The following is a 56,551-nucleotide window of genomic DNA, read 5'->3' on the forward strand; positions in this document are numbered from 1 at the left end:
CCACCGTTTTCACCGTTTCCGCCGTCTTCACCGTTGCCGCCGTCTTCACCGTTGCGACCGTCTTCGCCATTGCTGCCGTCTTTACCGTTGCGACCGTTCTCGCCGGGGAGGGCGTTGTCGCCCAGGTGAGTTCGCTCGCTAGGTTCGAACGTCGGTTTGGTCGGCGGGTGAGTGAGGGCTAGTGAGGGGCAGCAGGTGATGAGCAGGAGCAGGGGAAAGATACGCATATGATCGGGCCACTTCTCGACGGGGGGATCTGGTGAGGTGAATTCATGGTGTCGCGTCGCGTGCGTTATGCCTCATTTGATACCCATCGGTCAATGCCCATATGGGGCTTTTATGACAGGACTGAGGGATTACAATTCCGGGCTCATTCTCGTTGTCAGGTCTATTGTGATGAAAAAAACAACAGTTGCGCTGCTTGCCATTGTTCCTGCTCTGCTGATGCCGGCCCATGCCGAATATTTCCACTGGGTCAATTCTAAATATGAGCAGATCACTTATGGCTGCCAGATGTATAGCCTGAATATGCCGGAAGGGGCGACCCTGTTGGTTGGCCATAATTTCAATAACACTGGCCCCAACGCGGAAGGGTCCGTTTCTGCCGGTATGCTGAGAATCAGCTCCTACATGCAGTCAGATAAAAGCTATCGCGGTTTTGAGCTGCATGGTACCGATGGCCTCATGAATCCTCGCCCCGATGGCGCCCCGATGTTCATGAAGATCGGCGTGGCGGCGGGGAGCAATCCCGACAATCACATGATGGCCAGGATCACCGATCTAGAGAGAGCCGCCCCCTATGTCAGCGGTGGCACTCAGGTGAACATGCGCTTCTATAATGACAAAGATCAGCCCATTTATAAGGGTTTCCTGCCGCGCTATCTCTCCTTGTGTGGCAGCACTCTCCCCTCTTTTGACAGTCTCGTTGGTAATAGAATCAATATTGAGATCAAGGGGCTGAAGGTTCAGTACGAGCGCTTCAACCAGCCCAAGGCGCTGAGCACCAGCCAGGACCTGGTGGGTGAAGTTCAGCTGGCCTGGGAGAACATGGATAATACTAGTTTCCCGAATCGCCAGCACAAGACCACCCGGATCTTCCGTGCCGAGAAATTGGCCGATGCCAGCAAGATGAAGTATATCGAGATCGCTCGTCTCGAACCCGTCGAGACGCGTTATATCGATATTTCATCGGATAAGAATGCTCTGGTGGTCGGTCAGGAGTATGACTATCAGGTGCGTTATTGCGATCGCTATGAGTTCTGCGACCCGAATAATATTTCGGCCTTGGGCATCGCCCGCTGAGTATCCAAAAACTGGCACAGTGAGGGAGGCTTAGGCCTCCCTTTTTATTATTTGCTCTGGTTGTGATGCCGAGATTTCATTGCGTGCACTCTGAGAATCAGGTGGCGCCGGCATCCCTGTCTTGGCGCCGAAAGAGGTTCTTCCAGAGGGCATCGAATCCGCGCACGTCGAACTCACGGCCATTGACCATGATGCTGGTCGCCTTGGCCATGTCGGTGGCGATGGCATGGGCCTCCTGGCCTGTAACAAGGCGCCAGCAGATGTTATAGCCCCCTTTTTGCTGCTGCATGTGCTCGGCCGCGTAGTGCTTCTCGCCGACGAGCATGGTGTCGTCGCACGTCGGGTCATTGCCAATGCCGACCATGAAGGCGCTTCTCTCCTTGCCGTGTTCATAGATGATGCCCGAGACGCCGTCGCTATAGATGGCGCTGGTGGTGCTCTGCTCCCCTTGCCCCTGTTGGATGAGCTTCCAGCGGTTGGTATCTTTGCCGGCCACGCTCAACACCTCGTATTGAGCGCAGCCTGCGAGAGCGGCTGCCATCATCAGCACGCCTGTCTTCATGTACTTCATCTTATCCATTCCTTTGCTTGCGGTCGGTCGATTGGGCTTCAATGGGTGCCTGTCGGCTTGTGAGGCGACGCAGTGTAAGTGTCGCCATAAGGGGCGTCCATTCCCTGACTGGTGGGTGGCCACGCCAGGGCCTCGAGGTGCCGCGCTTATGCGCGGCGGCGTGTTACTCTTGCCTCTTTCATTACACCGAGTGCCGAGCTTCGGAGCAGTTAAAGAGGGGTTACACCATGACGACACAGTGGAGTGACGATGAGTTTTGCCTGGGGCGCCGTTTTAGCGGGCTCGAGTTGGCCGAGAGCCGTCACGAAGGGATCGAGTTTGAAGAGTGCCACTTCACCCAGTGCGACCTCTCGGGGGCACAGTTCAGGCGCTGCACCTTCGTCAATTGCACCTTTACTGGCTGCAACCTGAGCATGGTGGACTTCGCCTGGTCCACGCTCTTCGACGCTACCTTCACCGAATGCAAGCTGGTGGGCGTCGACTGGACGCGCCTGACCTGGGCTCCCTATCACAGGGATTTTGGCCTGCGTTTTCAGCTTTGCCTCCTGCATCACGCCTCCTTCTTCGGGCTCACCCTGCAGCGACTGGTGCTCGAGGAGTGTGGTCTCCATGATGCCGATCTGCGTGATGCCGACCTGACTCAGGCCTGCCTGAGGGGGAGCGACTTCTCCCGAGCCCAGTTTCGCAAGACCAGGCTGGGAGGCGCCGACTTCAGCGACGCCACCGGCTATGACATCGACGTGCGGGAGAACGAGGTCAAAGGGGCCCGTTTCTCCCGCTTCGAGGCGCTCGCCTTGCTGGAGTGCCTGGGGCTAGAGCTGGTGGATTGAGCGGGCCCTTAGCCGAGCAGGTTGGCCGCACCCTGGCCCGCCTTGAGGGCCGCGATTCCGAGGGCGGTAAACCAGCCCAGGGTGGCGGTCAGCAGGGTATAGCCACCGGCGATCAGCAGGCCGTCGCGCTGCAGCATGCCGGCGGCGAGGAACAGGATGCACCAGGCCGGCAGGGTGTTGGTGAACGGAATGGCACCGAGCGGCAGCATCAGCAGCAGGGCGGCGGCCACGATCAGCAGGCCGTTGACCCGGTTGATGGCGGGGCTCTCGCTGAGTATCAGCAGGCGGGGGCGGATGTAGCGATCGAGCCTGGCCAGCAGGGCGGCACCCTTGTGCAGGGTGGCCTTCAGCTGGTCGGTGGCGAAGTGGCGCTCCATCAGGATGCGGGGCAGCCAGGGCACCCGATTGAGGGCGATGCCGATACCGATCAGCAGGATCAGCAGACCAAAGGGGGTGCTGACGCCTGGGATGGAGACCGGCAGCAGGAAGGGCACGGTGAGCAGCAGGCAGAAGAGCAACATACCCTGCTCGCCGATCAGCTCCAGCATCTGGCGCAGGCTGACCCGCTCCCCCTGCAAGGCGTGCGCCGTGCTGGTGAGGGTGGTCGATAGGGTCGTCTTGGGGTCGTTCAGGGGGGCCGATGTCATGGGGCATCCTCAGGGGGCGGGCACCATGCCTGCCGTTCGCGCGCAGCTTAGCCAGTGACGGTGAACGGCCCATGAATGAAAAGGGCCCGCATCAGGCGGGCCCGTCATCGGCGCGGGATCAGGCGCGGGCGGCGCAGCGCTCGGCCAGGGCCTGCTTCTCGGCGTCGCCGAGGAAGGCCAGGGTCAGGCCGTTCTGTTGGGCCTGACGGATCTCGGCAGCGCTGAGGCCGACGGCCGGGGCGGCCACCTCATACTCATGGGGCAGCTCGATCCCCTCGACCGCCGGATCATCGGTGTTGAGGCAGGCGAGGATGCCGTGAGCCAGGAACTGGCGGATCGGGTGGCGCTCGAAGCTCTCCACCGTGCTGGTTTGCACGTTGGAGGTGAGGCAGGACTCGATGCCGATGCGACGCTCGGCGAGATAATCCATCAGGCGCGGATCCTCAATGGCCTTGACCCCGTGACCGATACGCTCGGCGCCGAGATCCTGGATCGCCTGCCACATGCTCTCGGGGCCTGCGGCCTCACCGGCGTGGACTGTGACTCGCAGGCCGGCATCGCGCACCCGGCGGAAGTGCTCGGTGAAGAGCTCACCGGGGAAGCCCAGTTCGTCGCCGGCGAGATCGATAGCGACCAGGGCATTGGCATGGGCGAGGCAAGCCTCCAGCTCGCGGCGGCACTGCTCGGTGCCGAAGGTGCGGCTCATGATGCCGATGAGGTTGGCCTGCACGCCGAAGTCACGGCAGCCGGCACGAACCCCGTCGACCACCGCCTCGACGACCCCCTGCGGATCGAGCTTGTGAGCCATGGCCATATAGGCGGGGCTAAAGCGCAGCTCGGCATAGTCGATGCCGGCGCGTAGCAGATCCTCGGCGTTCTCGTAGGCGACCCGGCGGCAGGCGTCGTAGTCGGCCAGCACGGCAACCCCCCAGTCCAGCTTCTTCAGGAAGGCCACCAGACTCGGTTCGTTTTCGACGATCTGCACGTGGGGGCGCAGCGCCTCCAGCTCATCGGCCGGCAGGACAATGTTATGGCGACGGCCGAGCTCCAGTATGGTTTGGGCGCGGATGTTGCCGTCCAGGTGACGATGCAGGTCGGTAAGGGGAAGCGAGCGGTCGATCATGAGGGGCCTTCTTCTAATAAATCTGCCTGTAGTGGCTGACATTCTAGGGAGGGATGGGGGAAAAGATAGCCTGCCAGGGGAAGTTCTGGCAGGCAATTCTTCGGGCCGTGACGGGAATCGTTTTTACCGCAAGACTCAGTGGCCGAGCACGAAACGCTCGATGGCGAGGGCGACGCCGTCCTCGTCATTGCTGGCCGTGATGTGATCCGCCATGGCCTTGAGCTCCTCGGTGGCGTTGCCCATGGCGATGCCGAGACCGGCATACTCGATCATGTGGCTGTCGTTACCCGCATCCCCCATGCAGATCACCTGCCCCTGCGTGAGACCCAGATGCTCGGCCAGGGCCGCCACCCCGGCACCCTTGTGGCTCTCGCGGTTCATGATCTCGAGGAAGAAGGGGGCGCTCTGCACCACTGTGTACTCCCGATGCAGCTCAGCCGGCAGACGGGCGATGGCCGGGGCGAGCAGCTCGGGCGGGTCGACCAGCATCACCTTCAGGATCTCCTCCTCGGGGGAGAGCTCGGCGAAGTCGAGCAGGGTGATGGGAAGATCGTTGAGGCGCGATTCGTGCTCTGTGTAGTGGTTCAGGGCCGGGGTGATCAGGCCCCGTACCGGGGAGAAGGCGTGCACGTTGACCCCGAGCCCGGCGGCCAGGCTGGCGATGTGGCTCGCATCGCGGCCGCGCAGAGACTGGCTGCGGATGACGCTGCGGTCGGCCGCCCGCTGCACCAGGGTGCCGTTGTAACAGATGACGTAGTCCTCTTCCCCCATCATGCCGAGCTCCTCCAGATAGGCGCTCATCCCCTCCAGGGGGCGGCCGGAGGCGAGCACGACGGTCACTCCCTGCTGGCGGGCGGCGGCGATGGCGGCCTTGTTGCGCGCGGAGATCTGCTTCTGATGGTTGAGCAGGGTTCCATCCATGTCGAGGGCGATCAGTTTGTACATACGTCAACTACCTGATGAAGAGGGCGGGGAGGGCAGAGTCTACTCAAAAGCCGCCGCCGATGCGACGATCAGTGAGTGGCCTTGGCGGGCATGTTCCAGGGCTGTAGCTGGGCCTTGCCCTCCTGGATATGGATGCGGCAGGGCCCATGCTCGCTCTGGGCCCGGTAGGTGAGATCGGCCAGCTCCACTTCGACGCCGGGGTAGAGGCGCACTGTGGCGGTGACGTGGATGGTGCCGAGCACGGCCGCCAACTCGTCATGCAGCTCTTCGAGGGCGCCGTTGACTTCCTTCAGGCGAGCCATGTGGTGTTCCCTCTGCTCCTTCAGGCGCAGCAGCAGGGCACGATCCCGTTTCTCCTGGGGGAGCTTGACCAGCTTGATCAGAAGCGCCTGCAGCTTACCCAACATGGCCTGGGTTTCACTCTTCTCCTGAGTCAGCTCTTGCTCTTGCGAGTGGAGGGCGAAGTAACCCCCGAGCACCTGCAGCCGGGTATGGTTGGCCGCCAGGGCGCCGATGATGGGGGCCTGGATGCTCTCGTTGGCGATGGCGAGGCCGCCGAGCAGGGTACCCTTGCGACCGCTGGCATCGCCGACGATCAGGCTTTTACCCGCCCGGCAGTAGCAGTGCGAGACCTGGTTCTGGATCAGCAGATCCTGATCGGACTCCAGGCTGGCGTATTGGGCGAAGGCGACCGTCAGGTTGCCCTGGGCACTGAGTCGGCAGGTGAAGGCCTTGTGGTCTGTGGTGCGATGGCCGATGGCCCCGTGCTTGATGGCCAGGTGGCCACCGGCCTGCACCTGGGCGGATTCGACGAAGCCACCGATGGCGACGTCACCACTCGCGGTCACCTTCATGCCCGGCTCGACATCCCCTGTGATGATGAGGCTGCCATTGAAATCCACATGCCCGTGCTTGGCGTCCACCGACTTGATGGTCAGCAGGTTGTCCACCACCATGGTGTTCTTGTCGTGCCTCGGCATGCCGGCCCGCTGGGCCACCAGCAGATTGGGATTGCTGGCGCTGATCTCGCTCCCCTCTCCGGCGATGAGGGGGGCATCCTTACCCGGTTTGGGAGGGAGGGGTTGCCCCTGCACGTTGACGCCGGCCTCTCCCTCCGTGGCCGGGTGGCGCCGCAGCAGAGGCGTGCCGGCCTGCACCGTGGTGAAGGTACCGAGATCGCGCAGGTCGACACGTCCGTGATCCAGCTCGCGGGGCTTGAGCACCCGTTCTGCCAGGGTCTCGACCAGGGGCTCGAAGCGACAGTCGAGGCCATTCTTGGCCGGCGTGCCGCGGGCGATGGGCAGCACCTGTTCACTACCGGCCGGGGCATGGTGCATCACGGCCACCGCTTGGCGCTCCAGATCGGGGCTCTGCCCCACAGTGATGCCGGCCGCGGCCATCGCCTCTTGCAGCCGTTCAAGGGTGAGAGGCTCACCGCCCCAGTCGGCCACCACGGTGGCGTAGGCCGTCATCTTGTCCTTGTCGATCTGGATCTTGAGTTGGGCATCGCGGCGGGCGGCTATGCAGAAGCGGTCAATGGGGGCGGGGACTTCATGGGCGGCCTGCAGGGCATTGAGGCGGGCCACCGCCTGCTTTATCCCCTCAAGTTGAGGCTGCCAGCGGTGCCAGGGGGAGGACTTGAGCAGAGCCTGAAGCTGGTTTTCGCTGCAACTGGTTGCGTTCTTGAGACGCAGAAATAGTTTCTCTTGGTCCTCATTGTCGGACCCCGTCTCCAGCCAGCTCTGATCCAGCATACACCCTCCTTAGTCTGGAGCAGTATCTTGAGTATTTGCTAAAGGGGTCAATGACGTTGTCCCAAATCGGTGATCTGCTGCAGGATCTGGCATAAAAAAACGAAAAAGACCCCGAATGGGGCCTTTTCTTTCTGCTGGCGTGACTCAGTTGATGACGGCGACGTTGACTCGACCGTTCCCCTGGCTCATGCGTACCTTGGCACCCGGCTGGAACTTGGCGTCCGCCTTCTGGACCACGGCGATGACTTCGCCCGTGTCCTTGCGGATCTCCAGCTCGACCCCATCGACCTGGTTTAACTTGTCGTTGACGGCCTTACCGGCTGCTGCACCCGCGATGGCGCCACCGGCGGCGGCGATATCGCGACCCGTGCCCCCGCCGACTGTGCTACCCAGCAGGCCACCGACCACGGCACCGCCAATGGTGCCGAGCAGACCGCTGTCATCGGCCTGGATCTTGACCGGACGCACGGCCTGGATGGTGCCATAGGTGACGGTCTGCACCTGCTTGGCGCGATCGGCGGTGTAGACATCGCCGGAGTAGATGTCGCTATTGGCGCAGCCAGCCAGGGCGGCGGCGATCAGGGTCAGCAGGGTCAGTTTCTTGCTCGTATTCAGCATGGTGAGTCACCCTCTTAAAAATTGTTCAACATTTGGACGCTTCCACTCTACCCCTGTCGCGCGCAGAGGCAAATCTGAAATCTGTAACCAAGTGTGTTAGGCGCGCGCCTCCTGGCTCTCGGCGTCGATGGCGAAGTGGAGCGTCTTCTCCAGCACGTTGCGCGGCTCACCCGGGCCGAAATACTCGGCCTCGACGGCGACCAGTTGATAGCCTAGCCGCTCGTAGAGGCGGTTGGCCAGGTTGGCCGGATCCACGGTGAGCCTGGCCCTGTGGATCCCCTGTTTGCGCAGCTGCCACTCCAGCTCCTCCAGCAGCCGCTGGGCCAGCCCCTGGCTGCGTGCTTCGGGCACCACCGCGAGGGAGAGTATCCAACCCAGCTCGGCATCTTCACCGAGCCCTCCCAGCACATAGCCCAGCAGTTCGCCCTCCCGCTCGGCCACGATCAGCAGATCAGGCCAGAGATCCAGCGCCTGGCGGAAGAAAAAAGAGGGGTAAACGGGATCGCCAAACACCCGTGACTCGATCTGCCAGATGGCGTGCAGATCGGCGGTGTGGGCCAGGCGGATGATGGGCGATGCGGTCATGACGGTTCCTCAAACTCAATACTGGTGGAAGCGGGCGCCCTGGGTCTGGACGGTGCGGTCCGTGCCGCCACGCCAGCCGCCGCGTTTGCACAGGGTGAGCAGGTCGTGGGCGGTGAAGGGGTGGCCCGGGTCGAACAGGCGACTGGCCAGCTTGGTGCGCAAGACGAGCAGCTCTTGCTCCTCGGCTCCAGGTTGGCGAAAGAGAGCGTGCAGGGCCTGGCGGGCGAGGGCGCCCAGCCGTTCCCGATGAGCCAGATTCTCCAGCTGGGCCTGGGTATAGGCGTCGGCCGGGCCATAGTCCCGTTGCAGGCGCAAGGCCAGGGGGAGCACACGCTTGAGGGCGCGACGCAGTCGCAGGCGGGCGATCAGGGACATGGCGACTCTCCTCCATTAGTAGGAGGGGGAGTATGCCGTCCTCGCTCTAGCGCGGCAAGGGACGATTGTCCGGGCGGATTGGGCTGCGGCGCCGGCCATCCAGCCAATGACGCAGGGTCAACCAGGGGTGTCGCCAGAGCATGGGTACTCTGGCCCACAGGCTCATCTGTTGCAGTCGCAGGTGGCCGGCGGCCGGGAAACAGGGGTGATCACAGCGCACGCAGTTGGGCTTGTCGGCACCAAAGCGACACAGGCGCAGCCGGTTATCCGCCACGTTCACCAGTCGCTTGCAGTCACACTCCTGCTCACCGCGGTGATGGTGGCGGCAGAAGAGTCTGATCTTGGTGTGCATGGCGCGACGCTCGCGATGCAGTCGGGGGTGGGTCAGCGTATTCATAGGGGGGCCTATTGTCGTCATCCCGGCGTCTGGCTCCATGACGCGGATCAAGAAAGGGTGCGCCACTGCGGTTGGCGAGCCAGTAAACAAATCCGGGCCACTGGGGCCCGGATTGAGGGGGATGAGTCGTTCGACCCCGTTACAGCAGCTCGGTCGCCTGCTCTAACCAGGCGAGATCGTCCCCTTCCAGCAGGGGAGTGAGGCGGCGGCGCACCTCGGCGTGGTACTCGTTGATCCAGCGGAACTCATCCGGGCTCAGCAGGGAGCGGTCGATGAGGCGGGTATCGAACGGCACATGGGTGAGGCGCTCGAAGCGCAGCATGGGCACCTCGCTCGGCTCCTCACACTCGGTGACTACCACCAGGTTCTCGCAGCGAATGCCGAAGCCATCTTCCCGGTAGTAGCCCGGCTCGTTGGAGAGCACCATACCCGGCAGCAAGGGCTCCAGATTGCCTTTGGGGCCGATGCGCTGGGGACCTTCGTGGACACTCAGGAAGTGGCCGACGCCGTGGCCGGTGCCGTGGTCGTAGTTGAAGCCGGCCTTCCACAGGGGGAGGCGAGCCAGCACGTCGAGCTGGATGCCGGCGGTGCCGCGCGGGAAGCGCGCCTGATCGAGGGCGATATGGCCCTGCATGACGCGGGTGAAGAGGGCCTTCTGCTCCTCGGTCACCTCACCGACGCAGAGGGTGCGGGTGATGTCGGTGGTACCGTCGAGGTATTGGCCGCCCGAGTCCACCAGATAGATGCCATCCAGGCCGAAGGGGCGTGGCACACCATTGGTGTGGCGGTAGTGGCACATGGCGGCATTGGGACCCAGGGCCGAGATGGTGTCAAAGCTCGGCTCCACGTACAGATCGCTCTCCTTGCGGAACGCCTCGAGGCGGTCGGCCAGGGTTCCCTCATCCACGCCATCAAGGTCACCGCTCTGCACCAGGCGATCCAGCCAGGCCAGGAAGCGCACCACGGCGACCGCGTCGCGCTGGTGGGCATTGTGCATGCCGGCCAGCTCCACCTGGTTCTTGCTGGCCTTGAGGCGCAGGGTCGGATCCTGACCGGCCACCAGGGTGGCACCGGCCTCTTCCAGGGTGAGCTGGCTCCAGGCATTGCTGGTGGCCGGGTCGGCCAGCACCCGCAGACCATCTTCACCGAGTCGGCAGAGTACTTCGCCCAGCTTGTCGATGGGGTGGAGGGAAACGTCGTTGCCCACGTGCTGGGTGAAGGCGAAGCACTCGAGCTTGTCGGTGTCGACGAAGAAGTCCAGGGTGCCGTTGGCATAGAGGATGGCGAAGCCGAGCACCACGGGCAGGCGCTCCACGTCGCGTCCACGCAGATTGAGCAGCCAGTTGATCGACTCGACCTGGGTCAGCAGGGCGGCATCGAGGCCGCGTTTTCTCAGGTCGGCGGCGATACGCTCACGCTTGGTGGTGCTGGACTCTCCTGCAAACTCCTCCCCATAGAGGATGGCCGGCGTCTTGCTCGGTGCCGGACGGTCGCTCCAGTGCAGGTCGACAGGGTTCTGCTCGACGGGGCGCAGCTCAATGCCTCTCTCCTCGAGCAGGGCCTTCGCCTCGCGATACCAGTTCAGGCTGTGCAGTCGCGGGTCGAAACCGACCCGGGCGCCACACTCGAGCTGGTCGGCCAGCCAGGCGACGTGGGGGGTCTCGATCAGGTGGTGATATTCGAAGATCTCGCCCGGGGCCTGCAGGCGGGCCTGCACCGTGTAGCGACCGTCGACAAACAGAGCCGCCCTGTGGGTCAACACGACGGCGACACCGGCAGAGCCGTTGAAGCCGGTGAGCCAGGCGAGGCGCTCGGCGTCGGCGGGGATGTATTCTCCCAGATGCTCATCATCATGGGGGACGATGAAGGCATCCAGCTCAAGGGATCTCAGGGTATCCCGGACCTGGACGACCCGGTTGGCGATGATCTCAGGGGTTTGCATGTCAGTTGCCATTATGAGTTACGAGCGAGTGGTTATTTGCCGGACTGTAGTATCTGTTTGACCGAGTGGGCCGCATCGGCGATATGGCGCTGTAGCAGCACCACGGCCTCATGCTTGCGGCGCTGTCGGCACAGGGCCAGCAGGTGGGCGTGCTCCCGTTCGGCCTTCTCTACCCCGTCGTGGGCGAAGAGCAGCTCGAAGCGGACGTAGCGATCACAGCTGAGGTTGATCTGGGCGATAAGCTCCAGGGCCTGGGGTCGCCCGGCGGCGCGATAGAGGGTGGCATGAAAGCGATGATTCAGCTCAGCCCAGCGTTCTACCTGGGTTCCGCTCTCCAGCGCCTGGTCAAATTCGGCCAAGATAGCCTCTGCCTCGGCAAAGGTGGCCTCAGTCATTAGGTCGACGGCGTGGAACAGGGTATCGGCTTCCAGCAGGCCTCGCAAATAAAACAGCTCATCGATTGTGCTGCTCTCGAGCTCGGTAACAACAGCACCACGATGGGCGGTGAACTTGACCAGCCCCTGGGCTTCGAGCTGCATCAGGGCCTCGCGCACCGGAATGCGGCTTACCCTGAGCTCGCGGGCCAGGGCATCCTGGCGCAGAGGGGCGCCGGCGGGGAGCTCGCCACTGAGAATGCGGGCGCGCAGGTTCTCCATCACCATCCGGGTCCGGGTCTGGTAGGTCGCGGTCATGTCATCCCTGTTGGTTTACCCGCACTCCGGCGGGCCGGTCAGGCAGCAGACCACAGATGAGGCGCTCATGCAAGGTCTGCCACCGCCCGAATTCAGCGTCTGCGGGGGAGCATATTGGTCAGGGTCGTGTCCTTGAGGATGTGGTGGTGATAGATGGCCGCGACCGCATGGAGGGCAATCAGGGCATAGCCAAAATTGGCGATCAGCTCGTGTGCCTCCTTAATCGGCTCGCGCAGATCGGGGCTGGGGGCGATGAGGGCGGGCAGCTCGGCCCCGAAGAAGGGAACGGGCTTGCCGGCGGCGCTCAGGAGCAGCCACCCCAGCAAGGGGAGTAGGACGATCAGGGCATAGAGGCCGAGGTGGCCGAGGCGGGCCAGCTTCTCCATCCAGGCGGGCGGGGTGGGGACGATGCGCGGCGAGGGCCAGAGCAGCCGCAATACCACTCGTCCCAGCGCGATGAAGAAGATGCCAAGACCGAGCATGAAGTGCCACTGCTTCATCAGGTCGCGCTCGATAGAGCCCTTGGGGAAGAGGCCGCGAAACTCCATGGTGCTGTAGACGGCGATGATCAATAACAGCGTCAGCCAGTGCAGGGCGATAGAGGCGATGCCATACCCTCGTTCACTATTTTGGATCACGTTCTGCTCCTTAGAGTGAGGGCCCCCCGAGGGGGCAATGAGACTACCTTAATCCATAATGAAAGCAGGGTAAAAGGGGCGCAGTGCGACTTGGCTTCGTGGCGGGAGTCGGTGTAGGCTGGAGTCGGTGTTGATCGTTTTTTCACCGCCGCTTGCATATGGAGGGAGACCGGGTCAGTCCCGAGTCTCGCCGTGTCTCGGTCTGATATGGAGCTCACAGCATGAGTAAATCCCATGGCAAAGATGCCAAGAAGAAGCCGCAGATGACCCTGAAAGAGAAACGGGAGGCCAAGCGTACCAAGGACGAGTTGAAGGGGGCCGGTGGGCCGATGAAATAATCGAAACAAAAAAGCCAGCATTCGCTGGCTTTTTTGTTACTCCTCGTCGTCCGCCCAGGGCATCTCGGGCAGGCTATCGAGAAAGCCCTGATAGCGCTCCAGGTTGAAGGGGGCGCCGTCGGCCTCCATGGCCATCAGCTCGGCGGCGAGGGCACAGACGATATACTCGGTCGCCTCTTCCCGGCTCAACCCCTTCATGGTCAGGCGCAGCAGGGTGGCGGTGGTGTGAGGCGGGTTACGCTCGGAGAGCTGGTTGGCCACGATCTCGCGCAACATGGCTTCGTCGAACAGGGTATCGCTCATGGGATCTCCTCAGGGATGAGGCGGTAGTATATCACGGCAGAAAAGCGCATTTATTTTGTGTCGGGGCCGCGCACCGGGATTTGCACACATACTTGCTCCCTAGGGGTTGCCCCTGTTCAGCGAGGATACGCAAGATGCCCAGCATTGCCTCTCTGCTCGATGAGACGCAGAACCTTCCCAACATTCCAGAGGTTGTCAGAGAGCTGATCCAGTCCCTCAACGAGCGGGAACCGGATCTGCTGACTATCGCCAAACATATTGCCAAGGATCCGGTGATCTCGGCCAAGTTGCTGCGGGTGGCCAACTCGGCCCGCTTCGGTGGCAACCGCCAGATCGCCACCGTCAACGAAGCCGTGGTGCGGCTGGGACTGGCCGTGGTGCGCAACATGGTGCTGGCCAGCGGACTGACCGGCGCCATGCGCGATATTCCGGGTATCGACCTGCGTCACTACTGGGGGCATGTGTTCGAGGTGGCCGAGCTGGCTCGTCGCCTGGCGGTGGCGGCCAAGCGTAACGGAGAAGAGGCCTTCACCTGTGCCCTGATCCATGATCTGGGCCGGCTGGTCATGCATGCCGGGCTGCCGGCGCATACCATCCATCACATCGTCGATCTGGAGCCCACCAAGGGCCGCGCCAAGGCCGAGGCACTGGTGGTGGGGTTCAACTATGCCCAGGTGGGCGCCGAGCTGGCGCGCCAGTGGCATTTCCCCGACTTCATCTGTCAGGCGGTGGAGTTTCACTACAACCCCATCAAGGCGCCCGAGTTCTCGGCGGATGCGGCCCTTATCCATCTGGCCCTGGTTCTCTCGGCCCAGAGCGAGGTGAGCGAGGCTCCGCCTCTGGAGTGGCCGGGAGAGATATCGGCCCGCGTCGGTCTGGTGTGGGAGCGCTGCGCCGCCGTGTTGCAGGAGGCGCGCGAGCAGGACAACCCCTTCGCCGCCCTGCTGGCGGCCTGAGCCGGGGCGGGAGACCGCCCTTGCCTTTGCGCCCCTGCGTGCGGCACCCTGTGCTTTTTACCCGAGAGCCACCCATGTTGATCGAAACCGAACACCTTCGCCTGCGGGAACTGGTCGCAGACGATGCGCCCTTTATCCTCGAGCTGCTCAACGATGCCGACTTTCATCGCTACATCGGCGATCGCGGGGTGCGTACCCTGGATCAGGCGCGTCACTACATAGAGCAGGGGCCACGGGTCAGCTACGGCCGCCACGGCTTCGGGCTCGGCATGGTAGAAGGGCGCAGCGATGGCGTGCCCATGGGGATCTGCGGCTTCGTCAAACGAGATCATCTGGAGCATGTGGATATCGGCTATGCCTTCCTGCCCGCCTTTCGCGGTAGAGGGCTTGCCCTCGAGGCGGCCCGGGCCGTGCTGATGGACGGTCGACGTCGCCTGGGCATCGAGCGGGTGCTGGGGGTTGTGACGCCGGAGAATCATGCCTCCATCCGCCTGCTGGAGCGGCTCGGTCTGCGCCTGCAGGGGCGCGTCATGATGGGGCAGGATGAGTGTCTGCTGCTGGCGCTCACTCCCGGCGATTGAGTTTGCCGGGACAAACGGGCACTCTGAAGGCGTCGTCAAGCAGCAGGAAACAAAGGAATGAAGAACCTGGACCAACTCGACCTCGATATCCTCTCCCATCTGTTTCGCGATGCCGGGATGACCAACAAGGATCTGGCCGCCCTGGTCGGGGTCGCTCCGTCGACCTGCCTCGAGCGGGTGCGAAAGCTGCAAGGGGAGGGGGTGCTCAAGGGGGCGCACTGCGAGGTCGATCACCAGGCTCTGGGTGGGCATATCCAAGCCATGGTGTCCCTGCGCCTGGCCCGTCACAGCCGGCAGATCATCGACGAGCTGCGCGACGCCATCATAGGGCTGCCCGAAGTGATCAGCCTGTTCCACATGGGCGGCAAAGATGACTTCCTGGTGCACCTGTGTGTGCCCGACACCGACCACCTTCGCAACTTCGTGTTCGATCACTTCACGTCTCGGGAGGAAGTGGTCCATCTGGAGACCTCGTTGGTGTTCGAGCACAGGTTCAGCCGTTCTCTTCCCTGTTTCAATCGACCCTAAGTGGACTGTCCCTTCTCCTTTACATCCGGGTGACTTGTCTCCGGGATAGAGTGCGTTTCCCCTGACTTCTGGTCCGGCTCCACCTCCTTATAATGGGCAAAATTCCATCATAGGAGCTGTCAAGGATGCCGGTCTTTATCGATGTGGAGTATCTCGCCCCCTGGCGCCTGTTCGTGGTGTTGTCTGACGGTACCACGGGGGAGCTGGACCTTGCCCCCTGGCGCAGTCAGCCGCTGCTGGCCGGGATTTGCGATGAAAATAGCTTCGCTCGGGTCAGCCTGGATGATCGCCACCGCCTGAGCTGGCCATCCGGCTGCGTCATCTCTGCCCATGAAATTTATCACCTGATTGAGTCCGAATCTCACCCCAGCCTCTGCCACTGAGTTTTGTGATCCTGAACAAGATTCCAGTTGCAGAAAGGTTAGGGTGATTGCATTTTTTTCTGCCAGGGCGTAAAACCTGCGCAACATTTTTCCAACCAGCTTCCAAAGGGTCTCTCATCTGCTAATGAGGCCCTTTTTTGCGCCTCAATCGCAAACATTTCCCTTGGGGTAACCTTGGCTGGCTGAGGAAACGACAACAAAAAAACAGAGCATAAGGAAAGTGTATGGCTTGTTATTCGCTGACTCCCCTGGCCATGGCGGTCGCCATGGCTCTCCCTCTTCACGCGGCCGAGGTACAGGTGCTGGATCCCATGGTGGTGGTGGCCTCGCGTCCTGCCGATACCCTGATGGTGACCCTGGATCCGAAAAAGCCCGGCTCACCCATGCCGGCGGCCGACGGGGCCGGTTATCTGAAGAACATCACCGGCATGAGCATGGTGCGCAAGGGAGGGCTCGGCGGTGATCCGGTGCTGCGTGGCATGGGCATGTCCCGCCTCAACGTACAGGTGGATGGTGGCATGCTGGCGGGTGGCTGCGGCGGGCGCATGGATCCGCCGACGGCTTATCTCTTTCCCCAGTCGTTCGATCGCATCCGGGTGCTCAAGGGGCCTCAATCTCTGGAGCATGGCGCAGCCCTGGCCGGTACCGTCCTGTTTGAGCGGGATCAACCCAGGTTCAGTGAGCCGGGTCTGATGTTCGATGCCTCGGCACTCTATGGCAGCGCCGGACGGGACGATCAGATGCTCGACGGCACGTTGGGTTCCGAAACGGGCTACCTGCGTACCCAGTTCACCCACTCCGATGCCGATGACTATGAAGATGGCCATGGCGAGCGGGTGCGCTCCTTCTACCGCAGGGAGAACGCCATCGCCCAGCTCGGCTGGACGCCCACGGAGCAGACCCTGATCGAGCTGACCGCCGAGCGCAGCAACGCCCGCGCCGCCTACGCGGATCGCATGATGGATGGCCCCAAGTTCGATCGCGAGTCGTTCGGTCTCAAGGCGCGCCAGCTCGAGATCAACGACTGGTGGCGACGCAGCGAGTTGACCCTGTGGGACAACTACATCGATCACATCATGGATAACTTCTCCCTGCGCCCCAGCAACGGAATGAAGCGCCTCTCCAACCCGGATCGTGAGAATCAGGGGGGGCGCTGGGCCAACGACATCGCCCTGCCAGGAGCCCTGGTGCTGACGGCGGGTCTCGACACCAACCGGGATCAACACAGGGGGCGCGGCGGGGTCGATTACGACAGCAAGCCGCGCATGCAGACGCTCTCCTTCGATCAGGATGGGCGCTTCTTGGAGCTGGGGGGGGAGTGGGGGGCGCACAGCGCCAAGACCGGCTATCGCCGGGATCGGGTACAGACCCATGCCTACGAGCTGGAGCAGGTGAGCGAAGAGGTGGTCGATCGCCTCGACAGCACCTTTGCCCGCTACGAGTATCGCTTCGGTGCGCCGCTCATGGGCTACCTGGCCTGGGGTCAGGCCGAGCGGGCCCCCGACTTCTGGGAGCGCAGCCGCGACACCACGCCCTTCAGCCTCAAGCCCGAGCAGAGCCGTCAGTGGGATGCCGGCCTTGCCTGGCGTACCCGGGATCTGGATGTGACCCTCTCCCTGTTTGCCGCCCGTCTCGACGACTATCTGCTCTACACCGCCCGCCCCGGTAGCAAGCCGGCCATGCGCAACGTGGATGCCGAGACCCGGGGTGGTGAGCTGGAGCTGCGCTGGCAGCTGGCGGAGCAGTGGCGCCTCGATAGCGGTGTCGCCTACACCTTCGGCAGCAACCAGAGCGAGCGGCGGGCCCTGGCCCAGATGCCGCCGCTGGATGGCAAGCTGGCATTGACCTGGCAGCCCGAGGAGCGCTGGAACACCACCCTGGTGGGTCGCGCCGTGGCGAGTCAGGAGAGGGTCGACGTGGGTGCCGGTAACGTGGCCGGTCAGGATCAGGGCGCGACCCCCGGTTTTGCCACCCTGGGTTGGAGCGCCGCCTGGCAGGTGACCCCCGAGTGGCAGCTCTCCGGCGGCGTCGACAACCTGTTCGACACCTTCTATTACGAGCACCTCTCCAAGTCGGTGCACGCCAGCCAGGCCGATATCGGCTACGAGCAGAGCGGGCGGATCCCGGAGCCGGGGCGCACCTTCTGGCTCGGGGTCAGCTACCGTTTCCGCAGCGCCGGGGCGCTGTAGTGCGGTAACGGTTTCAATCACGGCAAGGGTCCCCTCATTCCCGCTATGATGGGGCCCGATTCGGTTCTTTTTTACTCCACAGCGGGAATATAACAATGAAACACGGATGGACTCGCGCCGCGACCCTGGTCGCGGCCACCCTCTGGCTCGCCGCTTGCGGCGGCAGTGGCGGCAGCTCCCCCAACCCTACACCTCCCACCAACCCAGAAACCAAACCCGAGCCGGGCTCCCGGGCCTGCTACGGCCAGAGCCAGGCTGCCTGTAACCTGCGCATGTATCAGGTCATGGTCGAATCCTTCGTCGACGGCGATGCCAGCCGGGGCTACGGGGTCGGCTATGGCCCCTCCCATCATCAGGGCGATCTGGCCGGCATCCGCCAGAATCTGGACCACATCGCCTCCCTCGGAATCAACGCCCTCTGGCTCACGCCGGTGTTCGACTCCTGCGCCGGCCAGGGCGGCGACGATCGCCTGGACGCCACCGGCTACTTCGCCTGTGACTACTTCAGGGTCGACCCCAACTTCGGCAGCAACGCCGAGCTCAAGGCGCTCATCGACGCGGCCCACGCCAAGGGGATGTACGTCATCCTCGACGGGGTGTTTGGCCACGTCAACAGGGTTGGGGTGAGCCAGGCCTCCCCCGAGGGGCGCCTGCCGGCCCTCAAGAGCGGTGGCGCCGGCTATCCGGGGCAGCTGGTGGATTACAGCCAGCCCCAGAGTCTCGCCTACTTCCAGGAGGTGGCCCGCTACTGGATTGAGCACTATGGCATCGATGGTTGGCGCCTCGATCAGGCCTATCAGCTCGATCTCGACAGCTGGCGCGCCATCCGCAAGACGGTCGAAGCCGCCAGCGCCGCTCGCAAGGCCAAGGGGGAACAATGGGGTACCCTGGGTTATCTGGTGGGTGAGGTGTGGGACGGTGCCGAGGCCATCAGTCGTACCACCTATGGTCCGGCCGACGCGCCGGCCCTGCCGTCTGCCTTCGACTTTCCCCTGCGCTATGGTCTGATGCAGGCGCTGGCGGTGGAGGAGTCGGGCAAGGGGGGGCAGGGGGCTGCCGTGCTCGACGCCAGTTGGAACAAGGTGGAGAACTACCCGTCCCACGCCATGCCCAACCTGATGCTGGGTAACCACGACCTGGTGCGTTTTGGCGATCTGCTGCAACGCGGTGGTTTCTCTGCCGAGAGCTACTGGCAGCGCCACAAGGCGGCCTTCAGCTTCCTCGCCGCCCGCTCCGGCCCTATCACCCTCTACTACGGAGAGGAGTGGGGTGACGAGGTGCCGGGCTTTGCCGCCAAGGTGTCGGGCGAGTGCGCCGGTCAGGGACTGTGTGACGACCACGTCTCGCGCAGCAGCGGCAAGGTGCCGGCTACCTTCACGCCGGACGCCGACCAGCGCGATCTCAAGGCTTATCTCGGCAAGCTGATGGCGCTGCGGGCCGCCCATCCGGCCCTCTATCGCGGCGAGCGCAGCAAGCTGGTGGCCGAGGGGAGCCTCTACGGCGACATCAAATCGGCGGACGGGGAGCAGATCGTTTACCTGCTCAACGTCTCCACCGCCCCCCTGAGCTACACCCTGCCGGCCGGCAAGCTGGGCAGCGCCGGCAGCCTGGAAGATCTGCTGACCGACGAGAAGATCCTGCTCGGCGGCAGCAGCCAGGCCATCGAGGTGGCGCCCCTCACCGGCCGCTTCCTGTTGGCGCGATAGTCGTTTCCCTGCGTGAAACAGTGAGGCCCCTTTCGGGGCCTCACTCGTTGTGGGTGTCAGGCGTGCGCCTGTGCCCGGCGGCCTAGCCGAAGCCAGAGGGTGTCGAGCAGCCAGATGGCGAGCAGTGACGCCCCCAGCAGGGGGAAGGCCAGTCCCAGTGCCAGCAGCAACAGGGCGGCACCGCGCCAGCCGGGCAGCGCCGCAGGCAGGGGTGGCACCCCGAGGCGCCCGGCCGGGCGGCGGCGCCACCAGATCCACAGGCCCGAGAGGCAGGAGCCGAGAACCATGAGGCAGAGCAGCAGCATCACCAGCTGGTGCGGCAGGCCGTACATCTTGCCCATGTGCAGCATGACCGAGGTCTCTACCGTCTTGGCGACCGGGCCATAGTCCTGCCAGCGCACGTCGGTGAGCACCCGGCCGCTGTATTGATCGATGTGCAGGGTGGCGTCGTTGCGCGGGTCGTCGGCAAACAGGCCTATGGTGAAGACGCCGCGCTCCCCCTTGGGCAGGCTGATGCTGTAGCCCGGTGCAACGGCGCGCGCGCGGGCGATGTCGACCACCTGCTGCAGCGAGATGCGACCGGCCACCGGGGTCATGTCGTGGTCGCCACCGCCATGGTGGGCGGCGTGGGAGCTTGGCATCGGCAGCGTCTCGGCTCCCCAGGCGACGGTCTGGGCATTCGCCTGGTTGAGGCTGCGGGTGAGAGGGTTGGAGCTCGGCACCTCGTTCCACATGGCGGCCGGGAAGCGGTTCCACAGATCGGCGAAGCGTTCACCCCAGATGCCGGTCCAGGTCATGCCGCTCAAGGCGAAGAAGAGCAGGCCGGCGGCGCCCCAGAAGCCGAGCACGGCGTGCAGGTCGCGCCACCAGAGGCGGCCGCGGCGCTCCCGACGCGGCACCAGGATCCCCTGCATGCCCACCTTCTCCCTTGGCCACCACAGATAGAGGCCGGAGCAGAGCAGCACTAGGGTCCAGCCGGCGGCCAGCTCGATCACCGCGTCACCGGCCTGGCCCAGCATCAGCTCGGCGTGCAAGGCGCGGGCGATCGCCTGCAGGTTGTTGTGGTTGTCGAGGGCCCCCAGCACGGCGCCGCTGGCCGGGTTGACGAAGAGGGTCCACTCCTGCTCCCCGTCGCGAAGCACAAACTGGGCGCTGCGATCCGGCGCCGCTGGCGGCAGGTACTTGGTGAGGGCGGCGTGGGGCATCTCGGCCTGGGCCATGATGGCCATGGGATCGGCGGCCATGGGGTGCTCGACCGGGGCCACCATGAGCAGATCCGGGTACATGAGATCGTCGAGCTGGGGCTTGAACAGATAGATGATGCCGGTCACCGAGAGCAGGATCAGCAGGGGGGCGACAAACAGGCCGGCGAAGAAGTGCCAGCGCCAGGCGCGCTGGTAGAAGGCAATGTCCCTGTTGTGCACATTGGGCTCCAAAGGTGTCGGTTAGGGGAAGGTTGGGGCGCTATCATACTGACAGCCTGAGCGTAACGCCAAGGCAACATGCTGGTGACAAGGGGTCGACAACTGGTAAGGTATTCATTACCTTAGAGAAATGGGTTAAAAATGCGATCTTCTATGCAGCCACATGGTCATTTCTCCATGACCCGACAGGGTCAGCTGGTCATCTGCCGGCCCAGCGGCCCCTTCAATTTAAGAGGGGCGATCGCCTATGAGCAGCCCTTCTTCGAGCAAGTCGCCCCTCTGGCGGGGACCCACTGGGCCATCGTCGAGGTGGCCACCGAGTTCGAAGCCGCCGGCCCCGAGGTGATCGCCCGCTTCCGGCGCCAGTTTGCCTGGTGTGCCGAGCAAGGGTGCCGTTACATGGCTGTGGTGCTGGAGGGCGGCTTCAAGCGCTACATGGCCGATCAGATCTTCAGTCAGTTGCCCTTCGAGGCCTTGTGCTACTTCGGCGATGAAGAAGAGGCGATCGCCTGGGCGCGGGCCCAGTTATGCCCCCTCACAACGGCAGGGTGACGCGCGCCTCCAGACCCCCTTGCGGACGGTTATGCAGGGTCAGCTCGCCCCCGTGCTGATGGATCAGGGTGCGGGCGATGGCCAGCCCCAGCCCCACGCTGCCGCTCTCGGTGTTGCGCGCCTCGTCGAGGCGCACGAAAGGCTTGAACACCTCTTCGATCTGCTGCTCCTCGATACCCGGCCCATCGTCACTGACACAGATGAGGATCTGCCCCTTCTCCCGCTCCAGAGTGACCTCGGCGCTGCCCGCATACTTGATGGCGTTGCCGATGAGATTTTGCAGCACCCGACGCAGGGAGCCGGGTCGGCAGGGATAGACCAGCTTGCCGCTTGCGTGGCACAAGACCTGCTCCCCCATGTCGCCGTAGTCGTCGCACAGGCTCTCGATGAGGCTCACCAGATCCAGCTCCCGGGTCGGTTCCTGTAGCCCCTCCTCGCGGGCGAAGCTCAAGGTGGCGGCCAGCATCTGCTCCATCTGTTGCAGGGTCTGCTGAATGCGCTCCTTATCCTCCCCTTCGGGCAGGAATTCGCTGCGCAGCCGCAGGCTGGTGATGGGGGTGCGCAGATCGTGGGAGATGGCCGCCAGCATGCGAGTTCTGTCCTGCACGAAACGGTTGAGCCGGGTCTGCATCCGGTTAAACGCCACTATGCTGCCACGGACCTCGACCGGCCCGCTCTCGGGCAGTGGGTCAATGTCCTCACCACGCCCGAGCCGCTCGGCACTGGCCGCCAGCTGTTTGAGGGGGCGGGTGGCGCGGCGCAGCAACCAGACCATGAGGCCGATCACCAGGGTGGCGACCAACAGCAGGTTGAGGGTGGTGCGCAGGGACCAGCCGGTGCCCTCGCTGTCGATGAGGGAGCTGAAATGGAGCCAATGACCGTTGCCGAGCTCGATGGAGCCGTAGAGACGCATGTCCATCGGCAATCGGCTCGGCCGCTCTCCCATCATGCGGGCGTGGTGACGCCAGGCCCGGCTGCGTTGTGACTCCTCCTTGAGCTCGGCACTGATCTCGATACGCAGCTGAGCGGGGTAGTCGAGCCGGCTGCGCAGCAACTGCTCGAAGGCGGGGCTGCGGGTGTCGGGCAGCAGGGGCTCGGGAGAGAGGCGCAGCAGCAGGGTCTCGCTGCGGCTCGCCTTGAGGATCTCGCCATAGAGCTCGGGGGGAGAGAGGGTGAGCAGGCGTACCACGGAGGAGATCCGCTGCATGGCGTTGCGGCTGTTGACGAAGCCGAGCGCCTCCTCCCGATCCGAGCGGTAGATCTGTACCGAGAGCAGTTGGATCAGCAGCAGGCCGCTCAGGGCGACCAGGATGATCTGGCCTGCCAGGCTGCTCGGCCACAGCTTACGCATCCTTCACCTCGGCCGAGAAGAGGTAGCCTCCCCCCCAGATGGTCTTGATGAGTTCGGGGCTCTTGGGATCGCGCTCGAGCTTGCGGCGCAGACGGCTGACCAGGGTGTCGATGGCCCGATCGAAGGCCTGTGCCTCGCGACCGCGCGCCAGGTCGAGCAACTGATCCCGGCTCAGCACCCGTTGGGGGCGTTCCAGAAAAACCTTGAGCAGATCGAACTCGGCGGTGGAGAGGCTGTGGGCCACCCCGGTCTCGTCGATCAGCTCGCGTCGGTTGAGATCGAGGCGCCAGCGGTCGAAGCTGAGTTCATCGGGCAGCTCGCTCACCCCGCGGGCCGGCTCGGCGTGAGTGCGCCGCATCACCGCCTTGATGCGGGCCAGCAGCTCGCGCGGGTTGAACGGCTTGGCCAGGTAGTCGTCGGCCCCCATCTCGAGACCGACGATGCGATCCGTCTCTTCACCCATGGCGGTGAGCATGATAACGGGGACGTTGGACTTGACCCTCAGCTCGCGACACAGGGTTAATCCATCCTCCCCCGGCATCATCAGATCGAGTACGATGAGATCAATCTCCCGCTCCTCCAGTTGTCGTTTCATCTCCCGTCCATCCCGGGCGCAGGTGACACGAAAACCGTGCTGCTCAAGGAAGCGTTTGAGCAGATCGCGGATCTCGCCGTGGTCATCGACCACCAGAATATGGGGGGTATCCTGTTTCATGGCTGCCTCTCTTGCTGTGCTGGGGCGAGTATACGGAAAAGAGGGGCCCGGTTTGTGTCAAAGTGTGGCAAAGGGGCGCCGGCGCACACTCTGCTACAAAAAAGGGGTCCGAGCGTGAGAATCCAGCGGGGCACGCCCCGTCGTGGCGCCCAAAGGAGATGCACCATGAAGAATCTGCAACGGCTCTTGCTCGTCTCGGCTCTCGCTACCCCCTTCGCCCTCTGGGCTGCCGATCCCCCAGCCATGCCCTATCCCGACTGCCCTGTGTGGGGGTCAGGCATGGGCATGCAAGGGGGCATGGGCATGCAGGGAGGAAAACACATGCAGCGTATGCAACAGATGACCCCGGAGCAGATGGAGGCGGCCCTGCAGCAGCGCTATCAGAGCCTGGAGGATCCCGCGCAGCAGCGCCGTTTCTTGCAGGACCTCACCGAGCGGGCCGAGTGGATGACACGCCATGCCCAGGCGATCCAGCAGTTTGTCTCACAGCATCAATAACCTTGGTCGGGGATAAGAGGGCCTGCGGGCCCTCTTCTGCATTGAGTCCCATCCCCGGTGCCACACTCTGCTACAAAAAAGAGGGCCGCTGGCACACTTGAGACACGTCGCGGGACTGTAATGGAGTCAGGCAAGGGCAAACCTTGCACTCATTGACCCAAGAAGGAGAAGCCTTATGAAACGCCTGACCAAGACCCTGCTTGCGACCACCCTGATCCTCGGTCTGCCCCTCGGCGCCTGGGCCGCCAGCGAGGCCGTCGCCACCCAGCCGGCTCCGGCAGCCACCGCTCCCTGCCCCATGGGCGGCCCCATGATGGATGGCCAGCACCACGGCAAGCGCCAAGACAAGATGATGCGGCTGCAAAACATGACCCCCGAGCAGATCCAGGCTCATCTGCAGCAGCGTTACGACCGCATCGAAGATCCGGCCAAGAAGGCCGAGTTCATCAAGAACCTGGCCACTCGTGCCGACGGCATGGTGAAGCACGCCGAGGTGATGAAGGCGTTCGCCGACGCCAATCAGTGAGTCTTTCGGCACCGTGCAGAGAGGAGGTCATCAGACCTCCTTTTTTGTATTACGAAAACAAAATGTCTATTTCATATGCATTTACCGCATATGTGAGTGCAAACACTCAAATCTTGTTCATAAGTACACATAATTTTCCTGCACTAGATGTGAGCGCCGCTGGCGCCAGAGCAGCAAGATCGGCAGGGAGAGTGTCTTATGGGATCAGTGATGGCCACGATTCGTGGCAGATACACGGCGGTGTTTATCGGATTCATGGTACTGGTGACGGCGTTGACCCTGCTGGGCATCCAGCGCTGGGTCAAACCCAAGTTGCAGGAGGCGGCGGAGCAGAACCTGGTGTTGGAAGTCCAGGAGATCGCCACGACCATCACAGACGCGCTCAACGGCGTGCAAAGCCAGTCTCGCGCCATCACCCAGCTGGTACCACAACTCGATAGCGAGCAGATTGACCGCCTGCTGCCGGCCCTCATCGATCAGTACGGCAACCCCATGGTCTTTGGTGGCGGCATCTGGCCCATGCCCCGGCAGCGCGACTCCGAGCGCGATAAGTTCAGCACCTTCTATCATCGTGATGCCGGTAACCGGCTCATCGTCAACACCTACTGGAACTCTGCCGAGGCGCCCAACTACTTCGAGCAGCCCTGGCACCGTGCCGGCCAGCAGGCACAGCGCGGCCAGTGCGTCTGGGCAGCCGCATACAAAGATGGCGCCAGCGCGCAGCCGCGTACCAACTGCGCCATGGGGATCTACAAAGAGGGCCGCCTCTACGGGGTCTCGACCATCGATGTGACCCTGGGTTTCTTCAACGATCTGGTGGCCGAGAAGGAGAAAGAGATCGGCGGTCAGGTGCTGATCGTCGAGGCCGATGGCAAGATCCTCAGTCGCAACAGTACCCTCACCGGTGACGTGGTGCTCAGCAATCTCTCCCAACACGGCGACGATCCGTTCGCCGCGGCTTTGCGCCCCCTGTTGGCTCAGGTGGGTAACGGTGTGGTTCGTGCCCATTTCGAGGGACGGTCCGAGCCACAAACCCTGTTGCTGCAACCCGTCGAGGGCACTCCCTGGCTGCTGGCCACTGCGGTGCCGACCAGTCTGCTGACCCGGGGCAGCAGCGAAGTGCTGAGCCTGCTCGCCTCTATTCAGTTACCCCTCATCATCCTCTTGTTTGTGTTGATGCTGATGGCGATCCGTCAGCTGGTGCGTCGTTTGGACGGTTTGCGCCAGAACATAGCGGCGCTTTCGGCCGGCGATGCGGATCTCACCGCGCGGATCCGGGTCGAGGGGCGTGACGAGATCGATCAGATTGCCAGTGCCATCAACCACTTCATCGGTTATCTGCAGGAGCTGATGCGCGAACTGACTCGTTCTAGCGCCCTCTTCGTGCGCGAGCTCGAGAGCATGGAGCGGCAAACCCGCGCGGCAAACGGCATTCTCGAGCGGCACGCCAGCGAGACCGAGCTGGTGGTTACCGCCGTCAATGAACTGAGTTCGACAGCCGACAGTGTGGCCGGCCATGCCACCGAGACGGCGGACTTTACCCACAGGGCGACTACCCAGGCCGGGCACTCCCGTGATGTGGTGGCGGGGGCATCTGCCAGCGTGATGGCGCTGATCGATGAGGTGGATGCGGCCGCGGCCAAGGTGCAAACCATGCAGGAGGAGGCCAGCCACATCAGTAGCGTGTTGGGGGTCATAGGTGGCATCGCCGAGCAGACTAACCTGCTGGCGCTCAACGCGGCCATCGAGGCGGCGCGTGCCGGTGAGCAGGGGCGCGGCTTTGCGGTGGTGGCTGACGAGGTGCGCGGGCTTGCCGCCCGAACCCAGAACAGCACGGCCGAGGTGGGCAGCATGCTCTCGCGCCTTACCCAAGGGGTGGCCCAGGTGGTGGTCGCCATGGAGCAAACCAAGCGCCGCTGCACGGAGACGGCGGCCACGACCGGCGAGGTGAACGAAGGACTGGACGGGATGGCTGATGCGGTGGTGCGAATCAATGACCTCAGTAGCCAGATTGCCACCGCAGCGGAAGAGCAGAGCCGGGTCACCGAGGAGATCAATCGCAACATGGTGTCGATCCGCGACATGCTGCACCAGCTCACCGAGAGTGCCAATGAGAGTCATCAGAGTACCGAGACCCTGGCCCGGGCCAACCGGCAGATGCAGGAGATGGTACGTCGCTTCACCCTGTGATGGTGGGTCACAGAGCCTGGTCGAGCCGATAAAGGCGCAGGCAGTCATATCCGGTTAAGGGAGGCAATTGCCTCCCTTTTTTTGTGCCAAGGACACACATTGTCGCCACTCGGCTACTGTATAAAGATATTAAGATGCTGATTTAAAACAAATTAACTCCTTATCCCCCAGATGGGGGTAGGGAGTGTGCTTCCCTCGGGAGTCGGTCGCTCTCTAAATATGAGCCTCGCTTGCGCCTTCTTTTGGGATAGTACGATGAATATCAATAAGATAGCTGTTTTTTCCTGCACCACTCTGGCCCTGGCCGCCCTCTGGTGGTGGCACTCCCGGCCCGCTCCGGCGTTACCGCCCGAGGCACAGGACGAGAGCCCCATCGTACTGCCTGCCCCCCTGATTGCCGAGGACGACCCCACCATTGCACGGGTACGGGCGATCCCCGACGCGCCCCGCATCCTTGCCGCCAAGGCAACCGCGCTGACCCCCGAGGGGGGTCACTACATCGAGACCCCCTGGGAAGAGGCCGAGCCCGACGCCGATCTGCCGCTGGCCCGTCCGGAGCGCGGCGACATCGAGTTCATCGCCTCTATCGCCCTGACCAACGACGCCCTGGGGCAGGCCCAGCCGGGGGATGTGGTGGGCCTGACGCTGCCGGACGGGCGCACCCTGCAGGCCAAGGTCACCCGCACCGAGCTGCAGGCGGGAGGGCGCCGCAACTGGCAGGGCGAGGTGGAGGTGGAAGGCGAGCCCTATCCCGTCAACTTCACCTTTGGCAAAGAGACCGCATTCGGGTTCATAGGTACGCCGCAGGGCAGCTTCACGCTGGAGACCCTGCGCGGCCAGGGATGGATATATATGACCCCGCCTCTGGACGACAGCCACACGGACGAGCTGCCGCCCCGTTCATGACCACAACAAGAAGGAAATATCACATGCAGAAGACAATGACGGCCCTCCTGGTAGGGGCCTTGCTCGGCAGCGGCAGTGCGTCGGCGGTGACCGTCGACCTGATGGTGCTGCACACACCGGGCGTGGCCAAGCTCTACAACGGAGATGCCGGCACCCGGGCCCAACATCTGGTCAACGTGGCCAACCAGGTCTATGCCAACAGCGGCCTGGATGTCACCCTGCGCCTGGTTCACGACCAGTCTGTGGCCTATCCGGATCTGGGGGTCGACGAGGTGGCGCTGGATGCCCTCACCGATCGTTCTCACAAGGCCTTCAACGAGGTCTCGGCCCTGCGTACCCGCTACGGGGCTGACATGGTGACCCTGCTGCGTCCCGAGGATCCTGCCTACCGCGGCTCCTGCGGGATCGCCTGGGTCGGCGGCCTGGGTACCCAGGGCAAGATGCAGCGCGCCAAGGAGAGCATGTATAGCCATGTGGTGGTACAAGGCTGCCCCGACATCACCCTAGTGCACGAACTGGGCCATAACATGGGGCTGCGCCACTCCTGGTTGCAGGATGGCAAGGGTGGCGGCACCTTCAGCTATGCGTTGGGTCACGGCGAGCGGGGCGTCTTCTCCACCGTCATGGGTTATCCCCACCTGTTCGGTGTGCGTAACAGCGAGTACTCCTTCTCCTCCCCCGACCTCACCTGCAAGGGACGCCCCTGCGGTGTGGCCATCGGTCAGCCCAACGAGGCCGATGCGGTGTCGGCCCTCAAGGTGACCGTTCCCCAGGTCGCCGCCTTCTATCCGACCATGGTGGCGGAGAGCGCCCCCGATCTGGTGGCCCTGGAGGCGGAGGTGGCCCGGCTGCGCCAGGCGCTGGCCGATGAGCAGGCCGCCTATGGGGTTCAGCGCACCGCCTTCGATGGAAAGGAGCAGCGCTATCAGGCGCTCAGTGATGGTTTCGATGACAAGCAGGCGGCCGTGCAGGGGGCGCGCCAGCAGATGAACAGCGCCATCCGCGCATCCAATGCCCTGGTCAACGAGTCCAACGCCCTGGTCGATCGCATCAACCGGGCCCGGGATCGCGCCACCCGTGCCGCGCTGATCAAGCAATACGAGGCATTGCAGTCTCGCCTGAACGAGGCGCAGCAGCTGACCCAGGCGCGGATTGCGGGCTTCAATGCGCTGGTGACCCAGTTCAATGACGAGGTGGATGAGCTGAACGCGCTGGCGAGAAGCCTGCCGCAGGAGCGCGACACGCTCGCGGCGGTCGAGACCCGACTGGAGCAGGCGCGCAACGCGCTGAATCTGGCCGAGACCCGCTTCCAGCTGGCGCAGGCCAAGACCGGGGATAAGGCGACCGCCTGACCGACTGCCGGATAGTAGAAGGGGAGCCTGGGCTCCCCTTCTTTTTTATGGTGTGGGCCGCCCCTTGAGCAGGGCCAGGGCCTCCTCGATGGCGGCGTCGAGCTGGGGGTCGCGACCGGCCAGCAGATCGGCCGGGGTATAGCGTACCAGCTTGTCCGGCTCCTGCTCCCGGTTCTCGTAGAGGGTGCCGTCGGGGGCGCGCAGGGCCAGGGTCGGGATGCCGTACTCGAGCCCGGGAATGAGCCGCGAGCTGTGGTTGTAAACCGTGGTACCTGTTCCCGGTATCGGCTCACCCACCACGGGGCCCAGCTTGAGCGCCTGATAGTAGCGGGGGAAGGCCGAGCCCTCCGAGTAGCTGGCGGCATTGGCCAGCACCAGGCTCGGCTTGGTCCACTGACGGGTGGCCGAGTCGGGCGCCCCCTTGCCGGCGCGCGGCCAGCTGCTCGCCATCCCCTGCTGCTCCCCGTTGCCGGAGAGAAACTCCACCAGCGTGTTGGCCAGATAGCCCCCCTTGTTGAAGCGCACGTCGACGATCAGCGCCTGACGGCTGCGCTCGCGTCCCAACACCTGGGCGACCACATCCGCATAGACGGCGGCATTCATCTCGGGGACGTAGACGTAACCGATGCGCCCCTGGCTCTGCTGCTCCACATAGGCACGCCGCCGCTCGCGCCACTGGGTCAGGGTCAGCTCCGCCTCCTGCGCCAGATCCATGGCCATCACCTCGGCCTGTATGGTGTGTTTGCCCCGTTGCAGGGTCAGTTGCAGCCGCTGCCCGGCCCTGTGGTTGAGGGCCCGATCCAGAGCCGGCAGGCTCTCTATCGCCTCACCATCGATGGCCAGCAGGCGATCGCCGACGGCGGCTTCGCTCTCCATCTCGAGGGGGCCGCCCGGCAGCAGGGCGGCGAGCAACAGACCCTGTTTCTGTTCACGCCACACAGCCCCCAAGCTGGCGCTCTCGTCGCCGCCGGCCGGGGTGGGGGAAATGCCCCAGGTGTGGGAGACGTTAAGCTCCCCGGCCAGTTCTCCCAGCAGGGTGGCGAAGTCGGTCGGGTTGCCGATGGAGGGGAGGAAGCGGCGATAGTCGCGCACATAGTCGTCCCACTTCACCCCGTTCATGTCGGGGTCGTAGAACTCGCTGCGGGTGAGGCGGGCAATCTGATCGAAGCTGGCGGTCATCAGGCTCTGCCACTCCTGCTCCTGCTGCAGGGTAAAGCTGACCTGCTCACTCTCGCCCGAGTCGAGGGGGATGCGGGTGAGGGTGCCATCCCCGATCAGGATGGCGTGGGCACCCTCCCGGTCCAGGCTGGCGAGGGCGGGGCCCGGCTGATCCTCAAACAGGGGGTGACGCTCCCCGGAGGCGATATCCAGGGCGTAGCCACGGATCACCGGGTCCGGGCCATCCAGATACTCCTCTGTGATGTAACGCAGCACTCCCCCTCTGAGCTGGCTGGCCAGCAGGGTGCCGGAGAGAGGGTGGAGCAGCGCCTCCCGGTGGCCGAGATGCTGGCTGTCGAAGGGGTAACCCTGCTTGGGCGGCTCCCGCTCGGCCAGGGCATCGGCACGGGCCGGGCGGCTGCTGTAGAGGCCGAGCAGGGTGCGACCGACCGGTTCCCCGTCGGCGTCGAGCAGGCCGTAACGGGCCGACTGCCAGTAGAGGATGCCTCCCTCCTCGCTCCAGGCGGGCAGCTCATCCAGATAGCCGTTCTGGCTGACATTGACCGGCTTGGCGTCCGGCGTGGTGAGATCCAGCACCGCCACCTCCTGCTGGGCCGAGTCCGGTTGCAGGGTGACGGCCAGCTGCTGGCCTGACGGGGAGAAGGCGAGGCTGATGCTGTGCCTGAACGGGTTGGCCTCGGGGCCGAGCAGCGCTCTCTTTTTCCCGCTCTCGAGCTCGAGCAACCAGACGGCCTGACCGTCGACCACGAAGGCCACCCGCTTGCCATCGCGGCTCAGGGTGGGCTGGCTGATGGCCTGACCCGACAGGCGCAGCACCTCCTCCTCGTGCAGGGCGCCGGGGGTGCTCAGGGGGCGTTCGGGATCGGCCGGTTCGAGGCGATAGAGTGCGGCCGCCCCATGGCGCTCGCTCAGAAACAGGATGGCCGATTGCTCCGGCAGATAGAGGGGGGCACTCTCCTCGCTGGGCGTGCGGGTGAGGGGGCGGCTGCTTCCCTTGATGAGATCGACGGCAAACAGATCGCCACCGGCGACCAGGATCGCCTCCTCGCCCTCGGGGCTGACGACGGCCTGATCCGGCCGGGTGAGCGGGAAGGTGTGGCGCAGGGGCGGGAGGGCGGCCAGCATGGTGAACGAGAGGCGCTGCGGCTCTGTGGCGCCGGTCGGCAGGCGGTAGAGCTCCCCCTGCCAGGACCAGGCGAGATCCCCGTTGTCGGCCATGGTGAGCTGACGCACCGGATGGCCGCGATAGTGGGTGAGCTGCTGCTCCTTGCCGCTACCGAGGTCGTGGCGCCAGACGTTGAAGTCGCCGCTGCGCTCGCTCAGATAGACGATACCCTTGCCGTCCGGGCTCCACCAGGGGTCGCTGGCGGCGATGCGATCCTCGCTCAGCTGGCGCTGCTGGCCGTCCTGCTGAAGCCAGATGCGGGGGACGGCGAAGGAGTGCTGGTGCTTGCGCCAGATCTGATCGGTCCCCGGCATCTGATAGACCAGGTCCTGGCCGCGGTAGCGAGCCTGCTGGGCGGGCAGGGGGAAATCCGCGATGAGGGCGCCGCCGCCCACGGGGGCGCGGTAGAGGGCGCCGAAGCCACCATCCAGGGCATAGAAATCCTGCTCAGGCAGGCCGGGTCGCTGTGAGGTGAGCACCACCTCGCGCCCGTCGGCGCTGAAGGTGAGGGGGCGGTCCGGACGGGAATCGAAGGTGAGGCGGGTCATGGGGCCACCGGCCACCGGCATCACATAGACATCGTCATTGCCATAGAGATCGGCAGAGAAGGCTATCTGCTCTCCGTCCGGTGACCAGACCGGGGAGTGGCTCAGGTAGTCGCTGCCGGTCAGGGGCGTGGCGGTCCCCCCTGCGCTGGGGGCGATGAAGAGGCGACCCTGCCAGGTAAACAGAAGGCGGCTGCCATCGGGGGATAGGGCCGGCTGGCGCAGCCAGAGGGGGGTCGCCCCCTGCGCGGCTGCGGTGCACAGCAACAGGGTGAGTGACAGGGTTCGCAACGGCAGCATGCTGGCTCCTTGGCGGGAATGGTGGTTCATTATGGCGCACTCTCCGGCTTGGCTACCACCCCGGCTTGTTGAACTTATCTTATTGTTTTATAACTTTATTGTAGGGGGATGCTCCCCCAGTTAAGGAATTGTTCGTGCCCCCGTATTGAGTATTGGCGGCGATCAAATATGATGTCGCACGCCGCGCCCTGTGCGGCGTTGCGGTTCAGATGATCATTGAGAGAGAACGGCCCTGTAGAGGCTGTCCGAGGGATGGAATGAGAGCAGTATTGATGTGTCTGCTGGCCTTGTGGCCGGCACTGAGTATGGCTTCCCTGTCGGCGGACATGGTGGTGGTCCACAAGTCCCGCTATAGCCTGACCCTGATGAAGGATGGCAAGGAGGTCAAGCGCTACTGGATTGCCCTCGGCCCGGCGCCGGTGGGGCACAAGCAGCGCGAGGGGGATCAGCGCACCCCGGAGGGGCGCTATCTGCTCGACTACAAGAAGACCAACTCCGGCTTCTACAAGGCGATCCACGTCAGTTATCCGAACCTGGATGACCTGGCCAATGCCAAGGAGAAAGGGGTCAGCCCGGGTGGCATGATCATGATCCACGGCCAGCGCAACAACTGGGGTAGCCCGGCGGTGCAGCGCTCCAACTGGACCAATGGTTGCATCGCCTTGCTCAACCACGACATGGACGAGGTGTGGAACGCGGTGCAGCCGGGTACCCCCATCGTCATCTATCCCTGATGTGATCCAGGGTGGCGGATTTCCTTCTGTGAAATCCGCCATTAACACCTTTTCCCTTCATAGTAGGCATACAAAGAGAGAGGATAAGACGGTTCTCAACGGTGGAGTCGTATCATGTCCTTTATCGAGCAGTGCCGACGCATAGTGCGTGACCCCCATCTCTCTGCGGCCCAGAAGGCCCGTCTGCTCTCGCTGGAGGCGGAGAATGCCCTCCCGTATCCGGATCTTCCCGACGAGGTCAGGATCGCCCGGGAAGAGGGGATCATCTGCGACATGTTCGAGGGGCACGCGCCCTACAAGCCACGCTATGTGCTGCCCGATTACGAACGCTTCCTGGCCCAGGGTTCCCGCTGGCTGGAGCTCTCCCCCCCGAAGGACTTTGACGAAGCTCTCGAGGCCCTGCGCATCCTCTATCACCACGTCCCCTCGGTGACCGCCATGCCGGTCTGGCTGGGACGGCTCGATCGGCTGCTGCTCCCCTTCATCGGCGATCTCGATGAGGCGACCCTCTATCGCAAGTTGAAGGCCTTCTGGATCTATCTGGATCGGGTGCTGCCCGACGCCTTCATGCACGTCAACCTGGGCCCCGATGACAACATCCTGTGCCGGTTGCTGCTGCGGATCGACGCCGAGCTGGCCCAAGTGGCCCCCAATCTCACCCTCTTCTGGGATCCCGAGTCGACACCGGACTCCCTGCTGCTGCAGGCCGCCGACAACATCACCACCACCGGCAAGCCCCACATCGCCAACTACCCGCTTCATCGTCAGGCCTTCGATGAGCCCGGTGTCGGCATCGTCAGCTGTTACAACGCCCTGCCCATCGCCGGCGGTGCCAACACCCTGGTGCGCCTCAATCTCAAGGCGGTGGCCGAACGCAGCCGGGATCTGGAGCATTTCATCGGTGAACAGCTGCCCCGCTACTGCGAGCTGATGTCCCGGCTCATCGAGGCGCGTTGCCGGGTGTTGCACCGGGAGTCGGGCTTCTTCGAGAGTTTCCTGGTGAGCGAGGGGCTTATTCGGGAGGAGCGCTTCGTCCCCATGTTCGGCATCTACGCCATGGCCGAGGCGGTCAACCTGCTGCTTGAGAAGAGCGGTCTCACCGGCCGCTATGGTCACGACGAGGGGGCCAACCGGTTGGGGCATCGCATCTCGGCCACCCTGGCCAGCTTCGTTCAGGGGCGCGAGTTTGCTCATGCCTGGCAAGGGCGGGCCCTGCTGCACGCCCAGGGCGGACTCAGCGTCGACACGGGCACCACGCCCGGAGTGCGGATCCCCTACGGAGAGGAGCCGGATCCCGCCAGTCACCTGCTGGCCCTGGCCCCGCACCACGGCTACTACCCCTCGGGGATCAGCGAGATCCTGACCCTGGATCCCACCATACGCAGCAACCCCGAGGCCCTGGTGCAGCTCTGCAAGGGGGGCTTTGCCTTGGGGCTGCGCGAGTTCACCGCCAACGTGCAGGGCAACGATCTGATGCGGGTCACCGGCTACATGGTGAAGCTCTCCGATATCCATGCGCACGGCGAGCAGGGCTCGCGCACCAACACCACGGCGCTGGGCGCCGAAGCGGCCGAGAATACCGGCATACTGGGGCGCCAGCCCAGGGTGGTGAGCCATGAGCAGCTTGCAGGCCAGCGTTAGTCGCCTGCTCACCTTCTCCTGCGTGGATGGGCCGGGTAATCGCCTGGTCCTCTTCCTGCAAGGGTGCAACTTTCGTTGCCCCTCCTGCCATAACCCCCACACCATAGGGGAGTGCGATCACTGTGGCGACTGTCTGGCGGTGTGTCCGAGCGGGGCCCTGAGCCGGGTCGGGCAACGGGTGATCTGGGATGAGGCGCTCTGCACCCAGTGTGACGCCTGCCTCGACGTCTGCCCGCGCAGCGCCAGCCCCAAGGTCGGCGAGATGTCGGTCGAACAGGTGGTGGCCGTGGTGCGTCGTTATGCGCCTCTGCTCACCGGGATCACCGTCTCGGGTGGGGAGGCGACCCTGAGGCTCCCCTTCCTGGTGGCGCTCTTTGGCGCCATCAAGGGGGAGGCGGATCTGGCTCACCTCACCTGTCTGGTCGATAGCAACGGCTTTCTGGCCGAGGCGGGTTGGCGGCGGCTGTTGCCCGTCTGCGATGGGGTCATGGTCGATCTCAAGGCGTGGAAGGAGTCGGTTCACCTCTCCCTGACCGGCCGCTCTCGCGGGCGGGTGCACGACTCACTGCGTCTGCTGGCCCGGGCCGGCAAGCTGGCCGAGGTGCGGCTGCTTCACATTCCCGGTCAGAGCGATCTGCTGGAGCACTGCGCCGAGCTGGCCAGCCTGTTGGCCGAGTTGGGGCCTGTGCCGGTGCGGATCAACGGCTTTCGCCGCCATGGGGTGCGTGGCGAGGCGCGGCTCTGGTCCAGCGCAACGCCGAGCGAACTGGCGCAGTTCGCCGACGCCTTGAGAGACAGAGGCTGTCGCTCCCCGATAGGCTTACCCGCCCTCTGATCCCCTGGTCATTGATTGAACCGCTATGCGGGGTTGTGTCACTGGACGACTCTGTTAGCGTGCCCCCCATTACGCACCGCGACTGTGCTCGACCGCGGGCTTGCCCCGCATGGCTGGTCCCTGGAGTTCATTGGCCAGCTGCAACAGGCGCTGGCGGATCCAGCTCATGGCCGGATCCTGGCCGGCCGGGCCAAACCAGACCAAGGAGTGAGTGACCGCACCGTATTCGAAGGGGACAGGACGGCTTATCAGCCCCAGATGCGGGGCGCAGGCGTGGGCCCAGCCTTGCGAGCAGGTGAGGACGAGATCGCTGTGGCGACACAAGGCGGCGGCACTGCCAAAGTCGGGCAGGGTGGCGCCGATGCGACGCTGCACCTGCAACTGGGCCAGCTGCTGCTCGAAGAAGGGGGTGGCCAGCTCCTCGTCGCGGATGGCGATATGGCGCCAGCTCAGGTAGGCATCCAGGCTCCATGGCTGGCCGAGGGCCGGATGGTCCGGGCGCAGCAGGCAGATGAGGCGGTCCTCGCACAGGGTCTCCCACTCGAGGCCCGGGTGGCGGGGTTGGCTCTGGTCATGGGGCAGGATCACGAAGTCGAGCCTGCCCTGGGCCAGCGCATCGAGGCCGCGCGCCTCCTTGCTCCAGACTTCGGGCTCGAGACCGGGCACCTCCTCCATCAGGCGCCCCAGCAGGGGGCTGCCCAACCAGGCCAGGGAGCTCTCGCGCAGGGCGATGCGAAGGCGGCCGCGCCAGCTGGCGGGGTTGAACTCCCCCTCACCGAGCAGGGCGTTGAGATCGACCAGCAGCCGGTGCAGGCTGGGGGCGAGACGCTCGGCAAAGGCGGTCGGGATCAGCTGGTTGCCCTGGCGATAGAGCAGCTGATCCCCCAGGGTCTCCCGTAGCTGCCCCAGCGTCTTGCTCACCGCCGAGGGGCTGGTGCACAGACGCTCGGCGGCCCGGGTGACGCTGCGGGTGTCGAGCAGCATGTGCAGGGCCACCAGGTGGCGCACCCCGAGGCGCGAGAGGGCAATCAGATCCATGGTTTCTCCGAAAGCAAGACCCCGCCGAAGCGGGGTCTTTGGGCTTAGCTCAGTACGGCGGCGATGGCGTCCGCCACGTACTCGACGTTACGGCTGTTGAGCCCCGCCACGCACATGCGCCCTGAACGCACCAGGTAGACGGCGTGCTCTTCGCGCAGGCGATCCACCTGCTCGGGGGTGAGGCCCGTGTAGCTGAACATGCCGCGCTGACTGAGGAAATAGCCGAAGTCGCGCCCCGGTACCTTGGCGCTGAGCACGCTGTAGAGCTTCTCGCGCATCCCCTTGATGCGGGTACGCATCTCGGTCACCTCGTCCACCCAGAGGGCGTGCAGGTCGGGCTGGGTCATCACGGCTGCGGTGATCTGGCCGCCGTGGGTGGGGGGGCTGGAGTAGTTGCGGCGCACGGTCGCCTTCATCTGGCCCAGCACGCGGGCGGCCTCGTCGCCGCTCTGGCAGACCACCGACAGGCCGCCGCAGCGTTCGCCGTAGAAGGAGAGGTTCTTGGAAAACGAGTTGCTGACGAAGAAGCTGACGCCGGCGTCGGCCATGGTGCGAATGGCGTAGGCGTCCTCGTCCAGGCCGTCACCGAAGCCCTGGTAGGCGATGTCCATGAAGGGGATCAGGTTCTTCTCAACGACGAGGGTGATGACCCGATCCCACTGGGCACGGGTCAAGTCTACCCCGGTCGGGTTGTGGCAGCAGGGGTGCAGCAGCACTATGCTGCGCGCCGGCAGGTCTTGCAGGCAGGCCAGCATGGCATCGAAGCGCACACCGCCGGTGGCCGCGTCGTAGTAGGGGTAATCGTGCACCTTGATGCCGGCGCCCTCGAACATGGCCTTGTGGTTGTCCCAGGTGGGATCGCTGACCCATACCTCGGATCCCGGGAAGTAGCGCTTGAGGAAATCGGCGCCGATCTTCAGGGCGCCGGAGCCACCTATGGTCTGAATGGTGGCGATGCGGCCGGCCTTGACCGCCTCATGGTCGGCGCCGAACAGCAGCTGCTGTACGGCGCTGCGGTAGTTGGCGGCCCCTTCCATCGGCAGGTAGGGGCGCGGCGCCGGGGCGCTGGCACGTTGGGCCTCGGCCTGTTGTACCGAGGGGAGCAGGGGGATGCGCCCCTGCTCGTCATAGTAAAGGCCGATCCCGAGATTGACCTTCTGCTCGCGCGGGTCTTTGTGGAAGGTTTCGACCAGGGTCAGGATGGGATCGCCCGGGTAGGCGTCGACATGTTCAAACATGGGGGGTCCTTGCTGTGGCTGTTCACTTCGCCGGCCTCCGGCCGGGGCTCACATCATGGCGCAATCCCGAAGCCGTCTCAAGTTTGGTGAGTCGCAGGGGATGCCGTTCACACTTTGTTGCCATAACAATCTGATCGCGTTGGAAAAAGGAGGCATAATTACATGATGCAATGGCCCTCGGAGAGCGCAGCCGCGCTCTCTCTTTTCCGGGCGAACAAGCCAGAGGTGATATTCCCCTTATGATGCGACACGCAATTTCTCCCTCTTCTCCCTGGCAGGAGTGGCAAGGACTGGGGGGATGGAACCTCTACTTTCTGGGCAAGTTGGCCCTGCTTTGGACCGGTTATCTCAACTTTCATCCCCTGCCCAATCTGGTCTTCGTCGCCTTTCTGCTGCTGCCGCTGCCAAGGCCCACCTGGCGACGGATACGCCACTGGGTAGCGCTGCCGCTCGGCTTTGCCCTGCTCTACCACGACACCTGGTTGCCCGGTATCGACAGCATCATGAGCCAGGGGGGGCAGGTGTTGTCGTTCTCGTTGGCATATTGGCTCGAGCTGATGAATCGCTTCATCAACTGGGAGATGGTGGGGGTCGGCTTCGTCATGCTGGTGGCCTATCTGTTTCTGGCCCAGTGGTTGCGCTTCACCCCCTGGATAGTGCTGGCGCTGGCATGGCTGTGGATGGCGCCCCAGCTCGATACGCTGCTCCCGGCCAGCAAGGTGGTGGCCAAGTCAGCCGAGACCGGCGCGCCTGCCGAGCAACAGGAGATAGAGCAGCAGATCGACGAGAGTGCGCCGCCCACCAACGAGAACCTCACCGCCTATCTCAACGACTTCTATGCCGAGGAGCAGGGGCGGCGGGTCAGCTTTCCGGCCAAGCTGCCGAGCGATGCGGCGCCCTTCGATGTGCTCATCATCAACATCTGCTCCCTCGCCTGGAGCGACGTGGAGGCGAGCGAGCTGACCACGCATCCGGTTTGGCGCCATTTCGACATCTTCTTCAACAACTTCAACTCGGCGACCTCCTACAGCGGGCCGGCCTCGATTCGTCTGCTGCGCGCCAGCTGTGGCCAGCCCAGCCACGAGGATCTCTATGTGGCCGCCCCCCGTCAGTGTCTGCTGATGGAGAACCTGGCCGCCCTCGGCTTCGAGCAGCAGGTGGCCATGGATCACTCGGGCGCCTTCGGTAACTACCTCAAGGGGCTGGGGGAGTATGTCGGTCTGCAGGTGACCCCCATGAGCACGGAGCGGCTGCCTCACGATCTGGCCTCGTTCGATGGTGAACCCGTCTATCGGGATGACGCCCTGTTCCGGCGCTGGCTGGATCGGCGCAGTGAGAGTCAGGCCAGGCGCAATGTGACCTTCTTCAACCTGATCGGTCTGCACGACGGTAACCGTTATGTCGCCAACCGCCAGCCGGCCCCCTACAAGTCTCGGCTGCGAACCCAGCTCGATCAGCTGGATCGCTTCCTGAGTGAACTGGCCACGTCGGGACGCAGGGTCGCCGTGCTGGTGGTGCCGGAGCACGGTGCCGCCCTGGCCGGCGATCGCATGCAGATGTCGGGGCTGCGTGACATTCCCAGCCCCGCCATTACTCAGGTGCCGGCCGGGGTGGCGTTGATCGGTACCCGCGAGCCTCACCAGAAGACCCGCTATGTCGATGCGCCGAGCAGCTATCTGGCCATCTCGGAGCTGGTCTCCCGCCTGGTGGGAGGGAACTGGTTCGACAAGGAGCAGATCGACTGGACCGCCCTGCTGGATGGCCTGCCCGAGACCCCCTCGGTGGCGGAGAACCAGGGATCGATCGTGATCCAGTATCAGGGTCAGTACTACATCAGACTCGGGAAGGGGGAGTGGGTCCCCTATCCCCGTTGAGTGAGGAGCCCATGAAGGAGAGCCCCCTCTCCCCCTTTGGCGTCAAGGTCGAGGGGGATCACATCACAGACATCGCCATCGTGCAGGAGTCTTTTGGGGTCTCACTGCACTATCACGATGTGGCGCAGGAGGAGCGGCTCGATGCCTTGCGGCGGCGCTACCCCTTGCTGGGAGAGCTGGATATGAGGAAGAAGCGGTGATCACCATAGCCCTCAATGGCCTGCGCGGTGGGGTGGGAACCAGTGCGACCGTGGCCGGCATCGGTCATGCAGCCTGGCAGGCCGGGCGCCGCGTGTTGGCCCTGGGCCTGTGCCCGAATAACCAGCTGGCGCTGCATTTTGGCCTGTCCATCGATGCCGCCGGGTGGCGCGAGCTCGCCGATCCGGCCAGCCAGTGGCAACAGGCGTTGCACACCTGGCAACCCGGTCTGGATCTGCTGCCCCATGGTCAGGGGAGCGAGCCGGGCTCCCCGGCCTGGCTCTCGGCCATCTCGGGCTATGACCTGCTGCTGCTCGATCTGCCGGTGGGCGGCGTGGCGGCGGCGGATCGCCGGCTGACCCTGCTCCACGCCGACGCCAACTGCCACGTTCGGCTGTTTCAACACAAGGTGGCGGCGGGTGAGCGTCTGCTGGTGACCCAGTTCGACAGCAGCCGGGCCCTGCAACAGGATCTGATGGAGTTATGGCGGCAGGGGAGCCTGCCCCTGCTCAACATGCGGTTGCACCGGGATGAGGCGATGGCCGAGGCGATGGCGCTCAAGCAGCCGGTGGGAGCGCATGCCCCGGACAGCCTGATCGCCCATGAGCTGGCGGCGCTGGCGCAGTGGTGCCTCGCCCCTGAGGGGCACCCGTGCTGAGGTTATTGCTCAGACCCCATGCCCTGCTCTGGTGCCGGCAACGTTACCGCCATGGGCGGGAGTGGGGGGCCTCTCGCAGCTGGAGCCTGCTGCTCACCCTGCTGGCGCTGCTCGCCTGGAGCCTGTTTCCGCTGGAGCGCCCCGGCTGGCAGTGGCTGCGCCGGCATCGGCACGCCCTCTTTCCCCAACTGGAGCGACCCCGCTCGGGCGATCCCCTGCGCGCCCTGATCCAGCTCTGCTGGCTGCTGGTGCGCCGGCCCGAGCCGATTCCCCTGCGCTGGCCCGAGGCCTGGCGGCGTAACTGGCAGCGGCTGACCGCAGAGCTGGGCCGGCGGCTGGCCCGCTTCGAGCGCAAGGGGGTCTCGGCGGCGGTGGGAGGGCCCAGGGTGGCCCGCTGGAAGGCGGGGCTCTTCTGTACGGTGGCCGGCCTGCTCAGCCTGCTCTGTATCACCCAGCCCTTCGATGCCCTGGCACAGCTGGTGTTCGTTGTGCTGCTGGCGAGCATGGCCCTGGTGCTGCGAGCCATCCCGGGTCGCTATCCCATGCTGATGCTGATGGTGCTCTCTCTCATCATCTCCTGCCGCTACATCTGGTGGCGCTATACCTCGACCCTGGACTGGCTCGATCCGGTCAGCCTGGGCTGCGGCCTGCTGCTGCTGTTTGCCGAGACCTATGCCTGGGTGGTGCTGTTGCTCGGCTACTGGCAGACCGCCTGGCCCCTGCACCGCCCGCCCGCGCCCTTGCCGCTCGATCAGAGGCTGTGGCCCTCGGTGGATCTGATGATCCCCACCTACAACGAGGATCTCGCCATCGTGAAGGGGACCGTCTACGGGGCGCTGGCGCTGGACTGGCCCAGGGATAAGCTCACCATCTGGCTGCTCGACGACGGGGATCGCCCTGCGTTTCGCGACTTCGCCGAGGAGGCGGGGATCCGTTATGTGGCTCGCCCCACCCACGAGCATGCCAAGGCGGGCAACATCAACCACGCCCTCAAGCAGGCGCAAGGGGAGCTGGTGGCCATCTTCGACTGCGATCACCTGCCGACCCGCTCCTTCCTGCAGATGACGGTGGGGTGGTTCTTCAAGGACCCCTCCCTGGCTCTGGTGCAGACCCCGCACCACTTCTTCTCGGCCGACCCGTTCGAACGCAATCTGAGCCGCTTTCGCAAGATGCCCAACGAGGGGGCGCTCTTCTACGGTCTCATTCAGGATGGCAACGATACCTGGGATGCCAGCTTCTTCTGCGGCTCCTGTGCCGTCATCAAGCGCTCGGCGCTGGACCGGATCGGCGGCATCGCGGTGGAGACGGTCACCGAGGATGCCCACACCTCGCTGCGGCTGCATCGTCTCGGTTACACCTCGGCCTATATCCGTATCCCCCAGGCGGCGGGGCTGGCTACCGAGAGCCTGTCGGCCCACATAGGCCAGCGCATCCGTTGGGCGCGCGGCATGGTGCAGATCCTGCGCCTGGACAACCCCTTGTTTGGCAAGGGACTCAACCTGGGGCAACGGCTCTGTTACTTCAACGCCATGCTCCACTTCATGTCGGGGATCCCGCGCCTCATCTTCCTGACGGCGCCGCTGGCGTTCCTCATCTTGCACGCCTACATCATCTATGCGCCGGCCGGGGCCATCGCCCTCTACATGCTGCCGCACATCTTCCACAGTGCCCTCACCAACTCCCGGCTGCAGGGCAAGGTGCGCCACTCCTTCTGGGGCGAGGTGTACGAGACGGTGCTGGCCTGGTATATCGCCCGCCCCACCACTGTGGCCCTGTTCGCCCCCCACAAGGGCAAGTTCAATGTGACCGCCAAAGGGGGGATGACCGACGAGGTCTATCTGGATCTGGAAGTCTCGCGCCCCTATCTGCTGCTGATGTTGCTCAATCTGTGTGGCCTCGGCTTTGGCATCTGGCGCATCGCCACCGGCCTGCCCGGCGAGATCCCGACCCTGATCCTCGGCATGCTCTGGGTGCTCTACAACATGACCATACTGGGTGGTGCCCTGGCGGTGGCCTTCGAGTCGCGTCAGGTGCGGGCCAATCCCAGGGTCGAGATGGCGATGCCGGCGGCGATCCGACTGGCGAGCGGGCACCTCTACCCCTGTGTCCTGAAAGACTATTCCAATGGTGGTGTCGGTCTGGAGCTGGATCGGGAACTGCCTCTGGACGGGCGTGAAACGGTGTGGCTGCTGCTGCGCAACGGCCTGCGCGAGTCGCTCTTTGCCGCCCAGGTGCGACGGGTGATGGGACGCAAACTGGGGCTGGCGCTCGCCCCCATGACCCGGGAGCAGCACATCGCCTTCATCCAGTGCACCTTTGCCCGTGCCGATACCTGGTCACTCTGGCAGGAGCGGCTCGGTCGGGATCGCCCCCTGCACAGCCTGATCGACATCACCCGGCTCGGATGGAGCGCCTACTGGCGTCTGCTGCGTGGCAGCGTCCTGGCCCCCTTCTGCATCGCCAGCGAGAAGCTGACTCGTTGGCTGCTCTCCTTCTTACCCCGTCGCGTCTCACCGGATTTCCGGTCTCAGGCTCCGACCCTTGAAACAGTGAAAGGATGATGAACCGACAAGCCTATCTCCTCCCGCTACTGCTGCTCATGCACGGGCCTGTGCGGGCCGACGCCGTCGGCCCGCAGAAGGCGGTTCCCGCCCCGGTCGAGCAACGGGAGCTGACCCTCGAGCAGCTGGCCTCGACCCCGGGCACCCTCTCCCTGCGGGGGACGCTGCCCGAGGGGCTGGCCGATTTCACCGTGCGCCGGGACCAGGTGGTGACCGACGCCGTGCTGGATATCGACTTCACCCCCTCTCCCTCACTGCTCCCCCTCATCTCCCAGGTCAAGGTCTACCTGAACGATGAGCTGATGGGGGTCACCCCTCTGTTGAAGGAGCAGCTGGGCCAGCGCAGTCATGCCGAGATCCGGCTCGATCCCCGCTTTGCCAAGGATTTCAACCGGCTCAGATTTGACTTCGTCGGCCACTACGAGAAGGTGTGCGAGAACCCGGGCAGCAGCACCCTCTGGCTCAACGTCAACCGTGACAGCAAGCTGACCCTGGTACTGCAAACGCTGCCGGTCAGGAACGAGCTCTCCTTCTTCCCCATGCCCTTCCTCGATACCCGGGACCAGGACAAGCTGGTGCTCCCCATGGTCTTCAGCGGTGCCGTGCCCCTCATCGAGCAGCAGGCGGCGGGGGTGCTGGCCTCCTGGTTTGGTGCCAAGGCGGACTGGCGCGGCCAGCACTTCCCCGTGCTGATCGACAGGCTGCCCGAGCAAAACGGGATCATCTTCGCCACCAACGAGAAGCGCCCCCCCTTCCTGGCCGACTATCCCAAGGTGGAGGGGCCCACCATCGACATGATCAGCTCGCCGGATAACCCCTATGTGAAGCTGCTGTTGGTGCTCGGGCGCGACGGGGAGGACCTGCTCACCGCCAGCCGGGCCATCGCCCAGGGTAATGTGCTGCTGCGCGGGCAGAGCGTGCGGGTCGACAGCCTGACGCCGCTGGCCCCCCGCAAACCCTATGATGCCCCCAACTGGCTTCGGCTGGATCGACCGGTGCGCTTCGGCGAGCTGGTCGAGTATGAGGGGCAGCTGCAGGCGAGCGGGGCTCAGCCCTGGCCCCTCGCGCTGACCCTGCGCCTGCCGCCGGATCTCTATCTGCTCGCGAGCCGCGGCATCAAGATGGATCTGAGTTACCACAACACGGCGCCCCTGAGTCGGGATGGCTCGCGGCTGGATCTGGCGGTCAACGATCAGTTCATTCGCTCCTACGCCCTCGAGCCCGACGTGCTCAAGGGGGAGCAGATGCTGACCCTGCCCCTCTGGCTGGCCGGGGACGATGATGCCCGAGCCCTGCGCATGCCGGGCCTCAAGGTGGCCCAGCCCAACCGACTCAACTTCGTGTTCCAGTATGCGGGGCGTGTCATCGGGGGCAACGCGGACGGCCGCTGCGACACCATAATGCCGCCGCCGCAACGGGTGCGGATCGACGAGGGTTCGACCCTGGATCTCACCGGCTATCGCCACTTCATCGAGATGCCCAACCTCAAGGTCTTTGCCGGGGCCGGTTTCCCCTTCAGCCGTCTGGCCGATCTCTCTGAAACCCAGGTCCTGATGCCGGCCAGGCCCCTGCCGGCGCAGATCACCACCCTGCTCGACACCCTGGGCGCCATCGGCGCCGAGACAGGTTATCCGGCGCTCTCGGTGCGCCTGGTGGATGACTGGGAGCAGGCGCGCGAGGCGGATCTCGACACCCTGCTCATCGGCAGCCTGCCCAAGGAGCTGGGGATGGATGCCGAGCCGAATGCCCTGCTGGAGGCGGGACAGAGCTGGGTCAACCAGCCGCGTCGCCCCTCGCAGGGGGATCTGCTGGCCTCTCTCGAGGATCGCCAGCCCGAGGCCAGGGTCGCCATGAGCGGCAACGGGGCCATCGCCGCCATCCTGGGATTGCAGTCACCGCGCCACGAGCAGCGCAGCCTGGTGGCCCTGCTGGCGGGGGGAGAGGCGGGTGTCGAGCTGCTCAACCAGACCCTGCAGACCCCCTCCCTGCGAGAGAAGATTGGCGGCACTGTGGCCATCATACGGGAGTCCGGCGTGAGCAGCCTGACGGTGGGCGAGCGCTATGAGGTGGGCTATATCCCCTGGTGGGAGCGCCTGTGGCACTTCTTTGCCAATCACCCCCTGCGCCTGGCCGGATTGAGCCTGGTCAGCATACTGCTGCTGGGTTGGGGTCTGAGACTGCTGCTGGCCGGTGTCAGCCGCCACCGCCTGAAGGAAGAGTAAGGGATGAGAGCGATGAGACGAATCTGTAGCGCCCTGCTGCTGTGGGGCCTTGCCATGGTGCCAGCCTGGGGGGCCTGTGACTGGCCCGAGTGGGAGCACTTCAAGGCCAGCTATCTGGAGGAGGGGCGGGTGATCGATCCCTCGGATCCGCGCCGTATCACCACCTCGGAGGGGCAGAGCTACGCCCTCTTCTTCGCCCTGGTCAACGACGACAGGGAGACCTTCGCCCGCTTGCTGGAGTGGACCGAGCTGCAGCTGGCCCGGGGCGATCTGACCGGCTTTCTGCCCGCCTGGCTCTGGGGCCAGCGGGAGGATGGCAGCCTGGGGGGGCTCGACGCCAACAGCGCCTCCGACTCGGATCTCTGGATCGCCTACAGCCTGATCGAGGCGGGGCGCCTCTGGCATAACCACAGCTACTCCTCCATCGGCACCATGCTGCTCAAGCGCATCGCCCGGGAGGAGGTGGCCAGCCTGCCGGGTCTCGGCCCCGTGCTGTTGCCCGGCCCCAATGGCTTCAGCCAGGGGACGCGCTGGACCCTCAACCCCAGCTACCTGCCGCCCCAGTTGCTGGCCCGTTTCGCCTCTTTCCAGGGGCCCTGGCAGCAGCTCCATGAGGCCTTGCCCGGGCTCCTGACCGGCAGCGCCCCGCGCGGCTTCGCACCCGACTGGGTCGACTGGAACTCGAGCCGCTGGCTGGCCACCGAAGGCAAGGGAGACGTGGGCGGCTATGACGCCATCCGTGTCTACCTCTGGCTCGGCATGTTGGCCGCGGATGACCCGGCCCGCGCCGCCCTGGTGAGGCACTTCGCCCCCATGCTGCAGGCGATCGAACAGGGCGGCATCCCGGAGCGGGTCGAGGTGCAGAGCGGCAAGGTGCTGAGTCGCGGCGGGGCCGGCTTCGCCGCCGCCCTGCTACCCCTGGCCCAAGGTAGCACCCAGGCCGACGCCCTGCGTGCCCAGGCGACCCGTGAGGCGAGCCGGGCCGATGCTTACTACGGCAGTGTCCTGACCCTGTTTGGATTGGGCTGGGATCAGGGGCGCTACCGCTTCGCGGCGGACGGTACCCTGCAACCGAGCTGGAGCGGCGCATGTCAGCCCTGAGCGCCCTCTGCCTGCTGGGTAGCTTGCTCGCCAGTGCCCCCCTGCATGGGGAAGTGGCGCCCGTCCCCTGGTTGCTCGGCCAGATCCGGCTGGGAGAGGCGACCGGGCGGGAAGATCTGGTGAGCAACTCCCTCTACTCCCTTTCTCTCATCGAAGGGGCTCGCCCCGAGTTGCTGGCGGCCCAGGCCCGCCAAGCCCTGCGCCTGGGTAAGCTTGAGGAGGCGCGTAGCCGGCTTGCCGAGCTGGGCAAGCTGGCCCCGGATTCTCTCCTCTACCGTCAGGGGATGGCCAACCTGGCTCTGAGCGAGCCAGCCAAGCGGCAGCAGCTGCAACAGGCGCGTCTGCTGAGTCGCGCCGGCCGCCTCGACGAGGCGCTGGCCCTCTATCGCACCTTGCTGGTGGAGGGGCAGGCCCCCAACCTGGAGCTGGCGGTTGAATATGCTTTGTTGCAGGCGAGTCTCCCCTCCCTGCATCGGCAGGGGATGGCCGAGCTGGCGCGGCTTAATCACGACTATCCGGGTCAGCCGGGTCTGCAAGCCGGGTTGGCCCGCCATCTGCTGGCCGATGGTCGGCAGAGTGAGGCCTTCGCCCTGCTCGAGAAGATGGCCCAGAGCCCCTTCTCCCGTGGCTCTGCGGCGGGCCTCTGGCTCGGGGCGATTCAGGATATGCCGGTCGGGGAGCAGAGCATCGCCGCCCTGAAGCGCTTCGTCACCGCCTTTGGCAGTGGTGACGAGGTCACCTCGGCCCTGGCCATGCTGGAGCAGCATCAGGCCCAGTGGGCCTCGCCCGCCTTCAGGGCCCGGCAACGTGCCCTGGCCGGGGAGGCGAGTCTGCCCGAGCTGAAGCGGGCGCTGGCGGCCAATCCCGGCGATGTGGCGCTCATCGGCGCGCTCGGACAGGCATACTCCCGTGCCAATCAGCGGGCCTTGGCCATCGCCCAGTTCGAGCGGGTGCTGCGCGAGCCGAGTCTCGATGACAGGGAGAAGTGGCAGGGGTTGCTCGACACCAACCGCTACTGGCTGCTGCTGGAGCAGGCCGACGGGGCGCTCGCACGGGGCGATAATCCCGGGGCCGCCCTGCGATATCGGCAGGCGGTGCGGCTCGACGCCAAAGAGGGGGAGGGATGGATTGGGCTCGGGGATGCCAACCTGGCGCTGGGGGACGCGGCGGGTGCCGAGCAGGCATACCGCGAGGCCCTGCGGCTCGCGCCGAAAGACAGTCGCCCCCTGACCCGGCTGTTTGAACTCTATCGTGCCCGCAGCCCCGAGCAAGCCCTGGCCCTGATCGAGGGTGCGCCGGCGTTGGCCGCCCAAGGGAAGCGGCTGCGCAGCGAACTCCTTCAGCAGCAGGCGGATCGGTTGGCGGAGCAGGGAAAGCAGAGCGAGGCGCTGGCCCAGCGCCAGCAGGCCCTGATCCTGACGCCGGAGGACCCCTGGCTCACCTACCGGGTGGCCGGCTCCCTGGCCGAGCGGGGAGAGGCCGGCCGCGGCGAGCTGATGCTGCGCACCGGTCTTGGCCGCTATCCCCTCGATGTGGCCTGGTATCGGGCCCTGGCTCTCTATCTCTCGGGCCAGGATAGGCCAGAAGAGGGGCGCCGGGTGCTGGCGCGCCTGGCCAAAGTCCAGTGGAGCGAGGAGATGGCGGCGCTGGATCGGCGGTTGCAACGAGAGCAGATCCTGGCCGAGGCCAGACGCCAGCACCAGGCGGGAGCGCTGGCTGCCGCAGAGGCAAGCCTGCGTCCGCTCTCGTCCGATCCCGAGGCGCTCCTGCTGCTGGCCGGCTGGGCCGCCGAACGTGGGGAAGGGGCCGAGGCCGAAGCCGTTTACCGGCGCCTGCTCGAGGTCGAGCCCGGCAGCCTCGAGGCACGTATCGGCCTGGCCGAGCTGGCGCTGGCCCGCGGCGACAGAGGCGCGGCAAGAGGCTGGCTGCCCGTCTGGCCTGACCCCCTGCCGCCGATTGAGGAGGCGAGGGAGTGGCGCGAGGTTGCCAACCTCTATCAGACACTGGGGGAGAGCGCCCGGGCCGAGGCCATCTTCACCGCCTATGCCCCTTCGCTGGAGCAGGCACCCCCCTCGCGCGACACTGCGTTGTTTTGGCGCGACGCTGCCCGCCAGCGCTTCGCCGCCGGGCAGGAGGAGCAGGCCATCGCCCTGGATCGCAAGGCCATGGCAGCCGCCGGTCTTATTGCTGATACCGGGCTGAATGACGCGGTCCTCACCCGAGAGGCTCGTGCCCGTGAGGGGGAGGAATGGCTTGCCGCCAGCCTGCGCGGGGATCTGGAGCGCCACTATCGCCAGAGCCAAACCAGCGTCTCGTTTGACAGCGACTATTGGGGCTCCAGCGGCACGGGGGGCGTGTCCGATCTGCGGGCCCTCACCCAGATGCTGCAACTGGATACCCCGCTGGCCGGCGGTACCCTGTTTGGCCGGCTCGAGCGGGTCGACATGGATGCGGGCCACTTCGCCGGGCAGGAGAAGTTCGGTACCTGCGCCGAGCGCGTCTGCACCGCTGGCGATCAGCAGGCTCAGGGGACCCTGGTCGCCGCCGGATGGCACAAGGGGCGCTGGGCCGTCGATCTGGGCAGCACCCCGCTGGGATTCGAGGTGGTGGACTGGACGGGGGGGGCCTCGGTGCAGGGAGATCTCGGGGATCTGGGCTGGACCTTCACCCTGTCGCGGCGCCCGGTAACCAGCTCCCTGCTCTCCTATGCCGGTAGCGTCGACCCCGGCACAGGTACCGTATGGGGAGGCGTGCGGGCCAACGGGGTGCGGTTCGATCTCAGCCACGATCTGGGGGGGGCTGTGGGTTACTGGGGCAGCCTGCAGCAGCACCTGCTGACCGGTGAGAACGTGTCCGACAACTGGCGTACCCGCCTGATGGGGGGCGGCTACTACAAGCTCATCAATCAGGAGCACAGGCGTGCCAGCGTCGGCCTCAACACCATGTTGTGGCACTACCAGCGGGATCTGGGGGGCTACACCCTGGGGCAGGGGGGCTACTACAGCCCACAGCGCTACTTCTCCCTGGCATTGCCGGTCAGCTATCGCCAACGCAGCAGCGACTGGTCGTGGGAGGTCAACGGCTCCGTCTCCTGGTCCCGCTCCCGTAGTGACGACACGCAACGCTACCCGCTCGCCGGCCTGGTGCCGCCTGCCCTGCCGGATCGGGACGCCATTGAGCGCGGAGGCAGCAGCAGCGGAATTGGCTACACCCTGGGGGGGCTGGTGGAGTACCGTCTGACCGATCACTGGCGCATCGGCGCCCGTATCGACATCCAGCAGGCCGACGACTATGCCCCGAGCCACGGGACCCTCTTCCTGCGTTACAGCTTCAAGCCCTGGCAGGGAGATCTCGACATGCCTCCCCGTCCGCTCACTCCCTACGGGGAATTCGACTAAGCCGGTACTGCGCCCCTACTTCAGATAGGAACGCAGCACCCGGCTCACGCTCTCCAGATCCTGCAGGCGCTGCTGCGGCGTGCTCTCTTCGGCCCCCAGGTGTTCCCGCAGATGTCCCTCCAGTACCTCCAGCATCAGGCCGTTGACCGCGCCACGAATGGCGGCGATCTGCTGCAGCACGGCGCCGCAGTCGGTTTCTTGCTCCAGCGCCTGCTCGAGGGCGGCACTCTGTCCCCGGATGCGGCGCACCCGCGCCAGCAGCTTCTTCTTGTCGTGGATCGTGTGAGACATCTAGGCGCTCCAAACAATGCTTTATATACTGGGGGGGAGTATATTTCATCTTTGCAGGAGCAGCCACCATGTCGTCCCACCCCTTCCCCTGTCACGCCCCTCTGATCAACGAGGGGAATCCGCTCGCCGAACGCAAGACCCGCTGGGCCGTGCTACTCACCCTGGTGATGATGGTGGCCGAGATAGGTGGTGGCTGGTGGTTCAACTCCATGGCCCTGCTGGCCGATGGCTGGCACATGAGCTCCCACGCCCTGGCATTGGGGCTGGCGGTGCTGGCCTATCGGGCGGCCCGCCACTTCGCGCGGGATCGCCGCTTCTGTTTCGGCACCTGGAAGATAGAGGTGCTGGGGGGGTTCACCAGTGCCCTGATGCTGATCGGGGTCGCCCTGCTGATGCTGGTGGAGTCCACCGAGCGACTGCTCAACCCGAGCGAGATCCACTACCAGCAGGCGATCGCCATCGCCGTGCTGGGGCTCATGGTCAACCTGGCTTGTGCCTGGTTGCTGAAGGATGATCACCACCACGGCCATCATCATGGTCACGATCACCACCGTGAGCATCATCACGACCAGGATCATCATCACGATCTCAACCTGAGGGCCGCCTATCTGCACGTGCTGGCCGATGCGGCCACCTCTGTGCTGGCGATCCTGGCCTTGTGCGGCGGGCTCTGGTGGGGGGCCAGCTGGCTCGACCCCGTCATGGGGATCGTCGGGGCTGGCCTGGTGGGCGTCTGGGCGCTGGGGCTAGTGCGCCAGACCGGACGGGTCCTGCTGGATGCCGAGATGGATGCCCCCGTGGTGGAGGAGATCCGCGAGCTGGTGGCCGAGGCCCCGGAGGGGGCGACCATACGGGATCTCCACGTCTGGCGGGTGGGTCAGGGCAGCTATGCCTGCATGCTCTCCCTCTGGACCGAGGCGGCCCTGAGTGCCGATCAGATGCGCGAGCGGCTCGCCATTCATGAGGAGCTGGTCCACGTGACGGTCGAGATCACCCCTGCCGCCCTTCGTGATAGACAGCGCCCAGCAGTAGCCTGAGCAGCAGATCCGACGGGTCGTCCAGCAGATGGCCCGTCTCCAGCAGCAGTGCCCCCTGGGGGCGGTAGCTGAGGGCGGCGTGAACCTGGCCCCTGGGATCGCGCACCTTGATGTGGCCGATCAGCTCGCCATTGGCGCCGGGGTGGCAGTGCAGCTCTAGGGTGCGATCCTCCCCCAGCAGGGTGAAGTCCCGGGTGTGGGGCGGGGCATCCTCGTAGTCGGGCCAGCCGAAGAAACCGTAGTGCTCCGCCAGCGTGCTCGCCTGCTGGCAGAAGTCGGTAAAGAGGCGCAACAGGCTCTTGTACTCCTCGTCCAGCCGCACCGCCTGCTCCTTGCTTTTGCTCATGTCTGCTCCTTTGTCGTCACCGCATACCAGTTCAATTCCCTTCGCCCGCCGTCGTCTGTGAGCCATCTCCAAGTTTCGGACAAAAGCGCCCATCAGGCTGATGGAAAAGGATTTTCTGCCAAAGAGATCACGTTCATTCCCCACCCGCCCTGATTAACATGTGGTCGCCCGACCCTTCGGGCCATGGACACACAGGTCCAGAGACAAACTACAGCGGGAATAATAAAAAACATGGATATGAAAAAGACCAAGGTGGCACTGGCGATAGTGTCACTGCTTGCCCTATTGTCCGGATGTAACGGTAACGACTCCTCCACCACGGCGCCCGTGGTACCCCCCTCGGATGGCCCCGTGGCCCGTCTGCCCAATGTGACTCCACCCGGTGAGCTGGTGACCGCCGGCAAGAACGAGCTGGTGATCGCCCTGGTCGACACCCAGCGTGCCGCCGCCCGCAGTGCCGATGCGCCCTATACCGACTGGAGCATGCACCTGTGGAACAACGACGCCTGCAACGCCACCGATCCGGCCGGCCTCAACAGCGATTGGAACGACAAGTCCAAGACGCCCCTCAAGTCTGACGGCTTCGGTCCTGCCTGGGTGATCCCCCTGGCCAAGGCCGAAGGGTGCATCAATTTCATCGCCCGTGACGGCAGCCTTGGCAAGCTGAGTAACGACCTCAAGGTGCAGCTGGCCGAACACGCGGATCACACCGTGGCCATCGTGGCCGGCAAGGATCAGATCTACGGCAGCCGCGCCGAGGCCTTCAGTGCCGCCTTCGGGGTGGCCGGGGCCAGCGCCCATCTCATCGACGGCGAGACCCTGATCTGGGAAGGGGGCAAGGACAAGCCGCTGGTACGCCTCTACTACTCCGAGAGCGGTGCCATTGCGGCCAACGACAAGGGTGAATTTGTCTTCCCCTATATCAGCCTCAAGCCGGTCGAACTGACCGAGGCTCAGAAGGCCAAGTATCCCCATCTCAAGGATAAGGCGGCCTTCCGCCTGCCGGCCGACCAGGATCTCAAGCCGCTGCTCAAGGGGGAATTGGTGGCCCTGGCGACCGATGGCGACGGCATACTGCAAGGGGCAACCCTGGTGCAGAGCGCCGGTGCCCTCGACGCCCTCTACGCCGGCAACGCCAAAGGGCTGGAGTACGGCGCCCTGGTCAAGGATGGCAAGGTGGCCTTCCGCCTCTGGGCGCCTACCGCCAAGTCAGTCAAGCTGGCCCTCTACGACGCCAAGCACCAGAAGGTAGGCGAGCAGGCCATGACCTATGACGCGGCCAGCGGCAGCTGGAGCTATCAGGGGGGCAGCGAGCTGGTGGGCAAGTTCTACCGCTACGCCATGGAGGTCTACCACCCGGTCAGCCGCATGCTGGAACGCTATGAGGTGACCGATCCCTACTCCCTGAGCCTCTCCATGAACTCCGAGTTCAGCCAGGTGGTGGATCTCGAGGATCCGGCCCTCAAGCCGGCCGGTTGGGACAGCCTCAAGGCGCCCCACAGCCAGAGCAAGCCGGCCGACATCACCATCTACGAGGCCCACGTGCGGGATCTCACCGGCAACGATGCCTCCACCGATACCGCCAAGCGCGGCAAGTTCGTCGGTCTGACCCAGGCCAGCTCGGTACCGGTGCAGCACCTCAAGTCCCTGGCCGAGGCCGGGGTGAGCCACCTTCACCTGCTGCCGGTGTTCGACATCGCGACCGTCAACGAGGATCCGGCCAAGGTAGTCAATCTGGACGACCCCTTCAGCAAGCTGTGTCAGGTCAATCCGGACGTGAAGAGCTCGGAATTTGCCGGCGACTGCGACGGCGGGCAGAGCGTGGAGCAGGTACTGGAGCGCCTCAAGGGGAGCGACAGCAAGGACTCGCCCAAGGTACAGGCCCTCTACGGCTACGTGCGCGGGGTGGATGCCTTCAACTGGGGTTATGACCCCTACCACTACACAGTGCCGGAAGGCTCGTACGCCACCAATGCCGAGGGGACGACCCGGATCAAGGAGTTCCGCGAGATGGTGCAATCCATCAAGCAGGAGATCGGCATGAACGTGGTGATGGATGTGGTCTACAACCACACCAACGAGGCGGGTCTGGGCTCCAAGTCGGTGCTCGACAAGATAGTCCCCTGGTATTACCAGCGCCTCAATCCGGAAACCGGTGCGGTCGAGAACTCCACCTGCTGCTCCAACACGGCGCCGGAACACGCCATGTTCGCCAAGCTGATCGAAGACTCCTTGGTTACCTGGGCCAAGGAGTACAAGGTCGATGCCTTCCGCTTCGACCTGATGGGCCACCATCCCAAGTCGCAGATGGTCGAGGCCCTGGCGGCGGTGAAGAAGGTGAACCCCGAGATGTACTTCTACGGCGAGGGCTGGAACTTCGGCGAGGTGGGGGACGACAAGCGTTTCGAGCAGGCGACCCAGAAACACCTGGCCGGCACCGGCATCGGCTCCTTCTCCGATCGCCTGCGTGACGCGGTGCGCGGCGGCAGCCCCTTCGACGGCGGCAATGGCCTGCGCGAGAGCCAGGGCTTCGGCAACGGTGCCTTCGTCTATCCCAACGAGATGAGCAAGGTGAGCAAGGCCCAGGCGCTGCACCTGGCCGACCTGACCCGTCTCGGCATGGCCGGCAACCTCAAGGCCTTCGTCCTGACCGACAAGGATGGCCTGCCCAAGCGCGGTGACGAGATCGACTACAACGGTCAGGCGGCCGGTTATGCCCAGGATCCTGTCGAGATCCAGAACTATGTCTCCAAGCACGACAACCAGACCCTGTTCGACATCCTCGCCTACAAGGCTCCGGAGGGGGCGGATCTGGTGCGGATGCAAGGGGTCTCGCTGGCCACTGTGCTGCTGGGGCAGGGCATTCCCTTCACCCACGCCGGCAGCGAACTGCTGCGCTCCAAGTCCATGGAGCGGGACAGCTATGACTCGGGTGACTGGTACAACAAGGTGGACTACACCCTGACCGACAACAACTTCGACAAGGGGTTGCCGCGCAAGGACAAGGACGAGGGGAACTACGACCTGATCGAGCAGGTGCTGGCCAAACACGCCAAGCCGACCGGTGCCGACATGGCGCAGGTCAACGGCTTCTATCAGGAGCTGGTGCGTCTGCGCTACTCCACTCCTCTGCTGCGTCTGGGCAGTGGTGCCGAGGTGATCAAGCGGGTCGACTTCCGCAATACCGGACCGGATCAGGTGCCCGGGCTTATCGTCATGACCATAGACGATGGCATCAAGGCCGGCGCCGATCTGGATGCCTCCGCCGACGGGGTGCTGGTGGTGATCAACGCCAGCAATGCCGAGCAGAGTGTCGGTCACTTCGTCGACGGGGATGGCCAGCCCATCGATCTCTCGACCCTGATCCGCAGCGACAGGCACGACGTGGCCGGCATCGCCGGTGACTCCCGTGTCGAAGGCGGCATGGTCAAGGTCTCTCCCTGGTCTGCCGCCCTCTTCGTCAAGCCCCAGAGCGCCGAGCGCAGCGGTCTGCCGGTTGGCAAGAAGGTCGATCTCGCTACCGTGCCGCCGTTTGGTACCACCAAGGTCTATCTGCGTGGCCTGTTGGGCCAGTGGGACGCGGTCAACGAGTTTGCCTTCGGCGGCAACTACGCCTATCAGTTCGCCACCGAGGTGGCGGCCGACAAGGTAGGGGCGACCGAAACCAAGGTGGCCGATGCCAACTGGGGCAGCCTCAACTACGGCAAGTGCAGCGACACCCCGACCCTGAAGGCCGGTGCGCAGGTCACCCTGTGCAAGAACGGCGACAATCTGGCCGTCGAGCTGGGCCAGACCGGCCGCTACACCTTCACCCTCAAGGCCCAGGACAAGGAGCATCCGACCCTGGCCCTGAGCCTGCAGTAAGGATCCCGGCCCACCTGCGGCTCGGCGCCTGTGGGTCCGCTTCCGCCTTGGGCGGAATAACACCGAGAGAGTAAGAGAGGGGGCGCGGGAAACTGCGCCCCCTGTTTCGATTCAAGAAACGCGGTGCTTTGGTCGCTATGACAAACAAAACCGCCCTGCGAGGGCGCCGCGTTCACCTGCCGAGACTCTTCTGATGACCCAAGCCCGAATCAAGTTCGCCATCGACGATGGCTCTACCAATGTCAAAGTCAGCTGGATCGAGGGAGGCGTGCTCAAGACAGTGGTCTCTCCCAACTCCTTTCGCAAGGATTGGAAGAGCGCGGCCCTGCTGCGTGGCCAGAAGGTGTTCAACTACACCATAGGCACCACCAAGTACACCTATGACGCCACCTCCGACAAGGCGCTCTCGACCACCCATATCGAATATCAGTACGACGATCTCAACCTGTTGGCGGTGCACCACGCCCTGCTGCAGACCGGGATCGCGCCGTGCCCGGTCAGCGTGGTGGTGACCCTGCCCATCACCGAGTACTACAACCCGGACGACTGCCAGCGCAACGAGGCCAAGATCGAGGCCAAGCGCCACAACCTGATGCGCGAGATCAGCCTCAACAAGGGCGAGCTGTTCCAGATCGTGGACGTGGAGGTGATGCCCGAGAGCCTGCCGGCTGTGCTCTCCCATCTGCTCGACTCCAACTGCAACGAGTTCACCAAGTCCCTGGTGATCGACTGTGGTGGCACTACCCTCGACATGGGGATCATTGTGGGCGAGTTTGACGACGTCTCGGCCATCTACGGCAACAACGAGATCGGTGTCTCCATGGTGACCGATGCGGCGCGCAAGGCGCTGGCGGCAGCCGACAGTGACTCCAGCTACCTGGTGGCCAACGAGCTGATCAAGCGTCGTCTCGACAGCGCCTTCGTCCAGAGCGTGGTCAACGACGAGTCGCGCATCCCCGAGATCCTGCGCCGCATCGAGACCAAGATCCAGGAGCTGGGGGATCAGGTCGCCTTCGAGGCGAAGAAGTTCGCCAAGAACCCGAACCGGGTCTACCTGGTTGGCGGTGGCGCCCCCCTCATCGAGGCGGCGATCCGCGAGGCCTACCCGACCCTGGGTGAGCGGGTGATGATGATAGAGAATCCCCAGAGCGCTCTCTCCCGGGAGATCTGCCTCTACCACGCCGATGAGGCCACCGTCGATCTGGCCGAGCCCATGCTGCTCGAGGTCGAGTGATGAACCCGGGCAAGAAGCTCAACCTCTCCCTCTATCTCAACCCGGCACACAGCGCGGCGGACCAGCGTGCCGCCGGCGCACTGCAACAGTGGTACCTGGGCCTGCGCCAGAGTGGCAGCGAGCGGGACGACGTCAGCATGGCCATGCGGACCTTCCACCGTAGCGTCTACCTGGC

General features: G+C 64.7%; 49 protein-coding genes and 1 pseudogene (1 of these 50 only partly in view). 28 read left to right on the forward strand and 22 right to left on the reverse strand.

All coding sequences use genetic code 11. The features are described 5' to 3' along the window. Positions 1-227 (reverse strand): annotated as a pseudogene (locus BN1121_RS20065) (hypothetical protein); the annotation flags it as partial. Positions 228-396: 169 nt separating this feature from the next. Between BN1121_RS20065 and BN1121_RS13780 the strand changes: the two are divergent. Next, the gene (locus BN1121_RS13780; RefSeq protein ID WP_043158046.1) at positions 397-1,302 is read left to right on the forward strand and encodes a hypothetical protein; all 906 of its coding nucleotides are present in this window, start codon (positions 397-399) and stop codon (positions 1,300-1,302) included. Positions 1,303-1,399: 97 nt separating this feature from the next. Here the strand turns inward: BN1121_RS13780 and BN1121_RS13785 are convergent, their stop codons facing one another. Beyond that, positions 1,400-1,873 carry a hypothetical protein gene (locus BN1121_RS13785; protein WP_005359085.1) on the reverse strand — a complete coding sequence of 158 codons (474 nt, stop codon included), beginning with the start codon at positions 1,871-1,873 and terminating at the stop codon, positions 1,400-1,402. A gap of 227 nt (positions 1,874-2,100) precedes the next feature. Between BN1121_RS13785 and BN1121_RS13790 the strand changes: the two genes are divergently transcribed. Next, positions 2,101-2,703: a pentapeptide repeat-containing protein gene (locus BN1121_RS13790; RefSeq protein WP_005359087.1), complete on the forward strand. Its 603-nt coding sequence runs from the start codon at positions 2,101-2,103 to the stop codon at positions 2,701-2,703. Between the two features lie 8 nt (positions 2,704-2,711). Here BN1121_RS13790 and BN1121_RS13795 read toward each other — a convergent pair whose 3' ends face one another. The 12 genes from BN1121_RS13795 to BN1121_RS13850 form a co-directional block, all read right to left on the reverse strand. Next, complete coding sequence (locus BN1121_RS13795; RefSeq protein ID WP_005359088.1) at positions 2,712-3,350, reverse strand: exopolysaccharide biosynthesis protein; 639 nt, start codon at positions 3,348-3,350, stop codon at positions 2,712-2,714. Positions 3,351-3,468: 118 nt separating this feature from the next. After that, positions 3,469-4,473 (reverse strand): adenosine deaminase, encoded by a 1,005-nt coding sequence (gene add, locus BN1121_RS13800; RefSeq protein ID WP_005359090.1) that lies wholly within the window; start codon positions 4,471-4,473, stop codon positions 3,469-3,471. A gap of 135 nt (positions 4,474-4,608) precedes the next feature. Further along, positions 4,609-5,418: a sugar-phosphatase gene (yidA, locus tag BN1121_RS13805; protein ID WP_005359094.1), complete on the reverse strand. Its 810-nt coding sequence runs from the start codon at positions 5,416-5,418 to the stop codon at positions 4,609-4,611. A gap of 68 nt (positions 5,419-5,486) precedes the next feature. Next, on the reverse strand, positions 5,487-7,172 hold the full coding sequence (locus BN1121_RS13810; protein WP_005359097.1) for a flagellar assembly protein A: 1,686 nt from the start codon (positions 7,170-7,172) through the stop codon (positions 5,487-5,489). Between the two features lie 144 nt (positions 7,173-7,316). Continuing rightward, positions 7,317-7,790, reverse strand: coding sequence for an outer membrane lipoprotein (locus tag BN1121_RS13815; RefSeq protein WP_005359100.1), 474 nt, complete (start codon positions 7,788-7,790; stop codon positions 7,317-7,319). A 96-nt stretch (positions 7,791-7,886) separates the two neighbouring features. Then, positions 7,887-8,375 (reverse strand): GNAT family N-acetyltransferase, encoded by a 489-nt coding sequence (locus BN1121_RS13820; RefSeq protein ID WP_005359101.1) that lies wholly within the window; start codon positions 8,373-8,375, stop codon positions 7,887-7,889. Positions 8,376-8,390: 15 nt separating this feature from the next. Beyond that, positions 8,391-8,750 (reverse strand): DUF6559 family protein, encoded by a 360-nt coding sequence (locus BN1121_RS13825; RefSeq protein ID WP_005359104.1) that lies wholly within the window; start codon positions 8,748-8,750, stop codon positions 8,391-8,393. Positions 8,751-8,796: 46 nt separating this feature from the next. Further along, the gene (locus BN1121_RS13830) at positions 8,797-9,147 is read right to left on the reverse strand and encodes a nitrous oxide-stimulated promoter family protein (protein ID WP_005359107.1); all 351 of its coding nucleotides are present in this window, start codon (positions 9,145-9,147) and stop codon (positions 8,797-8,799) included. A 139-nt stretch (positions 9,148-9,286) separates the two neighbouring features. Beyond that, a complete protein-coding gene (locus BN1121_RS13835; protein WP_005359110.1) occupies positions 9,287-11,089 on the reverse strand; it encodes an aminopeptidase P family protein in 1,803 nt (600 codons plus the stop codon). 32 nt (positions 11,090-11,121) lie between these two features. Then, positions 11,122-11,781, reverse strand: a complete 660-nt coding sequence (locus tag BN1121_RS13840; protein WP_005359112.1) for a GntR family transcriptional regulator — start codon at positions 11,779-11,781, stop codon at positions 11,122-11,124. Between the two features lie 92 nt (positions 11,782-11,873). Further along, the gene (locus tag BN1121_RS13845; RefSeq protein WP_005359115.1) at positions 11,874-12,419 is read right to left on the reverse strand and encodes a cytochrome b; all 546 of its coding nucleotides are present in this window, start codon (positions 12,417-12,419) and stop codon (positions 11,874-11,876) included. 374 nt (positions 12,420-12,793) lie between these two features. Then, positions 12,794-13,060: a hypothetical protein gene (locus BN1121_RS13850; RefSeq protein ID WP_005364047.1), complete on the reverse strand. Its 267-nt coding sequence runs from the start codon at positions 13,058-13,060 to the stop codon at positions 12,794-12,796. Positions 13,061-13,194: 134 nt separating this feature from the next. On the opposite strand from BN1121_RS13850, the gene BN1121_RS13855 reads away from it, so the two are divergent. The 6 genes from BN1121_RS13855 (at position 13,195) to BN1121_RS13880 (ending at position 19,403) form a co-directional block, all read left to right on the forward strand. Continuing rightward, complete coding sequence (locus BN1121_RS13855) at positions 13,195-14,016, forward strand: HDOD domain-containing protein (protein WP_005364049.1); 822 nt, start codon at positions 13,195-13,197, stop codon at positions 14,014-14,016. A 77-nt stretch (positions 14,017-14,093) separates the two neighbouring features. Beyond that, positions 14,094-14,597: a GNAT family N-acetyltransferase gene (locus BN1121_RS13860; protein WP_043158347.1), complete on the forward strand. Its 504-nt coding sequence runs from the start codon at positions 14,094-14,096 to the stop codon at positions 14,595-14,597. A gap of 57 nt (positions 14,598-14,654) precedes the next feature. Beyond that, on the forward strand, positions 14,655-15,125 hold the full coding sequence (locus BN1121_RS13865) for an Lrp/AsnC family transcriptional regulator (protein WP_005364052.1): 471 nt from the start codon (positions 14,655-14,657) through the stop codon (positions 15,123-15,125). Between the two features lie 125 nt (positions 15,126-15,250). Then, a complete protein-coding gene (locus BN1121_RS13870; RefSeq protein WP_005364054.1) occupies positions 15,251-15,508 on the forward strand; it encodes a DUF2442 domain-containing protein in 258 nt (85 codons plus the stop codon). A 224-nt stretch (positions 15,509-15,732) separates the two neighbouring features. Further along, positions 15,733-17,697, forward strand: coding sequence for a TonB-dependent copper receptor (locus BN1121_RS13875; RefSeq protein WP_043597978.1), 1,965 nt, complete (start codon positions 15,733-15,735; stop codon positions 17,695-17,697). A gap of 95 nt (positions 17,698-17,792) precedes the next feature. Then, entirely contained in the window at positions 17,793-19,403 is a 1,611-nt protein-coding gene (locus BN1121_RS13880) for an alpha-amylase family glycosyl hydrolase (protein ID WP_005345499.1), read from the forward strand. Between the two features lie 56 nt (positions 19,404-19,459). Here BN1121_RS13880 and BN1121_RS13885 read toward each other — a convergent pair whose 3' ends face one another. Beyond that, entirely contained in the window at positions 19,460-20,827 is a 1,368-nt protein-coding gene (locus BN1121_RS13885) for a PepSY-associated TM helix domain-containing protein (RefSeq protein ID WP_005345500.1), read from the reverse strand. 153 nt (positions 20,828-20,980) lie between these two features. On the opposite strand from BN1121_RS13885, the gene BN1121_RS13890 reads away from it, so the two are divergent. After that, positions 20,981-21,379 carry a hypothetical protein gene (locus tag BN1121_RS13890; protein WP_005345501.1) on the forward strand — a complete coding sequence of 133 codons (399 nt, stop codon included), beginning with the start codon at positions 20,981-20,983 and terminating at the stop codon, positions 21,377-21,379. On the opposite strand, the gene BN1121_RS13895 is transcribed toward BN1121_RS13890, so the two are convergent. Further along, positions 21,363-22,730: an ATP-binding protein gene (locus BN1121_RS13895; protein ID WP_005345502.1), complete on the reverse strand. Its 1,368-nt coding sequence runs from the start codon at positions 22,728-22,730 to the stop codon at positions 21,363-21,365. The two genes, BN1121_RS13890 and BN1121_RS13895, sit on opposite strands and share 17 nt — an antisense overlap. Then, positions 22,723-23,445, reverse strand: coding sequence for a response regulator (locus BN1121_RS13900; protein ID WP_005345503.1), 723 nt, complete (start codon positions 23,443-23,445; stop codon positions 22,723-22,725). The genes BN1121_RS13895 and BN1121_RS13900 overlap by 8 nt, the downstream gene beginning before the upstream one ends. Positions 23,446-23,610: 165 nt before the next feature. Between BN1121_RS13900 and BN1121_RS13905 the strand changes: the two genes are divergently transcribed. The 5 genes from BN1121_RS13905 (at position 23,611) to BN1121_RS13925 (ending at position 28,917) form a co-directional block, all read left to right on the forward strand. Then, positions 23,611-23,943 carry a hypothetical protein gene (locus BN1121_RS13905; RefSeq protein ID WP_005345504.1) on the forward strand — a complete coding sequence of 111 codons (333 nt, stop codon included), beginning with the start codon at positions 23,611-23,613 and terminating at the stop codon, positions 23,941-23,943. Between the two features lie 175 nt (positions 23,944-24,118). Beyond that, on the forward strand, positions 24,119-24,469 hold the full coding sequence (locus BN1121_RS13910; protein WP_005345506.1) for a hypothetical protein: 351 nt from the start codon (positions 24,119-24,121) through the stop codon (positions 24,467-24,469). 210 nt (positions 24,470-24,679) lie between these two features. Further along, positions 24,680-26,659 carry a methyl-accepting chemotaxis protein gene (locus BN1121_RS13915; RefSeq protein WP_231553040.1) on the forward strand — a complete coding sequence of 660 codons (1,980 nt, stop codon included), beginning with the start codon at positions 24,680-24,682 and terminating at the stop codon, positions 26,657-26,659. A gap of 255 nt (positions 26,660-26,914) precedes the next feature. Continuing rightward, positions 26,915-27,565 carry a protease inhibitor BamI-like protein gene (locus BN1121_RS13920; RefSeq protein ID WP_005345508.1) on the forward strand — a complete coding sequence of 217 codons (651 nt, stop codon included), beginning with the start codon at positions 26,915-26,917 and terminating at the stop codon, positions 27,563-27,565. Between the two features lie 23 nt (positions 27,566-27,588). Beyond that, the gene (locus BN1121_RS13925) at positions 27,589-28,917 is read left to right on the forward strand and encodes a reprolysin-like metallopeptidase (RefSeq protein ID WP_005345509.1); all 1,329 of its coding nucleotides are present in this window, start codon (positions 27,589-27,591) and stop codon (positions 28,915-28,917) included. 45 nt (positions 28,918-28,962) lie between these two features. On the opposite strand, the gene BN1121_RS13930 is transcribed toward BN1121_RS13925, so the two are convergent. After that, positions 28,963-32,106, reverse strand: coding sequence for a S41 family peptidase (locus BN1121_RS13930; RefSeq protein ID WP_005345510.1), 3,144 nt, complete (start codon positions 32,104-32,106; stop codon positions 28,963-28,965). Positions 32,107-32,363: 257 nt separating this feature from the next. Here BN1121_RS13930 and BN1121_RS13935 point away from each other — a divergent pair, with 257 nt between their 5' ends. The 3 genes from BN1121_RS13935 (at position 32,364) to BN1121_RS13945 (ending at position 35,316) form a co-directional block, all read left to right on the forward strand. Next, positions 32,364-32,840: a L,D-transpeptidase family protein gene (locus BN1121_RS13935; protein ID WP_043156895.1), complete on the forward strand. Its 477-nt coding sequence runs from the start codon at positions 32,364-32,366 to the stop codon at positions 32,838-32,840. 114 nt (positions 32,841-32,954) lie between these two features. After that, complete coding sequence (locus BN1121_RS13940; RefSeq protein ID WP_005345512.1) at positions 32,955-34,481, forward strand: YjjI family glycine radical enzyme; 1,527 nt, start codon at positions 32,955-32,957, stop codon at positions 34,479-34,481. Then, positions 34,456-35,316: a YjjW family glycine radical enzyme activase gene (locus BN1121_RS13945; protein WP_005345513.1), complete on the forward strand. Its 861-nt coding sequence runs from the start codon at positions 34,456-34,458 to the stop codon at positions 35,314-35,316. The genes BN1121_RS13940 and BN1121_RS13945 overlap by 26 nt, the downstream gene beginning before the upstream one ends. Positions 35,317-35,385: 69 nt before the next feature. Here the strand turns inward: BN1121_RS13945 and BN1121_RS13950 are convergent, their stop codons facing one another. Continuing rightward, positions 35,386-36,354, reverse strand: coding sequence for a LysR family transcriptional regulator (locus tag BN1121_RS13950; RefSeq protein WP_005345515.1), 969 nt, complete (start codon positions 36,352-36,354; stop codon positions 35,386-35,388). Positions 36,355-36,398: 44 nt separating this feature from the next. Continuing rightward, a complete protein-coding gene (locus BN1121_RS13955) occupies positions 36,399-37,592 on the reverse strand; it encodes an amino acid aminotransferase (RefSeq protein ID WP_005345517.1) in 1,194 nt (397 codons plus the stop codon). Between the two features lie 239 nt (positions 37,593-37,831). Between BN1121_RS13955 and bcsG the strand changes: the two genes are divergently transcribed. Genes bcsG through bcsC form a run of 7 tightly spaced genes read left to right on the forward strand, consistent with a single transcriptional unit; the run spans position 37,832 to position 49,604 of the window. Then, a complete protein-coding gene (gene bcsG, locus BN1121_RS13960; protein ID WP_043156934.1) occupies positions 37,832-39,466 on the forward strand; it encodes a cellulose biosynthesis protein BcsG in 1,635 nt (544 codons plus the stop codon). An 11-nt stretch (positions 39,467-39,477) separates the two neighbouring features. Beyond that, on the forward strand, positions 39,478-39,666 hold the full coding sequence (bcsR, locus tag BN1121_RS13965) for a cellulose biosynthesis protein BcsR (protein ID WP_005345520.1): 189 nt from the start codon (positions 39,478-39,480) through the stop codon (positions 39,664-39,666). Then, positions 39,663-40,322 carry a cellulose synthase operon protein YhjQ/BcsQ gene (locus BN1121_RS13970; RefSeq protein WP_005345522.1) on the forward strand — a complete coding sequence of 220 codons (660 nt, stop codon included), beginning with the start codon at positions 39,663-39,665 and terminating at the stop codon, positions 40,320-40,322. Before bcsR ends, BN1121_RS13970 begins: the two co-directional genes overlap by 4 nt. Continuing rightward, the gene (bcsA, locus tag BN1121_RS13975; RefSeq protein ID WP_043597981.1) at positions 40,316-42,883 is read left to right on the forward strand and encodes a UDP-forming cellulose synthase catalytic subunit; all 2,568 of its coding nucleotides are present in this window, start codon (positions 40,316-40,318) and stop codon (positions 42,881-42,883) included. The genes BN1121_RS13970 and bcsA overlap by 7 nt, the downstream gene beginning before the upstream one ends. Beyond that, the gene (gene bcsB, locus BN1121_RS13980; protein ID WP_152424580.1) at positions 42,880-45,105 is read left to right on the forward strand and encodes a cellulose biosynthesis cyclic di-GMP-binding regulatory protein BcsB; all 2,226 of its coding nucleotides are present in this window, start codon (positions 42,880-42,882) and stop codon (positions 45,103-45,105) included. The genes bcsA and bcsB overlap by 4 nt, the downstream gene beginning before the upstream one ends. A 12-nt stretch (positions 45,106-45,117) precedes the next feature. Further along, positions 45,118-46,206 (forward strand): cellulose synthase complex periplasmic endoglucanase BcsZ, encoded by a 1,089-nt coding sequence (gene bcsZ / locus BN1121_RS13985; RefSeq protein ID WP_005345528.1) that lies wholly within the window; start codon positions 45,118-45,120, stop codon positions 46,204-46,206. After that, positions 46,194-49,604: a cellulose synthase complex outer membrane protein BcsC gene (gene bcsC, locus BN1121_RS13990; protein WP_043597982.1), complete on the forward strand. Its 3,411-nt coding sequence runs from the start codon at positions 46,194-46,196 to the stop codon at positions 49,602-49,604. The genes bcsZ and bcsC overlap by 13 nt, the downstream gene beginning before the upstream one ends. Before the next feature lie 15 nt (positions 49,605-49,619). On the opposite strand, the gene BN1121_RS13995 is transcribed toward bcsC, so the two are convergent. Further along, positions 49,620-49,895: a metal/formaldehyde-sensitive transcriptional repressor gene (locus tag BN1121_RS13995; protein WP_005345535.1), complete on the reverse strand. Its 276-nt coding sequence runs from the start codon at positions 49,893-49,895 to the stop codon at positions 49,620-49,622. Between the two features lie 68 nt (positions 49,896-49,963). On the opposite strand from BN1121_RS13995, the gene dmeF reads away from it, so the two are divergent. Further along, a complete protein-coding gene (gene dmeF, locus BN1121_RS14000; RefSeq protein WP_005345537.1) occupies positions 49,964-50,932 on the forward strand; it encodes a CDF family Co(II)/Ni(II) efflux transporter DmeF in 969 nt (322 codons plus the stop codon). Here the strand turns inward: dmeF and BN1121_RS14005 are convergent. Beyond that, entirely contained in the window at positions 50,886-51,278 is a 393-nt protein-coding gene (locus BN1121_RS14005; protein WP_005345539.1) for a protein-tyrosine phosphatase family protein, read from the reverse strand. The two genes, dmeF and BN1121_RS14005, sit on opposite strands and share 47 nt — an antisense overlap. A 231-nt stretch (positions 51,279-51,509) precedes the next feature. On the opposite strand from BN1121_RS14005, the gene pulA reads away from it, so the two are divergent. The 3 genes from pulA to BN1121_RS14020 all read left to right on the forward strand — a co-directional run. Next, positions 51,510-55,142 (forward strand): pullulanase-type alpha-1,6-glucosidase, encoded by a 3,633-nt coding sequence (gene pulA, locus BN1121_RS14010; protein ID WP_081606374.1) that lies wholly within the window; start codon positions 51,510-51,512, stop codon positions 55,140-55,142. A 193-nt stretch (positions 55,143-55,335) separates the two neighbouring features. Beyond that, entirely contained in the window at positions 55,336-56,376 is a 1,041-nt protein-coding gene (gene parM, locus BN1121_RS14015) for a plasmid segregation protein ParM domain-containing protein (RefSeq protein ID WP_005345549.1), read from the forward strand. Continuing rightward, on the forward strand, positions 56,376-56,551 hold the 5' portion of the coding sequence (locus tag BN1121_RS14020; protein ID WP_005345551.1) for a hypothetical protein. It continues 502 nt past the right edge of the window; only the first 176 of its 678 coding nucleotides appear in the window; its start codon is at positions 56,376-56,378; its stop codon lies off the right edge, out of view. The genes parM and BN1121_RS14020 overlap by 1 nt, the downstream gene beginning before the upstream one ends.

Origin of the sequence: Aeromonas diversa CDC 2478-85 (assembly GCF_000819805.1) — a bacterium.
GTDB lineage: Bacteria > Pseudomonadota > Gammaproteobacteria > Enterobacterales > Aeromonadaceae > Aeromonas > Aeromonas diversa.

What these genes read in the sequence shown, in the direction of transcription:
- BN1121_RS13780 (WP_043158046.1), top strand. Translation starts at nt 397, where the DNA reads ATGAAAAAAACAACAGTTGCGCTGCTTGCCATTGTTCCTGCTCTGCTG.
- BN1121_RS13785 (WP_005359085.1), bottom strand. Translation starts at nt 1,873, where the DNA reads ATGAAGTACATGAAGACAGGCGTGCTGATGATGGCAGCCGCTCTCGCA.
- BN1121_RS13790 (WP_005359087.1), top strand. Translation starts at nt 2,101, where the DNA reads ATGACGACACAGTGGAGTGACGATGAGTTTTGCCTGGGGCGCCGTTTT.
- BN1121_RS13795 (WP_005359088.1), bottom strand. Translation starts at nt 3,350, where the DNA reads ATGACATCGGCCCCCCTGAACGACCCCAAGACGACCCTATCGACCACC.
- add (WP_005359090.1), bottom strand. Translation starts at nt 4,473, where the DNA reads ATGATCGACCGCTCGCTTCCCCTTACCGACCTGCATCGTCACCTGGAC.
- yidA (WP_005359094.1), bottom strand. Translation starts at nt 5,418, where the DNA reads ATGTACAAACTGATCGCCCTCGACATGGATGGAACCCTGCTCAACCAT.
- BN1121_RS13810 (WP_005359097.1), bottom strand. Translation starts at nt 7,172, where the DNA reads ATGCTGGATCAGAGCTGGCTGGAGACGGGGTCCGACAATGAGGACCAA.
- BN1121_RS13815 (WP_005359100.1), bottom strand. Translation starts at nt 7,790, where the DNA reads ATGCTGAATACGAGCAAGAAACTGACCCTGCTGACCCTGATCGCCGCC.
- BN1121_RS13820 (WP_005359101.1), bottom strand. Translation starts at nt 8,375, where the DNA reads ATGACCGCATCGCCCATCATCCGCCTGGCCCACACCGCCGATCTGCAC.
- BN1121_RS13825 (WP_005359104.1), bottom strand. Translation starts at nt 8,750, where the DNA reads ATGTCCCTGATCGCCCGCCTGCGACTGCGTCGCGCCCTCAAGCGTGTG.
- BN1121_RS13830 (WP_005359107.1), bottom strand. Translation starts at nt 9,147, where the DNA reads ATGAATACGCTGACCCACCCCCGACTGCATCGCGAGCGTCGCGCCATG.
- BN1121_RS13835 (WP_005359110.1), bottom strand. Translation starts at nt 11,089, where the DNA reads ATGCAAACCCCTGAGATCATCGCCAACCGGGTCGTCCAGGTCCGGGAT.
- BN1121_RS13840 (WP_005359112.1), bottom strand. Translation starts at nt 11,781, where the DNA reads ATGACCGCGACCTACCAGACCCGGACCCGGATGGTGATGGAGAACCTG.
- BN1121_RS13850 (WP_005364047.1), bottom strand. Translation starts at nt 13,060, where the DNA reads ATGAGCGATACCCTGTTCGACGAAGCCATGTTGCGCGAGATCGTGGCC.
- BN1121_RS13855 (WP_005364049.1), top strand. Translation starts at nt 13,195, where the DNA reads ATGCCCAGCATTGCCTCTCTGCTCGATGAGACGCAGAACCTTCCCAAC.
- BN1121_RS13865 (WP_005364052.1), top strand. Translation starts at nt 14,655, where the DNA reads ATGAAGAACCTGGACCAACTCGACCTCGATATCCTCTCCCATCTGTTT.
- BN1121_RS13870 (WP_005364054.1), top strand. Translation starts at nt 15,251, where the DNA reads ATGCCGGTCTTTATCGATGTGGAGTATCTCGCCCCCTGGCGCCTGTTC.
- BN1121_RS13875 (WP_043597978.1), top strand. Translation starts at nt 15,733, where the DNA reads ATGGCTTGTTATTCGCTGACTCCCCTGGCCATGGCGGTCGCCATGGCT.
- BN1121_RS13880 (WP_005345499.1), top strand. Translation starts at nt 17,793, where the DNA reads ATGAAACACGGATGGACTCGCGCCGCGACCCTGGTCGCGGCCACCCTC.
- BN1121_RS13890 (WP_005345501.1), top strand. Translation starts at nt 20,981, where the DNA reads ATGCAGCCACATGGTCATTTCTCCATGACCCGACAGGGTCAGCTGGTC.
- BN1121_RS13895 (WP_005345502.1), bottom strand. Translation starts at nt 22,730, where the DNA reads ATGCGTAAGCTGTGGCCGAGCAGCCTGGCAGGCCAGATCATCCTGGTC.
- BN1121_RS13900 (WP_005345503.1), bottom strand. Translation starts at nt 23,445, where the DNA reads ATGAAACAGGATACCCCCCATATTCTGGTGGTCGATGACCACGGCGAG.
- BN1121_RS13905 (WP_005345504.1), top strand. Translation starts at nt 23,611, where the DNA reads ATGAAGAATCTGCAACGGCTCTTGCTCGTCTCGGCTCTCGCTACCCCC.
- BN1121_RS13910 (WP_005345506.1), top strand. Translation starts at nt 24,119, where the DNA reads ATGAAACGCCTGACCAAGACCCTGCTTGCGACCACCCTGATCCTCGGT.
- BN1121_RS13915 (WP_231553040.1), top strand. Translation starts at nt 24,680, where the DNA reads ATGGCCACGATTCGTGGCAGATACACGGCGGTGTTTATCGGATTCATG.
- BN1121_RS13920 (WP_005345508.1), top strand. Translation starts at nt 26,915, where the DNA reads ATGAATATCAATAAGATAGCTGTTTTTTCCTGCACCACTCTGGCCCTG.
- BN1121_RS13925 (WP_005345509.1), top strand. Translation starts at nt 27,589, where the DNA reads ATGCAGAAGACAATGACGGCCCTCCTGGTAGGGGCCTTGCTCGGCAGC.
- BN1121_RS13930 (WP_005345510.1), bottom strand. Translation starts at nt 32,106, where the DNA reads ATGCTGCCGTTGCGAACCCTGTCACTCACCCTGTTGCTGTGCACCGCA.
- BN1121_RS13935 (WP_043156895.1), top strand. Translation starts at nt 32,364, where the DNA reads ATGAGAGCAGTATTGATGTGTCTGCTGGCCTTGTGGCCGGCACTGAGT.
- BN1121_RS13940 (WP_005345512.1), top strand. Translation starts at nt 32,955, where the DNA reads ATGTCCTTTATCGAGCAGTGCCGACGCATAGTGCGTGACCCCCATCTC.
- BN1121_RS13945 (WP_005345513.1), top strand. Translation starts at nt 34,456, where the DNA reads ATGAGCAGCTTGCAGGCCAGCGTTAGTCGCCTGCTCACCTTCTCCTGC.
- BN1121_RS13950 (WP_005345515.1), bottom strand. Translation starts at nt 36,354, where the DNA reads ATGGATCTGATTGCCCTCTCGCGCCTCGGGGTGCGCCACCTGGTGGCC.
- BN1121_RS13955 (WP_005345517.1), bottom strand. Translation starts at nt 37,592, where the DNA reads ATGTTTGAACATGTCGACGCCTACCCGGGCGATCCCATCCTGACCCTG.
- bcsG (WP_043156934.1), top strand. Translation starts at nt 37,832, where the DNA reads ATGATGCGACACGCAATTTCTCCCTCTTCTCCCTGGCAGGAGTGGCAA.
- bcsR (WP_005345520.1), top strand. Translation starts at nt 39,478, where the DNA reads ATGAAGGAGAGCCCCCTCTCCCCCTTTGGCGTCAAGGTCGAGGGGGAT.
- bcsB (WP_152424580.1), top strand. Translation starts at nt 42,880, where the DNA reads ATGATGAACCGACAAGCCTATCTCCTCCCGCTACTGCTGCTCATGCAC.
- bcsZ (WP_005345528.1), top strand. Translation starts at nt 45,118, where the DNA reads ATGAGACGAATCTGTAGCGCCCTGCTGCTGTGGGGCCTTGCCATGGTG.
- bcsC (WP_043597982.1), top strand. Translation starts at nt 46,194, where the DNA reads ATGTCAGCCCTGAGCGCCCTCTGCCTGCTGGGTAGCTTGCTCGCCAGT.
- BN1121_RS13995 (WP_005345535.1), bottom strand. Translation starts at nt 49,895, where the DNA reads ATGTCTCACACGATCCACGACAAGAAGAAGCTGCTGGCGCGGGTGCGC.
- dmeF (WP_005345537.1), top strand. Translation starts at nt 49,964, where the DNA reads ATGTCGTCCCACCCCTTCCCCTGTCACGCCCCTCTGATCAACGAGGGG.
- BN1121_RS14005 (WP_005345539.1), bottom strand. Translation starts at nt 51,278, where the DNA reads ATGAGCAAAAGCAAGGAGCAGGCGGTGCGGCTGGACGAGGAGTACAAG.
- pulA (WP_081606374.1), top strand. Translation starts at nt 51,510, where the DNA reads ATGGATATGAAAAAGACCAAGGTGGCACTGGCGATAGTGTCACTGCTT.
- parM (WP_005345549.1), top strand. Translation starts at nt 55,336, where the DNA reads ATGACCCAAGCCCGAATCAAGTTCGCCATCGACGATGGCTCTACCAAT.